The sequence below is a fragment of the Sphingobacterium sp. UBA7253 genome, from assembly GCF_002472745.1.
Taxonomy (GTDB): Bacteria; Bacteroidota; Bacteroidia; order Sphingobacteriales; family Sphingobacteriaceae; genus Sphingobacterium; species Sphingobacterium siyangense.
Map to the genome: position 1 here is coordinate 1 of NZ_DKSP01000008.1, position 42,249 is coordinate 42,249.

Annotated in this window: 36 protein-coding genes; 9 read left to right on the top strand and 27 right to left on the bottom strand. The window is 41.0% G+C overall.

All coding sequences use genetic code 11. The features are described 5' to 3' along the window. Positions 1 to 228: 228 nt before the first annotated feature. From B2X72_RS00455 to B2X72_RS00485, 7 genes are all read right to left on the bottom strand, one after another. A complete protein-coding gene (locus tag B2X72_RS00455) occupies positions 229 to 2,727 on the bottom strand; it encodes a sugar-binding domain-containing protein (protein WP_286848016.1) in 2,499 nt (832 codons plus the stop codon). A 27-nt stretch (positions 2,728 to 2,754) separates the two neighbouring features. Further along, the gene (locus tag B2X72_RS00460) at positions 2,755 to 4,668 is read right to left on the bottom strand and encodes a family 43 glycosylhydrolase (RefSeq protein ID WP_286848018.1); all 1,914 of its coding nucleotides are present in this window, start codon (positions 4,666 to 4,668) and stop codon (positions 2,755 to 2,757) included. A 110-nt stretch (positions 4,669 to 4,778) separates the two neighbouring features. Then, positions 4,779 to 5,456, bottom strand: a complete 678-nt coding sequence (locus tag B2X72_RS00465; protein ID WP_286848020.1) for a DUF3823 domain-containing protein — start codon at positions 5,454 to 5,456, stop codon at positions 4,779 to 4,781. Positions 5,457 to 5,468: 12 nt separating this feature from the next. Beyond that, positions 5,469 to 7,319, bottom strand: a complete 1,851-nt coding sequence (locus tag B2X72_RS00470; protein ID WP_286734723.1) for a RagB/SusD family nutrient uptake outer membrane protein — start codon at positions 7,317 to 7,319, stop codon at positions 5,469 to 5,471. 1 nt (position 7,320) lies between these two features. Next, on the bottom strand, positions 7,321 to 10,443 hold the full coding sequence (locus tag B2X72_RS00475) for a SusC/RagA family TonB-linked outer membrane protein (protein WP_286848021.1): 3,123 nt from the start codon (positions 10,441 to 10,443) through the stop codon (positions 7,321 to 7,323). Positions 10,444 to 10,771: 328 nt separating this feature from the next. After that, entirely contained in the window at positions 10,772 to 12,505 is a 1,734-nt protein-coding gene (locus B2X72_RS00480) for a hybrid sensor histidine kinase/response regulator transcription factor (RefSeq protein WP_286848022.1), read from the bottom strand. Positions 12,506 to 12,583: 78 nt separating this feature from the next. After that, a complete protein-coding gene (locus B2X72_RS00485) occupies positions 12,584 to 14,878 on the bottom strand; it encodes a ligand-binding sensor domain-containing protein (protein ID WP_286848024.1) in 2,295 nt (764 codons plus the stop codon). Positions 14,879 to 15,140: 262 nt separating this feature from the next. On the opposite strand from B2X72_RS00485, the gene B2X72_RS00490 reads away from it, so the two are divergent. Continuing rightward, complete coding sequence (locus B2X72_RS00490) at positions 15,141 to 17,432, top strand: family 20 glycosylhydrolase (RefSeq protein WP_248932047.1); 2,292 nt, start codon at positions 15,141 to 15,143, stop codon at positions 17,430 to 17,432. A gap of 86 nt (positions 17,433 to 17,518) precedes the next feature. Here B2X72_RS00490 and B2X72_RS00495 read toward each other — a convergent pair whose 3' ends face one another. Together B2X72_RS00495 and B2X72_RS00500 are read right to left on the bottom strand one after the other, a co-directional pair. Continuing rightward, positions 17,519 to 19,963 (bottom strand): PIG-L family deacetylase, encoded by a 2,445-nt coding sequence (locus tag B2X72_RS00495; protein WP_286848026.1) that lies wholly within the window; start codon positions 19,961 to 19,963, stop codon positions 17,519 to 17,521. Positions 19,964 to 20,113: 150 nt separating this feature from the next. Further along, the gene (locus B2X72_RS00500; RefSeq protein WP_286848028.1) at positions 20,114 to 21,145 is read right to left on the bottom strand and encodes a sulfite exporter TauE/SafE family protein; all 1,032 of its coding nucleotides are present in this window, start codon (positions 21,143 to 21,145) and stop codon (positions 20,114 to 20,116) included. A 261-nt stretch (positions 21,146 to 21,406) separates the two neighbouring features. Between B2X72_RS00500 and B2X72_RS00505 the strand changes: the two genes are divergently transcribed. Continuing rightward, complete coding sequence (locus B2X72_RS00505) at positions 21,407 to 21,646, top strand: hypothetical protein (RefSeq protein WP_139145043.1); 240 nt, start codon at positions 21,407 to 21,409, stop codon at positions 21,644 to 21,646. Between the two features lie 13 nt (positions 21,647 to 21,659). Here the strand turns inward: B2X72_RS00505 and B2X72_RS00510 are convergent, their stop codons facing one another. Further along, positions 21,660 to 22,373, bottom strand: a complete 714-nt coding sequence (locus B2X72_RS00510) for a LytR/AlgR family response regulator transcription factor (protein WP_088162316.1) — start codon at positions 22,371 to 22,373, stop codon at positions 21,660 to 21,662. Then, entirely contained in the window at positions 22,370 to 23,431 is a 1,062-nt protein-coding gene (locus B2X72_RS00515; protein WP_070568077.1) for a sensor histidine kinase, read from the bottom strand. The genes B2X72_RS00510 and B2X72_RS00515 overlap by 4 nt, the downstream gene beginning before the upstream one ends. 233 nt (positions 23,432 to 23,664) lie before the next feature. Here B2X72_RS00515 and B2X72_RS00520 point away from each other — a divergent pair, with 233 nt between their 5' ends. Continuing rightward, positions 23,665 to 24,642 (top strand): hypothetical protein, encoded by a 978-nt coding sequence (locus tag B2X72_RS00520; RefSeq protein WP_286848029.1) that lies wholly within the window; start codon positions 23,665 to 23,667, stop codon positions 24,640 to 24,642. Here the strand turns inward: B2X72_RS00520 and B2X72_RS00525 are convergent. The 5 genes from B2X72_RS00525 to B2X72_RS00545 form a co-directional block, all read right to left on the bottom strand. Beyond that, complete coding sequence (locus tag B2X72_RS00525; protein WP_286848030.1) at positions 24,626 to 25,312, bottom strand: class I SAM-dependent methyltransferase; 687 nt, start codon at positions 25,310 to 25,312, stop codon at positions 24,626 to 24,628. The two genes, B2X72_RS00520 and B2X72_RS00525, sit on opposite strands and share 17 nt — an antisense overlap. 707 nt (positions 25,313 to 26,019) lie before the next feature. Then, entirely contained in the window at positions 26,020 to 27,231 is a 1,212-nt protein-coding gene (locus B2X72_RS00530) for a GTP-binding protein (protein ID WP_070568083.1), read from the bottom strand. A 441-nt stretch (positions 27,232 to 27,672) separates the two neighbouring features. Further along, entirely contained in the window at positions 27,673 to 28,269 is a 597-nt protein-coding gene (locus B2X72_RS00535) for an outer membrane beta-barrel protein (protein ID WP_157698524.1), read from the bottom strand. Positions 28,270 to 28,294: 25 nt separating this feature from the next. Then, positions 28,295 to 28,912, bottom strand: coding sequence for a hypothetical protein (locus B2X72_RS00540; protein WP_088162321.1), 618 nt, complete (start codon positions 28,910 to 28,912; stop codon positions 28,295 to 28,297). A gap of 194 nt (positions 28,913 to 29,106) precedes the next feature. Then, on the bottom strand, positions 29,107 to 29,556 hold the full coding sequence (locus tag B2X72_RS00545; RefSeq protein WP_088162322.1) for a protein-disulfide reductase DsbD N-terminal domain-containing protein: 450 nt from the start codon (positions 29,554 to 29,556) through the stop codon (positions 29,107 to 29,109). Between the two features lie 348 nt (positions 29,557 to 29,904). Between B2X72_RS00545 and B2X72_RS00550 the strand changes: the two genes are divergently transcribed. Both B2X72_RS00550 and B2X72_RS00555 read left to right on the top strand, forming a co-directional pair. Next, the gene (locus B2X72_RS00550; RefSeq protein ID WP_286848033.1) at positions 29,905 to 30,429 is read left to right on the top strand and encodes a ClbS/DfsB family four-helix bundle protein; all 525 of its coding nucleotides are present in this window, start codon (positions 29,905 to 29,907) and stop codon (positions 30,427 to 30,429) included. A gap of 53 nt (positions 30,430 to 30,482) precedes the next feature. Next, positions 30,483 to 30,635 (top strand): lmo0937 family membrane protein, encoded by a 153-nt coding sequence (locus tag B2X72_RS00555; RefSeq protein WP_112376008.1) that lies wholly within the window; start codon positions 30,483 to 30,485, stop codon positions 30,633 to 30,635. Between the two features lie 88 nt (positions 30,636 to 30,723). Here B2X72_RS00555 and B2X72_RS00560 read toward each other — a convergent pair whose 3' ends face one another. After that, positions 30,724 to 31,230 (bottom strand): pyridoxamine 5'-phosphate oxidase family protein, encoded by a 507-nt coding sequence (locus B2X72_RS00560; protein WP_088162323.1) that lies wholly within the window; start codon positions 31,228 to 31,230, stop codon positions 30,724 to 30,726. A gap of 182 nt (positions 31,231 to 31,412) precedes the next feature. On the opposite strand from B2X72_RS00560, the gene B2X72_RS00565 reads away from it, so the two are divergent. Further along, the gene (locus B2X72_RS00565) at positions 31,413 to 32,666 is read left to right on the top strand and encodes a putative DNA modification/repair radical SAM protein (protein ID WP_075993537.1); all 1,254 of its coding nucleotides are present in this window, start codon (positions 31,413 to 31,415) and stop codon (positions 32,664 to 32,666) included. Beyond that, positions 32,666 to 33,424: a TIGR03915 family putative DNA repair protein gene (locus B2X72_RS00570; protein WP_286848035.1), complete on the top strand. Its 759-nt coding sequence runs from the start codon at positions 32,666 to 32,668 to the stop codon at positions 33,422 to 33,424. The genes B2X72_RS00565 and B2X72_RS00570 overlap by 1 nt, the downstream gene beginning before the upstream one ends. Positions 33,425 to 33,456: 32 nt before the next feature. On the opposite strand, the gene B2X72_RS00575 is transcribed toward B2X72_RS00570, so the two are convergent. The 6 genes from B2X72_RS00575 to B2X72_RS00600 form a co-directional block, all read right to left on the bottom strand. Next, complete coding sequence (locus B2X72_RS00575) at positions 33,457 to 33,630, bottom strand: hypothetical protein (protein WP_198385947.1); 174 nt, start codon at positions 33,628 to 33,630, stop codon at positions 33,457 to 33,459. Positions 33,631 to 34,084: 454 nt separating this feature from the next. Then, positions 34,085 to 34,951 (bottom strand): helix-turn-helix domain-containing protein, encoded by an 867-nt coding sequence (locus B2X72_RS00580; RefSeq protein WP_286734699.1) that lies wholly within the window; start codon positions 34,949 to 34,951, stop codon positions 34,085 to 34,087. Positions 34,952 to 34,991: 40 nt separating this feature from the next. Then, positions 34,992 to 35,339 (bottom strand): hypothetical protein, encoded by a 348-nt coding sequence (locus B2X72_RS00585; protein WP_075993540.1) that lies wholly within the window; start codon positions 35,337 to 35,339, stop codon positions 34,992 to 34,994. Positions 35,340 to 35,387: 48 nt separating this feature from the next. After that, entirely contained in the window at positions 35,388 to 35,879 is a 492-nt protein-coding gene (locus tag B2X72_RS00590; RefSeq protein ID WP_286848036.1) for a c-type cytochrome, read from the bottom strand. Between the two features lie 42 nt (positions 35,880 to 35,921). Next, entirely contained in the window at positions 35,922 to 36,776 is an 855-nt protein-coding gene (locus B2X72_RS00595; protein WP_286848037.1) for a FixH family protein, read from the bottom strand. A gap of 83 nt (positions 36,777 to 36,859) precedes the next feature. After that, on the bottom strand, positions 36,860 to 37,237 hold the full coding sequence (locus tag B2X72_RS00600; RefSeq protein WP_075993542.1) for a hypothetical protein: 378 nt from the start codon (positions 37,235 to 37,237) through the stop codon (positions 36,860 to 36,862). 134 nt (positions 37,238 to 37,371) lie between these two features. Here B2X72_RS00600 and B2X72_RS00605 point away from each other — a divergent pair, with 134 nt between their 5' ends. Both B2X72_RS00605 and B2X72_RS00610 read left to right on the top strand, forming a co-directional pair. Continuing rightward, positions 37,372 to 38,076, top strand: coding sequence for a hypothetical protein (locus tag B2X72_RS00605; protein WP_286801349.1), 705 nt, complete (start codon positions 37,372 to 37,374; stop codon positions 38,074 to 38,076). A gap of 221 nt (positions 38,077 to 38,297) precedes the next feature. After that, positions 38,298 to 38,984 carry a class I SAM-dependent methyltransferase gene (locus tag B2X72_RS00610; RefSeq protein ID WP_286848038.1) on the top strand — a complete coding sequence of 229 codons (687 nt, stop codon included), beginning with the start codon at positions 38,298 to 38,300 and terminating at the stop codon, positions 38,982 to 38,984. A gap of 168 nt (positions 38,985 to 39,152) precedes the next feature. Here the strand turns inward: B2X72_RS00610 and B2X72_RS00615 are convergent, their stop codons facing one another. From B2X72_RS00615 to B2X72_RS00630, 4 genes are all read right to left on the bottom strand, one after another. Then, positions 39,153 to 40,046 (bottom strand): sensor histidine kinase, encoded by an 894-nt coding sequence (locus B2X72_RS00615; RefSeq protein ID WP_286734692.1) that lies wholly within the window; start codon positions 40,044 to 40,046, stop codon positions 39,153 to 39,155. A 366-nt stretch (positions 40,047 to 40,412) separates the two neighbouring features. After that, complete coding sequence (locus tag B2X72_RS00620; RefSeq protein ID WP_244294452.1) at positions 40,413 to 40,679, bottom strand: hypothetical protein; 267 nt, start codon at positions 40,677 to 40,679, stop codon at positions 40,413 to 40,415. Next, positions 40,669 to 41,178 (bottom strand): hypothetical protein, encoded by a 510-nt coding sequence (locus tag B2X72_RS00625; protein ID WP_145327908.1) that lies wholly within the window; start codon positions 41,176 to 41,178, stop codon positions 40,669 to 40,671. The genes B2X72_RS00620 and B2X72_RS00625 overlap by 11 nt, the downstream gene beginning before the upstream one ends. A 167-nt stretch (positions 41,179 to 41,345) precedes the next feature. Next, a partial coding sequence (locus tag B2X72_RS00630) for a zinc-binding dehydrogenase (RefSeq protein ID WP_286848039.1) occupies positions 41,346 to 42,249 on the bottom strand: 904 nt, incomplete at its 5' end.

Consider the following 42,249-nt stretch of genomic DNA (forward strand, 5'->3'; position numbering starts at 1 on the left):
AATCAACAAGGTTATTTCCTTTCAAGGAAATAACCTTGTTGATTTTTATATAGGTAGCAGCAAAGTACAAACTGGCTTTGGCCGATTTATATTTTTTGTGAGCAATATATAAAACCGTAATTTTTCCAATAGTGGAATGGACATCCTATAAGATTTTGGCATAAAAAAAGCACCGGAGTTTTCCGGTGCTTTTTTAGTTCAGAAGTTCAATAAAGACAAGTGAGTTAATTATTTTATGCTATAGGTTACGTTTGCCATTGTCAACCAAGGCGAGGTAAATCGTATATTAATTGTATCGCCCGATTTGCCCAAAGCCTGAACATACACGATCATTTTTCCATGATAAACGCGCTGTTTATTATCGGTATAGTCGCCCATATCTGCATTGTTCCCCGCTTCCATACCCAGTAATCGCGCATGTCCAGCAATATCACAGGTGATTTCATCTTCCGAAAGGACCACAGGAAGTCCCTTGTTATCCACCACTTGCAAGGCAACCTGCAAAATGCCACCGCTCTCAATCGCTTTCCCTCCTATCACCGTCGCCTGAATCGCCGCCGGACGTTCACTGGATTCGATAGTGTGCCGAACTACTTCTTTTTTATTCGTGTCCAGACCAACAACCTCTAGTTTACCAGCTGCATAGGGAATATCCCAAAAGATGATACCTGTCTTCTCATCGTAATTTTTCTCTTCGCCAACAACCTTACCATTAAGCTCCAATCGCGCCTGAGGGCTATTGGTGTAACAGACCACCCTGATTTGCTGTCCCTCCTGATAGTTCCAAATTGGCCAGGCATCCACGGAGGGCGCTTCATTTTTCCGTTGTCCTTGCTCGGATTCCAACGCAGACCAAACATCGGTAGTCGTTGCTCCGCCCTTCAATGGATAGGTTCCCAAATAAGCCATTGGTTTATCGGACCACAGCGATTGGCGGTAATAACCCCTCGGTTTAATAAAACCTGCGAAATCCAGCAGTCCCGAATAAAATCCACGTGAAGGCCAACGCCCCGACTCTCCGAGATAGTCAATACCCGTCCACAAGAACTGGCCAAATATATGCTTGTTGTCGCGTACGGCAAGCCATGCCGGAAGATCGTGCCGATTCTCACTTCCGAAAATCACGCGTGCTGGATAGCGCTGATGATCCAGTTGATAACGACTTTCGGTATAATTGTACCCTGCAATGTCGAGTGCCCCCGGATAGGCCGTTTCGTTGGACATAGCCACACCTGCAAGCCCTGCTGTAACAGCTCTGCTTTTATCATATTTTTTCACAACCGCAACCAAGCGTTTCGCTATATCACCCAATCGCATCGCATCTGGTGCATCCTTTTTGTATCCGCCATACGAAGCCTGTGTAAAACCACCCTCTTTCTTCTCGCCGTTAAGGACAGGATGTGAATAAGGGTCATTTGGATAATCCACTTCATTCCCTATACTCCAGGCGAAAATCGAGAGGTGATTGCGATCCCGTTTGACCATATCTGCAAGATCTTGCTCTCCCCAGCTTTCAAAAAAGTCATACGATCCCTCAAAACCGGGCGTTCCGACATTCCAGCCCTGCAGCCATTTCCGTTTTGGAAATTCCCATTCATCAAATGCCTCATCCATAATCAACAGCCCCAACTCGTCACATAAGGTGTAAAGCGAGGATGCTTGCGGATTATGACTGGTTTGAATGGCATTGACACCCAAAGATTTTAATGTCTGCAGCCGCCGACGCCATACCTCGGTATACATTTCAGCACCCAGCACACCGGCATCGTGATGTAGGCACACGCCTTTGACTTTCATCCATTCGCCGTTTAAAGCAAAGCCCTTGTTTGGATCAAATGTAAAAGTTCGGAAGCCCGTTTTGATTGCCGACTGATCAATTTGCTTTCCATTTTGCAATACGCTTGTCCGCAAGGTATATTGATTGGGTTGATCCAAGCTCCACAATTTAGGGTTTGCAACCGTCAATTGCTGCTGTATCGTCGCTTTAGCGGCAGCATCAATCTTCACTTTCTCCGATTTATTAGCGACAACTTTCCCTGCGGCGTCAATCAACTCCTGCACAACGGTAACCGCACTGCCGTTGGACGTACTATTGACAACGGTCACTTCGGTATTTAACATTCCTTTCCCTTGCTTTAGCTCGGGATAGGCATATACTCCCCATTGATCAATATGCAAGGGATTGGCCTTTACAAGCCAAACGTCACGATAAATGCCCGATCCCGTGTACCATCTTGAATCGGCACTTTTACTGTGGTCGACCTTAACAGCGATGGTATTTTCTTTTCCAAACTCAATATATGACGTGATATCATAAGAAAAGGATATATAGCCGTTGGGGCGTTTTCCAACAGATTTGCCATTGACAAACACCTCGCTTCGGTTGTATACCCCCTCAAAATAGATAAATATTTTTTTGCCCTGATCTGCCATAGGTATCAGGAGCTGTTTTTGATACCAGCCAATACCACCCGGTAAATAGCCTGTCGCGCTGGCTAAACTTGGACTGAGGGGGTATTTTACGCCCCAATCATGGGGCAAACGGACCTGCTGCCAAGCTCCACGCTTCGTTTCTGCGCTGGCCTGCCCCTCGATATCACCCAAATGGAAACGCCAGTCTGAATTGATCGCTTCGGCTTCACCAAATCCAGCCTGTGCGTATAGGCCACTGATGCCCATACCAATAGAAACAGCTAAGACGGATAGTTTTTTTATGAGATTATTCATTTTACTTTTTGCATTAGGTTCAAGTGATTAAAGCGTTGGAACAACAGGCAAGACATGGCCCTGATCATCAAAATACAAACGATCCATGCATACCTCCCGGTTAAATCCTGCTGCGTCGCCCATATCAATACCTTTGGGATAATTGAATCGATGGTAAACAATATACCATTCGTCTTTACCGGGAATCTGCAAAATCGAATTATGCCCAGTGCCATAGATCCCTTTCGCAGAATCTTTTTGTAAGACTAAATTATTAGCCGGAACAGTGATCGGTCCATCAGGGGAAGTTGCAGTTCCATAGCGTACCCGATAATTTTCACTCCGGGTATCATCTTCTGACCAAAAGAAATAATAGCGTCCTTTGCGGTAGACAACATAGGCACCTTCGCGGAATGTCTTATCGGGAGTGAGTACCTTTACTGTATTTTTTTTGATGGAAACCATATCTTTGTTGAGTTCAGCAACAGCCAGATAGCCATTTCCCCAATACAGATAGCTTTTTCCAGATTTGGGATCGTTAAACACCGCCGGATCAATCTCCTGCCCGCCATTGACACCCTCAGGCTTAAAATCGATCAGCGGTTTTCCCGCGTCCTTAAAAGGCCCGGTAGGTAAATCAGCCACCGCAACACCGATCTTTTGCGCTGCTGTAAAATAATAATAGTACTTATAATCGTTCTTGACTTTCTTTTCCGTAATTGTAGGTGCCCATGCATTTCGAGGTCCCCAGGCAACATCTTTTTTCAGGTCCAAAATCACCCCTTCATCTTTCCACTGATTGAGATCGGAAGACGAGAAGGTCTTGAAATAATAGCCCCCCCAGCCGTCAAAACCATCACTCGTTGGATAGATATAGTATTTTTTTGTTTTATTGGAATAGAGTACATCCGGATCGGCATAAAAGCCATCCAAAACGGGATTCTTTCTGAATGCGAATTCTATATCTTTGGGTTTCCCCCATTTGGAGGTCAAGTCCAAAAGTTCTTGTCTTGAAATAGGAATAATGGTCCCATGACGTGGATGGAAATCCATGTCAATTTGATGGTCGATTACTTTAAAACGATCAAGGTCTTCAGAGATGCAGAATTGGTACTTCCCTTTACCATAGACATCATACATAAGGATATATTTATCCGATTGATTGAGTTTAAAGACACTGGATCCTTCCACAGCATCATTGGTTTGCTGTTTATAACCCGGCTGTTCAATCCATTTCCCCGAAGTCAGTGAATCGGTTATCGCCAGCTTAATGCCATTTCCATGTCCTTCAGTTTTGTAAAAAAGGTAGAACAAGCCATTCTTTGCAATAATATCGCCATCGATACAGGATTTACCATTTTTTGGAAGAAACAGCACTTTAGGTTCGTTTTCAAAATCTGTAAACTCCTTATTAGCATAAGCATAGTAGATGATATCCGGACCATTTCCGTGCTGCATGGACCAGTACACCATGTATTTACCGACCGAAGGGTCATATATAGTCTGTGGTGCCCATACTCTTTTCAACGCTTCCTGACCTTTGAAACGCTGCTGGATATCGATTGCCTGATGAGACCAATGCACAAGGTCTTCGGATTTTAGCAGGATCAAACCCCGATTGGAATCCCAGCCTTTGGAGGAGGTCATGTCGGTGAGCACCATATAAAATGTTTTCCCATCTTCGCCACGGAGAATATGGGGATCCCGTACACCACCAGTCTTGCTGATCGCCTTCGAATCCAGGATAGGCTGGTTTTCATTTAAGGCTCTGTAGGTATAGCCATCTGTGCTAATCGCAAAACAAACCGCTTCATCTGCGACAGCATTACCTTTGAAATAGGCAAATAAATAACCTGCAAAATCTTTGTCCGTAGGTCCGCTGCGATAAGCCTGAGCAAAAACGCCGCATGTAGCATGTATTAAAAATAAGGTAACTAAGATTGAAATTTTGTTTTTTTTCATGAAGGTTTAGTAGAATAAATAAGCATTAGACCATTTTTTTTGCATCTTTAAAAGCCACGGAATATGATCCCGTGGCTTCGTAATCCGGCAATTTTACTTGCCATCAGCACCTATTTTAAAGCTATTTTTTGAACTGCCGTATAGTAGTACTCTCCAGATACCGTAGCTTTCACCCCTATTCGGACAAACACATAATCGAGGTTTTTCAGGTTGTCCGGCAATTCACCGACGATACTTGTCGGTTGACCAAAAGCAACATTAGCCAAATTGGCATCCACACGTAGCTCGCGTTGTACCTGATCTGTTAAAACAGATTTACCGAGGTAAAGTCGCACAAACTCCAAATTTGCCGTACCTACTATTCTATTAACCGTAAAGTTAGCAGTAATACTGTTATTATTTTTTTGAAAAGAATCGTTTGTCACCGTGAAATAGGGTGTTACAGGCACATCAATTGTCGTATTGCCCTTCACTTGCACCAAAACCGTATCGGTTGCCTGTTGTAGCCATGGTGAATCTCCTTTCCGCACCAATTTGTATTCACCATCAAAAAGACTAACAGAAAAAGAGCCGTCCTGATCAAAATATACGGGTATTGCTGAGCGAAGCGGATACCCATCCTGCCATAATTCCAATTGAGGCCCATTATTCCGAACGCCAATCGCCTTTCCTTCATAAACAACGCGTCCCGAAAGCGTTGATTTTGGGGCTTCAAAATTATCATATTTACAACCTACAACGAGTAGGCTTGCAAAAGCTACCAATAAGCTTAAAAATTTTATTTTCATGGTACAACTAGATTAATGGAATGGATTTCTAACTATTTTAGGATTTTTATTAATGACATCCTGACTAATGGACGCATAATAATTGGCCATACGGAAAAAGCGTGCCTTTCTGAAACGCGCAGGTCTTACCCGTTCATAGATATACTTACCGTCATCGGCATGCCCTGGACGCACGACACGATAAGCATATAGTCCATATACAACAGCGTTGGGATCATTTTCCGATCCGTCCCACACCAAATGTGCAATACGCCATCTTTTAAGATCATAGTAACGATGATCTTCAAAAGCAAGTTCGACACGACGTTCGTTCCGGATAATATCCATTGTTAGGTTACTAACGCTATTGGCCGGAAATCCTGCTCTTTCGCGTAATTTATTGACGTAAGTTCTAGCGTCCACGGTCTGTCCCAGCTCAAATGCAGCTTCTGACGCGTTGAGGTAAATTTCACCAAGACGAAACCACGGCCACCAGTTAGCAGCTGATGTACCGCGTGTACTGGCTGCCGGCGCATCACTGACAAATTTACGGATATAGAAGCCGGTGTTGCTGACGTCCTGTGCGTCATAAAGCGGTCCATCAAAGCCGGTCCACAAACCACCACTCGCATAATTCTGTCCCAGTTGTGGCGCTGCTGTAAACTGGTAAGCTCCATTCGTCCCCCAAGTTGCCACTCCAGCTTGAATACTCACAGCACGTCCGCGGAAAGAAGTTCCCGGATAAATCACAGTCCCAAACAAACGAGCATCTTTATTCGCAAAAATATCGTTGATATTTTGGTAGGCGACGTAATTTCCTGCGCCGTTTTTATCATGTAGTGTACCTTTGCTACCGTCTAGATAATCAAAACTTTCTACAAGACTCAATGAAGGAGAAATCGTCGATGACGACTCATTGTCTTCGGTCAGACTTCTGACGATATTGTCATAAGCAAAGCGGTGAACTTTTAAACTCGTGACAAAATCCTTGGCAAAGATGACTTCAGCACCAGTTTTCTTATTGAGCATATCATAAAAATTGGCACCTTTATCGGCATTCTCATTATAAAGCGCATAGGGGCCATTCATAATTTCCTTGGAAGCAGCCAGTGACTTGGTATAATACCCCGTCGCCATATTGGCTGGAATCCCCACTTCTCCTCCGGCAGTCGTTATCGGTGAGGCCATTAGATTATTATATTTCGCGATGGACGCCGCATAAAGCATTGCCCGACTTTCCAAAGCTAATGCTGTATACTTGTTGGCTCTGGTCTTACTGGCATTATAGACGGCAAGATCTTCCTTGATCTCTTCCAATTCTTTGTAAATAAAATCGTAGACTTCATACTCCTTGGCACGTGCCACCTGCAATGGTGTTGGATCACCGCTAAAGTCATAGATGAGCTGGGTTGTAACGATCGGAACCCCACCCATGCGTTTGACGAGCTCAAAATAAACGAAAGCGCGGATGAAGCGTATTTCGGCTTTATACTGCTTGCGTTGTGCATCAGACAATTGTGTACTGAACTGATCGATATTTTCGAGGGAAAGATTCAGATCCCGAATCAATCCATAATCCCAATAGCGACCGTAATCGTCACCAAACTGATAATCATTACGCCAGTTTTGATCGCGATGTCCCGACCACATGGCATCATCCAATTCGGTCATTCCTCCTGTATTGAAAACACCATGTAGCGTTGGCATTCTATCGTAATAATTGGCGACGAGTGAAGTCAACAGTTTTGGGTCATTCCAAAGCTGTGCATCGGTAATCAATGATTTTGAATCCCGGTCAAACCAATCGTCGTGATTGCAGCTGCTCAACGAGGACAAGGTCAATAAAGCAACTCCTATATATGTAAGTTTAAATCGTAGTTTCATGTTAAAAAGTCATATTAAATCCAACCATAAATACCCTTTGCTGTGGATATACTACTGCTGCTCTCGCTTCGATCTCGGGATCAATCTGGTAGTCTTTGACATTGTCAAAAGAAATCAAGTTTGAGGCATTGATATAGAACCGTATTTTTTCGGCCTTTATCTTTTGAATCCATGCTTTTGGCAGATTGTATCCAACCTCCAGGTTGCGGACACGCAGGTAACGTACATTGGTCAACCAAAAATCACTATTTCGACTATTGGGACCCGAGTTGCCGTTACGAATCGCAGGGTAGCGTCCCGGAATCCATTCGCTGTTTGGATCATAAGGGTCTTTGCGATGCCATCTATCTTCAAGTAGATAAGCTGGAGAATTACCCCCACCATGGAAGGCATTACGTAATTCATAATCCTGAAACCAGGATTGCACCGCACCACCGGCCAGATCAATATTTAAGTTGATGCCTTTCCAGTCAAGTCCTATCCGACCACCGAAGCTCATCATCGGTGCCCAACCCGTCGGATAACCGATCGGACGCTGATCCATATCATTGATAACCCCATCGCCGTTTACATCTTTATAAATCAGATCACCAGGAAGTTGCGTCCTATTGTTCTGACCATCATTATTGATCGGATGGTTGCGGATCTCTTCTTCCGACTGAAATCGTCCAACTACTTGGTATCCCCACCATACTCCGCCCCAGCGGTCTTCAATCGAGTTACGGTATTCATTCCACGAATTACTGAAACGAGGCTTATAGGTTTCTAGGTCACGATAACGTGAAAAAGTCATATTCCCACTGACAACATAGTTAAGCTCACCGACCTTATCGGTATAGGTAATGATACCTTCGGCTCCATAATAGCCGTTCTTACCGAGGTTTTCATTGGGAAGATCATAACCGATTTCGGCTGGTAATAGGACATCGTAACGTTTGCCAGGATATCCAGTACGGATAATTTTAAAGATATCGGCCGTCAATGTCAGCTTATTTTTCAGCAGTGTCGCATCGATACCCATGTTATAATTGGTGTTTTTAACCCAGGAGAGGTTGCGAACTGGTAAACCTCTAGGCTGTACCCCGGGCACATAGGCTCCGTCTAAGACAGCACTTCCAGCCGCCCAATTATACCCGGCAAGGTAATCGTGCATTCCCACGCCCTCTTCAAGTCCTGTTTGTCCGATCGAACCACGGATTTTAAGGTCACTCACCACAGATTTTAAGGATTTAAAGAACCCTTCATCCGAAATACGCCAACCTACCGATGCTCCTGGAAACAATCCCCAGCGTTTACCTTCATAATATTTAAAGGAACCATCATAACGGCCCAGTACCTCCAGAAGATACTTGCCCTTGTAGTTGTAGTTGATACGGCCAATATATCCAGCCCGAGCCTCGTAAGCCCATTCATCGGCCAAACTATTGAGCTCCGACAGTCTTAACAACGGAATATAATTGTTTGAAGGATTTGCGCCCAATGCCTTATACGTCCGGTCCCAATCTGAACGCTCATAGCCTAACATTCCCGCGAAAGTATGATCGCCGATCTGCTTGTTATAATCGATCTGGAACTGTGCAAAGCGAGAAACAATCTCCCTCGTGGTATCGTAACGCCAGCCAGCATCACTTCCACCAGTACGCTTATAGGCATTATTTTCGTACCGATATACATCATAGGTATATTGGAAGCCTTCAAATTTATTGTTGGTATAGTTGTAAGAAACAGTTCCTTTTGCCGACAAACCAAAATTTGTCTTATAGGCCGCAAAGAGATTCACATTTCCAGCAAGGTATTTATTGTCTTTATAGCCGGCAATATCGCGACTAAAGAGAGCCGGGTTATAGGGAAAATCATTGGTATGATTGATATATTCCGGATTGTCATTTGCGTAGGGACCTACAGTCGGCCTATTTTTCATAATAGCCAAAATAGACGAGAAGTATCCATCCCCACCTGGTAAGCCAACATCCTGTGTGCCCTCATGTCTTCCTGAAATCTGCGTCCCGACAGTAAGTCCTTTGAGTACCTCAGCTTCCATATTGGCCTGGAAATTGGTTCGCTTATAATTGAAATCCTTGATCATTGCATCCTGATTGAGGTGGCCCAATGACAGGAAGTAATTGGATTTTTCATTTCCACCGGTAACATTGGCATTGATGTATCGCTGTGGAATATTCTTACGGATCACCATGTCATAATAATCATAGCCTTGGTAGCCGGGCTCTGTCCCTGCCTGCCATTTCGCCAACTCCTCGGGCGTATATACCGTCCTCGGGTCGCGGTTTTCATTCTGTGCGGCCTCAACCAATCCACGTGTGTATTGTTTAGCGTTTGCCATGGTCGGAAAACGTGTCAAATTTTGCCAGCCTTGGTAGCCATTAATACTGATTTTTGCACTTTCTCCTTTTGCGCCTTTTTTGGTGGTAATCAATACAACACCTCTGGAAGCACGGAATCCATATACTGCTGCGGCGGCATCTTTCAAAATAGAGATACTCTCAATATCTTCTAGATTCAGCGAATTAAAGATATCTGCGCCGGAGCCATTCTGTGTACCAACCCAATCAGTACCTTCCTGACCTCCATAAGCAACACCATCAATTACATATAAAGGCGAGCCCATATTCCGGATTTCGATCGCTGCACCACGACCGGGACGCGCGTCTTTGGCACGCACTGAGATCCCCTGTACCTTTCCTGCCAAAGCCCCAGCAGTCGTCGTCGATGATGACCGTACAATATCCTCTGATTTAATATTGCTTACCGCCCCTGTAATATTACGTTTGGACTGTTTACCATAACCAACAACGACGACATCCTCCAATACATTTTCATCGGCCTCGAGCTGGATTTTTAAATTTGTTGTTCCATCCAATGGAACTCGACGAGTCTTATACCCAACAAATGACACGACGAGCGTTCCTTTGTTAGCATTCAGCTCAAATTTCCCCGATTTGTCTGTTGAGGTTCCCTTACCTCCTTCCAGGAGGAGTACATTCGCACCAACGATAGGCTCGTTTGCTTTGTTGAAAACTTGTCCCGTAACCTTCTCCTGCGCATACAGCAATGTTGGCATCACGCTCAACATGGTGTAAAAAGAAGCAATCTTTAAGTTTTTCATAAATTTCAATACGAATTAAACAGTAAATAATACAATCTAGCCGGACAAGACAATATGATGGTAAACTACGGTCTACTTTGGTTATTTCTTTTGCATCGTTGCCACCCCTACCTAGATTTATAATTGGATTAATACCTCAAACTTAGCCGATTTTGCAGCATTCTATCGTACACAAATCCGTCAAAAAACATATATTTTTTAGTCAAAAACAGCTTTTTAAATATATTTAAGGCATATTTTATGTTTTTTTTTCAAACTGATCTACGAAAAAACTATGCCCCTAGCTATGTTTAAATAGTAGGGGCATACTTATCTGATGTGGATTGTTTTAATACACTACGCGAGCTTTATTGTCGGATCGTTGATATTCGGAAGGTAGCTGGCCAAACTCCTCTTTAAAACATTGCCGAAAATAAATCGCACTATTTATTCCGACCATAAATGACACTTCAGTCACGTTATATTTCCCGGTCCGAAGTAGATCTGCCGCCTTATGGATACGTATCTTACGTACGAGCTGATTGATATTTTTTCCTGTGATGCCTTTCAATTTCCGATAAAGGGTAGACTGACTCATATTCATGCGATCAGCGAGGGCAGCAGCATCCAATACCTCATCCTGCATATGCTGCTCGACAATCTGCATAAAATCCTGAACAAATTCATTTTCACGCCAGAGTTCCTCCGTAGGCTTTTGTTCTAGTTCTATATTGGTAGTTGAAAAAGATGATTTTGTATTTAAACTTTCCAAAATCAGTTCATTGATCTGTTTCTGTCGGCTCAATAGATTGTCAATACGTTTGAAAAGTAAAGCTGCTGTAACTGGTTTGATCAGGTAGGAGTCTATCCCCAGATCATAGCCCCGTTGTCGGTCTGCATCGGTGTTTTTTGCTGTCAATAGCAACAGTGGGATATGACTTGTGCTACGTTCCTGTTTCAATTGCTGTACAAGCTGAAAACCATCCATATCGGGCATCATAATATCACTGATCACCAAATCGGGCACTCTAGCCATCGCCATTTGATAGCCTACAGTTCCATTTTCGGCGAGCACTACATCATACTGTCTTTGCAAGGTACTTCCCAGATATTGACGAAGTTCCAGATCATCCTCAACCAATAGCACTAGCGGACGTTGCGAAGAAACAGGCAGCTCGCCATTCTCAACAGGTAATCGATCGGTTTTCAATTTTACTGTAAAGGTGGTACCAAGACCAAATGTACTATTCACATCAATCTTTCCATGATGGATCGCCACAAGTTCTTTCACCAAGGCCAGACCAATACCCGTACCCTGAGTACCTGTACCCGCAACCTGATAATACTTTTCAAAAATCCTACCGATATCTTCTTTGTCAATACCTACTCCTGTATCTTCTACGGACAACACCGCCCAATGGTCCAAATCCGATTCTTCGTAATGCAAGCTTAGTTTAATATAACCTGACTCGGTATATTTATAGGCATTCGACAATAAATTATCGACGATCAATTGTACGATTTCGGCATCAAATAGCGTACGTGAATCCTTCACAGGGAGTTCAGACAACACCCGAAGACCAGGTTTGTGATTCAATGTTTTGTATTTATGGGCAAGATCTACGAGCATTTCTCCCAAAGACCCAGCTTCAGGTACAAAGGGTTTAAACTGCGATTCTACCTTCCTAAATTCCAACAACTGGTTGACCAATGTGAAGAGTCTATTAGCGCTTTTCTGTACCGTCTGAACCAGTTCGCGATGTTTTTCAGTAAGCTGCTGCTCTTGGGACAGGTCGTCAAGGGGGCCTAGAATCAACGTCAAAGGTGTCCGTAGCTCGTGTGTTATATGCGTATAGAAATTTAGGCGCTCTGCATGTAACTGTTCGTCCTGCACATGTTGCCGCTCTTTCAGTTTTAGTTCGGATTCAGCTTTCATTTTTTTGAAATAGAAAGAAATGATAATATATCCAATTAGCAGCACAAGGAGCAGATACACGATCTTGGCGGATAAACTGAGATAAAAAGGTGGCGCAATGTTGATCAATAGATGCTGGTAGTCCTGCGACCATTGCCCATTTTTCATCCGGGTACGAATCAGTAGCTCATGTTCACCGTAGGGTATATTACGAAAATCGAGGTTGGTCTCGTTTCCCAGAAAGATTCAGTCATTATTAAGCCCTTGCAATTTATAGCCAAACTCGACCAAACCGTCTAGAGCAAAGTCCATGACAGCAAGTTCGATACGAAAGCTATTTTCATCATAATTGAGTTCAATCGCCTTTGTCGGCGAGGGATATTTATCGACCTGCGTACCGGACTCTCCGGATCGAAAAACAATAAATCGGCTAATACTTAGGGGCGAGGTTGGTAAATTGGACGGGATTGTGGCTGGGTTGAAATAACACATTCCTTCCTGCATCCCAAAATACAGTCGACCTTCACTGTCTTTTCCTACACTTGCATTGATAAAACCTCCCAAAGGCAAACCGAAAGACTGGTCATATTGTAGAAAACGTCTTTCTTTCGGGACATAGCGTAACATCCCCGATTTGGTCGAACACCAAATATTTCCGGTCTGATCTTCTGCGAGTCCATTGACAAAAAGCCATGCATTCCCTCCCGGAGGCATCAATAGAGACAGATCACCAATCTTCTTACCCGCTTCCTGTACTGCCAGTCCTTGATTTGTAGCCACCCAGATATTGTTATTTCTATCCCGCAACAAATGATTAATCGTGTTATTTTGCAAGCCATTACCCTTGTCCATTTTTCGAAGCAGTTTATGCTGAGGATCGTAAACATAGAGTCCTTGCCCATAAGTTCCGACCCACATGTTGTGTTGGCCATCTTCCATCAACGTTCGGGGCGCATAATCGCCAAGCATTGGTTTGTTGATCAAAAGCTTCTGGACATGCCCCTTTCCTTCATCATATATAAATACCCCTTGATGTGCTGCAAACCAGATCTGTCCCAAATGGTCCTCATAAATCGCGCGTACCTCCGTCACAGGCTCACCTAAATCAATGGTTTTCCAAACGGACGATCCAGCATATTGAACGGCAATTCCACCTTTACGTAATCCGAGCCAAACATGTTGATGCTGGTCCTTAAAAGCTGTTAGCAGGAAATCGTCTGCCCCACCATTCTTTTTGGTAATCTGTCTCAATAAACGCCCTTCCGCATTCATTTCGACCAGACCTGAACCTTCAGTCGCCAAACGTATTGTCCGATTTTCCCCCACCAATACATTGCTCACTGTTGCCAGTCGATCCGGCAGCATATTGTCTGATGGAAAGAAACTAAAGAAGGGGGCTATATGACTCACAACTCCCAAGCCACCACCATATAACGCTAGCCAAACGTTTCCAAACCGATCGGGAGTAATATGCTGAACCATCGTATTATTGCCTTTCCCCAGATCAAAACGCTCTACATGCTGTACGGCTTCAATACGCTTATCATAACCATAGCTCGGCTGCAATAAAAAGAGTTGCGACGATTCGGCGCCTATCCACAATGTATGGCCAATTTCCTTAATCGCATATACAAAAGGTTCATTTCCATTTTTTGTCAATCCTGCCAAAGAAATCTGCTGTAGTTTACCGGAAGCTGGATGATACACAGCCAGCCCCTTTCGGGTCCCTATCCACATATTGCCGGCTTGATCACAAAACAAAACTTTAATTTCATTATCTGGTAATTGTCCGGAGGTATTGTGATTAGTTAGTCTTTTCAAAGAATGGCTAATGGGATCCATTATTGTTAAACCTTCGTTAACATGCCCGATGTAAAGCATTCTTTTTTGATCTTCGGCCAGAGACCAAATGCTATTTTCGGGAAGACCCGGAAAATTCTTTTTATTGAAATGACTAAATTCTCCCGTTACCGGATCAAAATGCTGCACCCCTTGATGGTAGGTCGCTAACCACAATTTCCCATCCTTGCCTTCAATCATATCCGTAATATCATTCGTGGCTATGGATTTTGGATTAGCTGCATCATGTGTATAATAACTGAATCTATTTGTGCCTAGGTCAAGCACATTCAGCCCATTGGACCTTGTTCCGATATACACTTTCCTGTCTGCATACAGCAACGTATTAATTTCATTGCTATTGATCGATTGACCGTCCTGCTTATCGGCGGCATAATATGATTTAAAAGACTTTCCCGCATAACGGTTCAGCCCCAGCTCTGTGGCTACCCACATAAATCCTTCATCGTCATGCACGATATCCAGTACCTGCTGATTGCTTAAGCCATCTTGAAGGGAAAAAAAATGGGCATTGTTGGGCTGTCCATAAACATAGGCCAACTGCCAAAGAAAAACAATAATAATGAGAAAATTTTTCATAGCTCCGCCACCACCAAATAAGTTAACAACACCAACCTGTTCTCTTGAATGGGATCCTTTGCCGACTATCATTCGCCCCAATCCATTTGCAACTTTTTGCAAAATTGTTGAGCACCACAACAACTATACAATGAAAATATTCAGGATATAAACACAACATAGGCCCATTCAAATAAAGGTTATTTTCAAGTTAAAGATAAGAATAAATATATAAATGTCAAACAAACATTTATAATAGTACCAAGAGGAATATTGTGCATAATCTCACGGAATATTGATCAACTAAAATTACCTGCCAATCCCTGAAATATTGGTATATTGCAACAAAATCTAATAACACTTGTGAATCACAAAAAACACGTTCATGAATAAAATCTTCTCAACCTTACTCCTATCCTGTGCCCTGTACCTGCCGACACTAAATTTTGCGCAACAAAAAAATGCACTTCCTCAACTCATTCCATTTCCGCAGCAATTGGAGGCTAAGCCAGGCCATTTTCAGCTAAAGGGTCAAGAATTGGGTTACTATATTGATCCAGCCCTATCTTCTAAATCATTATCGGGATGGATCGACCATTCCCTATTCGGGAAACTGAACAAAAAAAACGTAAAGAAAGCCAGCGCTACGTTGCAATTGATTAAAAATCAAGGCCTCTCAAATGAGGGGTATGAATTGATCATAGATCAAAAAGGTATCCAGATCATCGCCGCATCTGAAAAGGGTGCATTTTATGGATTACAAACAATCCAGCAATTATATTTACTCTCAGGAACAACAGCTAAGCTTGCTCTCCCCTATGTAACGGTCAAAGACGAGCCAGCTTTCCAATGGCGAGGTGTCGAACTCGATGTAGCCCGTCATTTTTTTCCAAAAGATTATATTTATAAATTTATCGATCTACTTGCAACCTACAAGTTTAACAAATTTCACCTGCACCTGACAGACGATCAAGGTTGGCGCATAGAAATCAAAAAATACCCCAAACTAACCGAACAAGGGGCTTGGCGGACGTATAACAATCAGGATTCTGCCTGCTTTGTGAAAGCCAAGGAAAATCCCGACTTTAATCTGCCTAAGGAATTGATCCGCACAACAAACGGAAAGGAAGAATATGGCGGTTATTATACACAACAGGATATCAGGGACATTGTAGCTTATGCGGGCAGCCGACAAATAGAAATCATTCCGGAAATAGATATGCCAGGGCATATGATGGTAGCTACAAAGGCCTATCCCGAACTCCTATTGGACAGTCAGTCCGCGGGCTGGGGAAAACAATTTTCTGTACCGATCAGCCCCTGGAAAGAAAGCAGTTATACTTTTGTTGAGAATGTACTAAGCGAAATCATTGAGCTATTCCCATCACATTATATTCACATTGGTGCCGACGAGGTAGAAAAAGACTCCTGGTCAAAATCAGCAGCTGCGCAGGCTTTTATGAAAGAAAAGCAAATACCTAACTTACATGATCTGCAAGGTTATTTCGTCAAAAGAGTGAACAATTTTATCCGTTCAAAAAATAAACAGAGTATCGGCTGGGATGAAATATTGGACGGCAGTTCCGATACCAGCATGATGGTCATGTACTGGCGTGGTTGGGTAAAAAATGCACCTATGGAAGCTGTTAACCGTGGTCACAGGGTCGTTATGACACCTACAAATCCGCTTTATTTTGATTACCTTCCAAATAGCAGCAGCCTAGATGCCGTGTACAATATGAGCGTGGTACCTTCGGATATATCCAGCCAAAAAGCACATTTGATCCAAGGTGCACAAGCCAATATCTGGACAGAAATGATCCCCTCAACCGCGCGGTTAGAGTTTATGATCCTCCCACGTTTAAGTGCTTTATCGGAACGCGTATGGACCAACAAATCCCTGTATGATAGCTATAGAAATCGAGTGATTGCACACTTTGGACTCTGGAACAAAATGGGTTTACGGTATCGTATGCCAGACCTCAACGGTTTCGCCGAAACACAGGTAATTGTCGACGGACGATCTACACTAAAAGTCTCGAATGAACTTCCCCAAAATCCAATACATTATACCACCGATGGTAGTCTTCCAACAAAGCAAAGCGCAGTGCTGAACGGCTCTCTTGTCGTTAAAAAAGAAGGCCCTATTCGTTTTGCGACAATCTCGCCTTCGGGTGCAAAAAGTGAGCTCTATCAGGTTGATTTTAAAAATGATACTTGGAAAAAGGGTATAAAAGTTGATGAAAGCACGGTGGTTCCGGGTCTTACGGCAACATTTTTCAATGGAACTTTTACCAATACTTCTGCCATTTCGGGTCCCGAAGTGCGTCAGGAAGTGATTAACAATGTAGCGCTAAGCGATACCATCAAAATGCCTTCTTTTGGTGCAAAAATAAGAGGATACCTCTACGTCAAAGAAAAAGGAATCTATAATTTCTATTTTACTTGTGATGATGGTGGTGTCCTGCGGATCCATGATCAGCTTGTCGTTGATAATGACGGGCAGCATGCACCGATTATGAAAAGCGGACAGATTGCGCTAGAAACAGGCTACCACCCAATTGCTGTAGATTTCCTTGAAGCTGGAGGAGGTTTCACTTTAAAACTTCAGTACAATGTCAATGATTCAAAAGTGATCGATATTCCCAAAGCGTCTTTTTTCCATAAAAAGGATTAGAAAAAATCGACATAAAATAGCAGTTATACCATCCCCAGTGCAGTCAATACGCACTGGGGATTTTTTTTACCCGACAAGATTCTGGTCTAACGCGAAGCTAGGGATAACATATTCGCAAAAAGCCGATATGCCCCTGCTACTCCTGCTGGCAGTTGTCTAAACAGCGACAGGCTGTTATAGATATAATAACCTTTTCCTTTTTTGTGCAGTAGCAATAACCCATCTTCCGTACGATTATCTCCATTTTGCCCACGCAGTATCGGTTCAAAATCCGAAGCCCATTTTTGAGGTAAAAAAAGTGCCCGGTCCTGCACCCAATTTTGAAAATCATACTGTCCGATTACATTAGGGTAGTTCAATATGCGATGGGAAGGGTTCAAAAATGATATATGGCTTTCCGTATCTGTAATTCTTTCCGGGGAAACCACTAAAGGATAAGCTCCAACCTCCGTCAAATGCAAATCATACGGCGTATTATACTGCCCTATCAATACACCGCCCTGCTCAACATAGTCACGAAAAAGCTGATGAAATCCCGTAATTAGGGGATGGCTATTGTATATTCGTATTCCCAAAACCACTGCATCAAAGCCTGAGAGATCCATTTCCCCAATTGACTCAAATGGAATAATCTCCAAATGACCAACAAGCTGGCGTAAGCTCCCTGCAAGTTCATCGTTCATCCCCGAAATATAAGCAACTTTCTGGGCCGTAATATTCACGGGTAAATTTAGCACCCGCAATATGCCCTTGGGAAAGTAAGTTACTTGATTAACATGTGGATAAACAATACTTCTGGATGTGAACGGATACCGCCCTGTAGCCGTCTCAATCTCAAAGCCGATCTCTTGAATATATTCCTGCTGCGCAGGCGACCTCAACTCAAAGCTAAGCTTCTCGGTTGCATTACCCGCTATATTGAGCTCAATTTCTTTCGGAAATACATCGAGCCCATCCGGTAGCGTAAGCTTAACCTTTATAGATAAGGATTCGGAGACATTAGATTGTAGCTCTAAAGCAATTAAACGTCTAGTCGCATTAGAGAGCACCACGATATCCGAATCAAAAGTTGCTGTCACCGGAGGGGCAACTGCAACAGGACCAGCAGCATGTTTTACAGGTAGCTTAACCGCAATCGGTAAGCCAGCAAACTGCAGTTCCAAATGAACAGACAATTCAGTTCCAAATTGTGTCAATACAACATCAGCAGGCGACGCGGGCGCATAGTTATGTGCATCGCCCTCAGCACTAAGCCAAGTTGGAAAAGAAGGTAAAATCGTATCCAGAAGCTGACCATTTAAATGGATCGTCTTCGAAGGTGACAAAGTAAAGTCTTTTTGCTCTCCGTTACGAATAAATGGAACTTTCACTGTAGTCAGCTGTAGATTGGATTCCGATGGGATATGCGCGTTCAGGATCATATTAACCTCGGTTCCTGGTACCCAAAGTTCCTCAATAGCCTGTACTTCCAAATATACACCAGCAAAGTCGAGCAGAAGACGCTCTACCTCAGCTCGTTTTTCATGGATAACATGACCCTCGGGAACAATCCTCATCCAAAATAAAATCGTTCCAAGCTCCAAAACAAGTTCTGCTGTATCTGACTCACATTTTGCAATAAGATCGTCCACCAAGCGATTAAATACGAGTGAATAAGAATCTTGAGCAGTATATTGCGTAAAAATAGCGGGCTGTCTCTCCGAACTGATCGGTGTACCTTTTAATAATTCAAAATATTCGGTGCTAGGCTGATGCCGAACAAGACTTCCCATGGCCTGAGAACGATGCCTATTACGGCTTTCTGCAGCAATCTCACCATAATGAAAGTCCAAAGAGCCGTGTCTCACTGGAATATCCAGCGAAAAATATGCTGGCAAAGGCCTTACTTCTCCACCGATATCCTTCACACCACTGTCCTGATACACATTCCACAACAGCTGCCGAGCCTTCCAAGGCTCCAATTCGGATAGCTGTTCTATATAAGCTGATGGATCAGCGGCCAGATCAAAAGCCTTTGCCGCTAGAATTGCTGAGGCCTGATGATGTCCATGTGAGTCCGGGACATCCGGTGAAAAACGTGTTACAATTACAGTAGGGCGAAAATAACGGATGGTCCAAACCATATCGGCAAGTACACCATTTTCATCCCATCGTGCCAGCGTTTCATCGACAGATTTTGCAAATCCAAAATCCTTAGCACGTGTAAAAAACTGTTTTGTTCCCTCAATTGCACGGGCTGCAAGTGATTCCTGCACCCGAAGTACACCCAGATCCAGTCCCTTTTCTGTGCCTATAAAATTCTGTCCACCCTCACCACGCGTCACAGAAAGATAGGCCGTATCGACCAACTGGTGTTGAGCCAAAAAGGTCAACAATTTATTGTTCTCGTCGTCCGGATGAGCACCGATATATAAAACACGATCAGACATTTTAAGCCTACATAACGCACGCATCATCATTTGTTCGTTACGCGAAAAAGCCTGATCTAAATGTTGTTCGTGTGCCTGTTGTGCTAAATATTCCAATGCCATATCCTTCCTACTAAATATTTCTACGGCTCAAATATAGGAATATTTTTCAATAAACTACTAAATAGGTGGATTATATATTTTAACCAAGAATTAGTATTAATTATAATGGAGGATTAGCGTTAAAAATAAACATGTTGCTCGTAAAAAACACTAATCTAATCGTGTCAATACACCTTCTTTATGGGCGTAAAATTCATAGCTGGCTCCTTTTCTAAACTGCATAACCTTTTCGATATGGATACTACTATGGTTTTTGCTGAGGGTAAAGTATTTTTGCCGGAGCTGAAGCGGCAGACCAGTCCAGTGAATAGATCGCTCGAATTCCAGACCGTGAGCTTTACTATATTCCAAGACAAGATTTGTTTCTCTCCAGTTCAAAGTAAGCTCGGTTTTATTTGGCGAATGAGCGAAGCTAATCAGCAAACTATCCTGATCGACAATCTTACGCGAACTACCGACCAGCAATACTGCTCCCGAAACCACCATAGCGCCATAACCTATTTTTTTAAAGAGCTTATCACTGACATAGGGCAATATAAATTTGACTGTCACTGAAGAGACTATTGTTGCTATGGCAATAGCCAAACCCAGTCCCAAGGCTGCCTTAGAATACAAACCTAAAATAATATAAATAATAAGCTTTACGAGATGTAAAAACACTTCATTTGCGGCACGGGTGGCTATAATCTCTTCTTTGGAAAGGCCCATTCTCAGATAGAACCGGTTGAACAGCAACCCAATCGCACCTGTAATTCCCGAAATAAAGCCGGAAAGAAAACCAATAATTGCCAGAAAAGATTTCGAATACTTATTTTCCGATGGCAAATCCGCATTTTTTGATCCAAATAATTGGGGGATATTTCCAATAAGGAAAAAAGCGACAATCAACTGCAAATAAGAGGGTTCGATATATTTAATCAGATATCCCCCCAATAGTACAGCTGGAATGGAAAACGGCACAAACCATAAAAAGATTTTCCAGTTGATATGCCGTTTAAAAACGACTATTCTTGAGACTGAACTTGTAAATGTACCGATAGTCAACGAGAAAGGAATGACCGATGAAGGTAACATAAAATTCAAGAGAGGTATAAGGATAAGACTTGCCCCTCCTCCACAGATAGCGCTGATCCAAAAAGCGACTATCGTGCTTAAAAATAGGATAACTAAATTTGTAATCATATTTCAAAAACTAAAAAGCTACTTAACTGTAACACCTGACAAAGATGCCTCCCCTTTCTGTAGAAATTTAGAATTGATAGCCGCTGGTATTTATTTTTGATCTACATCATGCGTACACTGCCTGCTCAATCTTGTTTTGTATAAAAATTAAATGCTTTCGTATAATATCGATTTCCCGGTGTCACCAGGAACATAGATTTGTAAGGATACCTCAGGTGATTGGGGAATCAAAAGATTTTGAACGCAAATAAATTAATAGCGATGAAAGTTAGGCAAGTGTTGATTTTTAAAAGTTCTGTGAAGACCAAAGACAAGAAAAATTTTTTGATGCAATTGGTCAAAACTCATCTTCCACAAGTACAAGATGCCACGGTTGATCTTGATGATGAAGATGCTATTTTCCGGTTCGAAACAGAAGAGTGTTGTGTCGACTATCTGACAAATTTCCTACGTAGTTATGGTATCCAAGTCGATTTTCTGGATCGCTTTGTGGTTGCCTAGGGTAACTATTCGATCAAAGTAGCCCTCCGGTATATTGTTTAAAGAAAGATTCTCGATAGATCTCACCAATCGGGATTTCAAACTTATCGATATAAACAGTATGGTTATCAAAAGAATCAATAAACGATAAATTAATCAGATAGGATTTGCTGGTACGCGCAAACAGGCTCACCGGAAGTTTCTGGTGAATTGTCTTCAAATTCATTGCAGTAATCAGTTTATTATTCCGGGTATAGATAACCACATAATCTTTGAGTGCTTCTATAAAGCGAATATCAGTAAATGCAATTTTATAGTATTTCCTATCCGATTTAATAAAAAGTGCATCCTCACTGGCCTTCTCAACCGTACTTTGGTTTTCTTTTAACGCTAGTAATTTTTTATAGGCCATTGCTTTATCGATCGCTTTGGCTAAGCGGTCTTTATTAATCGGTTTCAGCAGATAATCTATTGCATCCAATTCGTAACTTTTCAGTGCATATTGCGCATAGGCAGTCGTCAGGATAACCAGCTTGTCATTTGGAAGAGACTGTGCAAAATCGAGTCCATTGACCGTCGGCATCTCGATATCCAAAAAAAGCAAGTCCACCGGGTTTGTCTTAATACATTCCAATGCCGATATCGCATTGGAAAATGTACCGACTATCTGAATAGACGAAATTTCTTCGATTAAATTTTTCATTTCCTCCCTAGCCAGGGGTTCGTCGTCTACAATAATGCAATTCATAAGGGAATAGTAAGTTTAACGCTATATAATGTCTCAGTTGTTGACACCGAAAGTTCATAATCATTTCTATACAGCAGATCCAGTCGTCTTTTGGCATTAGCCAATCCCAGTCCGCTATATTTGCTTCGGACAAATGAGTTGTCGGGATCTTTCGAATTTTCACATTCAAAACAAAGCTGCTGATCCGTCTCAGAAAAATGGATTGTGATGAAAGTATCAGCATCACCGGCGCTGAGACTATGTTTAATCGCGTTTTCAACAAAGGCCGTAAATAGATGCGGCGGTAGAAATACACCTTTTTTTTCCAATTCTATTGGGCAAGATATACGCGTTTTTAAGTTATCGCGGCGTATTTCCTCCAATTTCAGGAAATTGCTTATAAAGTTGATTTCGGACTTCAGAAGTGTCTTATCATCGTTATTTTCATACAACTGATATCTTAGAAAATCTGATAACTTCATGATGACCTCGGTAGCCATATTCGGATCTTTTCGAATTAAAGCTTTAACGTTGTTCAGCATGTTGAATAAAAAATGTGGCTGAATCTGATTTTTTAAGGAAACAAGCTCTGTGGTCAAAGCCAGGTTTTTCAGTTCAGAAATACGCTTATTGTCTTCCAACCAACGTTTAAAAAGCTTAAATGTCGTGGTGGTCAGAATAATCGGAATACAGATAAATAATGCGGCGATTAGCCCCATAGAGTCCGACTCCGGTTTTTTTATAGCGGGAATATGAATGGAATAGATGTAATTTGCAATGTACATGACTACCAGCAAACTGGCTGTTACCAGCAATATCAGTGCTAAGACATATAACTCATATTTGGCCTTAAAGAAAAACTTTGGGATCAGTACATACATATTGGCGTAAAACATGCAGACGAATACAAACCATAGGATAATAGAAAAATAAAACCGGTAACTCCCTTGAAAATGAGAACTCGAATTTGCATTTGCAAAGAGCAACAGTAAACCGATCAGAAAAAACACATGTCGCAGTGGCCTGAATTTATTTTCTGTAAAATACCTTAAAACAATGCTATTATTGAAGTCTTGCATGCATTAGAATGATTTTAACCTAAATAACAAAAATAAAGCTTTTCTTGGCAAGAATCCGATCTCTTATACGAAGACCTGTTTTTTTTATACCAAAACTGGGAGATGATTTTTAACGTTCCCTTTCACTGTTCCCCTAAATTGGACTTTTGTATAAAAACAAGACCTGTTGGTCTAAAAAAAAAATCCCACCTACAAATTTCGGCTATCCTTACAATGATTTTAATCATACATTTATGCAAAAAATACTTTTAGTGTTTATACTATTGTTTCGTATATCCACTTCAATCGCACAGACTAAAGATAGCGTACAGCAAAAAGTGAGGGCTGTTGTTACCGACAAATTCCCCATAACACGGGTTCTCAATTTGACCTATGAATCCAATACAGGATACCGTTATTCATCAAAACTCCAAGGTCAGGATTTACCTAAAACAAAAGTAGAATCGATGTACCAAGCCGGAGGTAGTATCAACATTAATTTTTTAAAGAGCAGAACCTGGAACTTGGGTACCAATATTGGCTATCAGTTCACTTCTGTCAACTCCAATCGTCTAGACCCCATCGCACAATCCACCATACAGTCAACCCATCAATATCATTATCATTACGAATCACTTAATCTTACCCGTTATTCACGTTTATGGGGCAAAGTAGCATTTTATACCGCAACGGTTGCTGCCAATGGAAGTGAAAAAGCAATAGAACGCATTAATGGGATATTATCTGCTACTGTGGTACTAAAAGCTACGCGGGAGATTCAAATGGCGGTGGGCCTCATCGGCTTTATAGATCCGGCAGCAATTATTCCGGTTTTCCCAACCTTTGCCTACAAGCAACAATTTGCCAATGGGATGATACTTGATGTCATCTTACCTAAAGGAGCCTACCTTCGAAAAGAGGTCTTACGGAATGGCCGCGTTTCAATAGGTTCCGATTTAAATAGTACGATCTTTTACCTTTATAACTTTCAGGGCGCTGAAAAAGTATATACCTTCAGTCAGATGGAAATCAATTCGGGTCTGACTTATGAACATAACCTGGGCCGATCTTTTATTGCCGCCCTTAAATCAGGACTAAAAACCATACCTCGCTCACGCGTATTTGAAAAAAACAAAACCCAGCGCGATTATATATGGGAAGCAAGCCCCGATCCCTCGTTTTATATTCATGCGGGGCTTTCCTTCAATCCCTTTGCTAAGAAAAGGAAATAATATCTTTTTTTCGGGTTATCCACCCCATATAAATCGATGATTGAAAGAATCGAACAGGAGGTTCAAATCCGGCTTCTTCACAGAGCTCGGCTAATCGTTCTTCCGAGACATGCAGCAATTCATGCTCGATTCTTCGCAATCTTTGAGCGACCTGTGTTTCATCTATCCCATCGGGCAGAAGAAGTCTCAACAATTGCAAGTTTTGTTGAATCTGCTCCTTATTGCCCGTAATATCTAATAATAACAAGGGTGCTTGCGACATCATTCTCTTGGAAATATCTTGGAGCATAGCCAATTTTTGGCCATTGTCTTCTAAAAAGTGTAATACAAGTAAAAGTGTCGCAGCACCATATTGCTTCTCTTCGTCCAAATCACTTACCACACCTTCGACAAGATGAACATTTTCGTCCGCTTCAAATTTTTCCAGGGCCTGACTAATCATCTCAGGCGACGGATCTACCCCGGTTATTGTCCAAGATTCTGCTGTGTCAACAAAACGTTCTATTTCATTTCCTGTGCCACATCCGACCACTAATAAATCCTTATTTTCGGTTTCTCGGAGGAGCTTAGGCAGCTGATCCAAAAAATAATGGTAATTGGGAATCCAGGTCTCAACAAATTGGTCATAGCCACTTGCGCGCTCATTTTCAAACAGTTCTACTTTATTCATCTAGCTAACAATAATCGTTCAATATAAAATCAGTATGCAGTTAAATGGTATACCTTTTCTGCATTCCAAATATACATCCAAAGTCATCTATTTAAAACTATTCTAAATAACTAATGATTATTCTGACAATCTCGTTACTTATATTTCACCGAATAGATCGGTCAAAGAGTGTCTATATTTAGGTTATATCAATACTATTTTTTTGAGAGCGTGTTAATTACATTTTTCAGATCGATTCCTTTCGCCAATCAAGGCCTAAAGATATTACCAGCGTGTACATGTATTCAATAGCATTAAAATAAGCCTCCACTTTCTTATAATACTTTTTTAGTATCGACATTAATACAAGTTAAAACCTTAAAGGTATTATTTTAGAAATTACATTCTGCTCATAGTTAATTTTATCGTGCATGGTGACGATAATTGTCCCACAACTATGCTGTCCTTTTACTATACAATTTCAAAATTGCTATAATACTTTGAAATTTTTGGAATCAGAAGGATGATTTTCAACCATCATGATCAAGCGTTTTAGGAAGAGATCCCTATTTTTTTTATGGGGGATTGATGAAGGTTCAGAACCGTAACTTAATAACATCTGACAAATCAGCATAAAAAAGGCCAGGAAATCACCCCCTGACCTTCGAAAAATACAATATCTAACCTACATTACTTACTTTTTTAACCGATGCAGATCGCAAATAGTTTTAAATATTTTTAGGAAATTCGTCTTTCCACCAGGTAAAACGCCAGTCATCGCCTTCTTCTTCGGTCAACAGGCATTCTTCCAGCTCCGCCAGATATTTTTCTTTATCCAGATCCTGACCTATAAATACCAATTCATTTTTTCGATCTTCCCACTCCGGATGCCAACGTTTAAGAAGTTCAGCGCTGATTTCGGCATAACCGGGATACTGATAGCGCTGCTCTTCGGGCATGCTACTCCACCATGAGCCTGCACTTTCCAACCTTACGCTACCACCTGCCTGACTAAAACTGATGGCCAAATGCGGGCGGGAGGCCAACCACAGTAGACCTTTGGCTCGTATGATATTGTGCGGGTAACGCTCGTTGAGGTAACGGTGCAGCCGTTGTGGATGGAAGGGCCGTTGCGATCGAAAGACAAAAGATGAAATACCATACTCCTCTGTTTCGGGGCTATGTTCATTTTCAAGTTCTCTGATCCATCCAGCCGAAGAGGAAGCTTCATCAAAGTCAAACGAGCTCGTACCCATAATTTCCTTTGGATCAACACGTCCAAATTGTGTACGGATTAACTTGGCTCCGGGATTGAGCCGCCCAATAGCAGACTCGAGAGTGCCCAAAGTTTCCTCAGATACCAGATCGGCCTTATTCAAAAGGATAACATTGGCAAATTCGATCTGATCAGTCAACAGATTTACAATTGCCCTATTGTCATAGTCGTCATCCGTCAGTTTCCGATCTAATAAGGTATCGGCGCTTCCAAAATCTTTAGCAAAATTGAAACAGTCCACCACAGTTACCATAGTATCAATGTAACTGAACGTAGACAGATCAATCCCATTGTCAGCACTACTATAACTGAATGTCTGCGCTACTGGAATAGGCTCCGAAATACCAGTACTCTCGATAAGAAGATAATCAAAGCGATTTTCTTTCGCTAGTCGCTCCACCTCCACCATCAAATCCTCCCTTAAGGTACAACAAATACATCCGTTGCTCATCTCCACTAACTTTTCTTCTGTTCGCGAAAGCACATTTTCACGTTCAACAGCTTGTGCATCAATGTTCACTTCACTCATATCATTAACAATAACAGCAACTTTCTTGCCTTCCTTATTGTGTAGAATATGATTCAATAGTGTGGTTTTTCCCGCACCTAAAAATCCACTTAGAACGGTGACAGGTAATTTAACTTTTTTGGAAATGCTGCTCATAGTAATTTCGTTTAAACAAATGTAAAAACAAAACAAAACAAATGCAATATTGTTGCGTTATAAAGATATACGCTAAAACAATTAACAGGTGAACTTCCTTAAAACTTGCGAATGCTGAAGTATAAACCTCGTTTAACATGATCAGCATCCCCTTGTCGTAACGTACGTTCACGATCAGCATCCCAGTATTTGCAGTCTAGTTTGATAAACGGGGAAAATCCTTCAGCCCCTTATGAGCACCATTTTCCATCCCCCGTTACAAGTACATCGATTGGTGTGTAGAGCTTGTCCTGCAAATATCCTTGATATCCAGCAATGCATATCTCCACAACAATATAAATCATTAATAAAATTAAAGCCGCCTGATGTAGCAAAATCAGAGCGGCTCAGCTTACAGCACAGGAAAGTCTGTAAAGGTTACCTACCAGTGGAACTATTAGCTTAAAACAAACGCACTTTAAATCCCAGTTGATACTGGTCAATATGTGCATCCCAGTTATCTACGATTTTATTATTCTTTTTGAACTGTCGGTATCTAAAATACAGCGCACCAAGGTCTATCCCTAATGCGTAACCAATCCGTGTACGCCTGTTGAACGCTGGTTTTCCATCATTGAGTTTATAAGCGTCGTCATTGAGCAACATATTAAAATCTAGACCGCCCAGGATGGAAAATTTTCTTGTAAAATTAACTTTAAGGTACACCGGAGTGTTGAGATATTTCAGCGAACGGGTCCCTTTGGACAAACCTCCGGAAAGGGAAGCTGTGTTGTCATTAACACGTATTCTGGTTAAATTATAACTAGGTTCAACTTGAATATCCATTTTGCTATTAAGCTCAAATATCAAATCTCCCCCCAATTGATATCCCATTCTATTGGCGCCAAATGCATTCCCACTTGCACGCGAAATATTACCACCAAGCCGAAGTCCAAAACCCATTTGTCCGTAACATGCGGTCTTGAAACCGAACAATTCCATGATCAAAAAACAAACTAGTGTACAATGCTTCAACTTTAATCGATCTATCTTTATCATTTTTACCATAAAACACACCATTACATTAGACCAATAACTGTTTTCCTGTAATTTGCAACTTCACAAAATAGGCTATATTATTTTTCTCTATACTGTCCTTCAATATTCGCGCTTCCTTCGTAAAGTACGTGTGGGTTCGCAAGAAGACAAGGGTCAGTGCACACCAGATACGTTCATCGATCACCTGATTCTTTCTATAATTTACCTCCAGATACATCCTTTGGTTAAGGTCAACAAAACTTTTACTTCCTAAATGAAAAGAAACTGCATCCACAACTATTTCCTCCAGCAGATTTTCTGGCTTTTTCGAGGGCCTTGTTGCAAAAATGCACATTTCAACTTTTTTGATTACGGACTCTGCAACCAAATATTCCTGTAAAAAACACCTTGCTGCAGATGCGCTCTTCTGACGGGTTCCTTTTACCCCTTCAAATAGATAACCTATATCCTGAAAATAAGCGGCACAATTTACGACGAATTTATCTTCGGCCGTCAAGCTATACTTTTCACTCAGAATAACTACCGCATTTACAATATCACGAACCCTATCAATCGTGTGAAAACACAGTTGTGGATTGTGGTTCTCGCGGTAACTCTGCACTAAAAAAAGATCTGCCTGCTGAAGTAAGTTTGTGTAATCCATTTAAACAAAACTAAAATTTCGTAAAAAATAGATTTAACATATTATACCAAAGGGTCTATTTTTTATACCAAAAGGCCCTTTAAACAAAAAGGCCAGATAATCACACCTAGCCTTTATCCTTAATTTTTCCTTTTTCTATCAATTATCCTAAGCGCAAAATCGCTTTAGATGGTTAATTGCTGTTATTTATGACATTATTTGATCGTTACAGCAAAAGCATATTCATCTGGAGGAAGACATTGTGATGCGTCACAAGCTTGCCATTCCACTGTACCTTTTACTGTTGCAGTTCCTTTGTTAAGCGAAACCTTTTGCTGAAAGATCACTTCATTTGTGAAGTATCCCACATCCATTTTGAAAACCTCTTCGTGTTTAATCTTTGGTTTTGGTTCAGCTGTCTTACCTACCAACGCATAATCAGCGGTTTTACTGAAATTGAAAGATGTTGGAATTGGTCCTCCATCTTTTACATTTTGAGAGTAAATGTGCCAACCATCTTGAATGGTAGCCTTCACGTAAACCATAGCTTCCTTGCTGTTCAATTTTTTGCTGGCTACAGTCCATTTTACAGGTTTATGGATCTGAGCGAATGCGCCCGAAACGGCGAACATAACCACGGTCACTAACAATAAAATCTTTTTCATGTTTGTATCAATTTTTCAGTTTATTATTTCATCGGCCGCACATTTGATACAGTATTTTTTCTGTAAAAAACACCACTTAAATGCGTACAACAATATTCGCTATAAACAGAATAAAACACAACATGATCACAATAAAACAATAAATTTTATCAAAAAAAACTAATTAAACCATATTTTTTACACTTTTAAAGACTCAGTTTTTTCAATTCCAGTAATATATTCAAAAAAGCTATCAGACTAAAACAAAGGGCATTGTCAAACATTGTCTATTGCGAGCTTCTGAACGCGTTCTGCTCTACAACTCCATCCCGAGCTCATCAATTTTACATAATTATCTGTATCTTATGCATGATTCACATTTATGCCATGGCTATACCAACCACAAAAGACGAACTCCTTCAAGCTATACGTACAAATTACAGCAAACTTGTCTGTGAACTTTCCGATATTCCAATCGATCAAACTAATCTTCTTATACTCCAGGGGCATGCTAAAGGAACCATAATGAGTATAAATAACCTAATTTCCTATTTAATTGGCTGGGGTGAGCTGGTTCTCAAATGGAATAAGAAAAGTGAAGATGACAAAGAGGTTGATTTTCCGGAGACTGGTTTTAAATGGAATGAGCTAGGCAAACTGGCTCAAAAATTTTATCAGGATTATGCCGACCTAGATTTTACGACTTTGTGCGCAAAACTAGATCAAACTGTTTTAAGAATTATGGAACTCCTTGAGCAAAAAACAAACATGCAGCTTTATGGTATAAATTGGTATGAAAAATGGACCTTAGGCAGAATGATTCAATTTAACACCGCTTCGCCTTATCAAAATGCAGTCGGGAGAATCCGAAAGTGGAAAAAAGAGAAAAAATAGTAAACCATCGCTGGATAAATATTGTTATTCAATAAACACATATAATCATTACTATGGGAAATCTATTATATACTATCGCTGTTATTTTGGTCCTGATATGGGCAATCAGTTTTTTTGGTGGATTCGTTGGCGGAGGGCTAATTCATATTCTTTTGGTTATCGCTATAATTGCAGTGCTTCTGCGTGTAATTAAAGGAAACGCGTGAAGACTGTAAGCAGTTTATTACGATAAACAGCTCCTCAGCGTTAAAAATGAGGAGCTTGTATTTGCTGTAAATTCTTTAGCTAAGGAACTTAAATATTCAGATCTCCTTCTTTACCTATATCTTCCGTTTCACCTGTTAGTCTAACTTTTAGCATTTTAAACAGGTTGACAATCATATTGGAGTCTGAATCCCAATAATGAGCATCTTTAGGCGTAACACGCAACAATCGGATATTGGGATCCTCCTTACCTTTCTCAAACCATCCTTCCATCATTTTGTTCCAGTAACGATCGATCCTTTCCTGATCTCGCGAAAGACTCGCTTTACCATTTATACTTAGAAAGGTGTAGTGTTTTGGGTCCGCATAAAATAAGGAAGCTTTTGGGTTCTGTGCGATATTCTTAAAGGTATCGCTTTCAGCAGAACAAATAAACCAAATATCTCCATCTTCGTCTACTTCTTGTCTACTCATTGGAACCCCATGTGGATACTCCGATTCAGCTGGGAATGAACACACTGTTCCCACATCGATTTGATCTACAATTGCTTTAAGCTTATCTAAAGCTTCTTTGTTATTTAAATTATTCTCTGCCATAATATGTCGTTTATTAAGGAACAGTATCCTGTAGAAAATCGTTTATTTTTTCAGCAAATTCAGGCTATCTTCGGCAGTGAAAGGGGAAAAGTACGAATAAAAAAAGGCAAATCAAGTAATTTTACGCATCCTTAATACTAATAATATTAGTAATTTTACATCAAAATAGTAGAAAATAAATCATGTTTGGTTTTGATGATAAATTGCAAATATTAGCTGATGCCGCTAAGTATGACGTAAGTTGCAGCTCAAGCGGAAGTAAACGAAAAAATAGTGGTGGTATAGGTGATTCATCGACTAGTGGCATTTGTCATACCTACACCGAAGATGGTCGCTGCGTCTCCCTACTAAAAATTTTAATGACCAATTATTGCATCTACGACTGTTCATTTTGTGTGAGCCGACGAAGCAATGACGTACAACGGGCAGCATTTTCGGTAAAGGAAATTGTCGAATTGACCATGAACTTCTACCGTCGTAATTATATTGAGGGTCTTTTTTTAAGTTCGGGTATTTTCAAATCTGCCGACTATACCATGGAACGCTTAATGTTGGTCGTCAAGAAACTTCGGACGGAAGAACGGTTTAATGGTTATATCCATCTCAAGGCCATTCCGGGTGCGAGTGAATCGTTATTAAAAGAAGCAGGTCTATATGTTGACCGGATGAGTGTGAACCTCGAAATTCCCACTGAGGAGGGACTCAAGCTAGTTGCTCCCGAAAAGGATCATCAATCCGTTCGCGAGCCTCTAGCGATTATTAAAAATGAAATCCTCAACCTTCGGCAGGATCGAAAAAAAGAGAAGAAAACACCCTTGTTTGTACCAGCAGGCCAAAGTACACAGCTGGTTATTGGAGCAACTCCAGAGAGCGACCTACAGATTATGCAGGCCGCCAATACATTCTATAAAGATTACGATCTCAAACGGGTTTATTATTCGGGTTATATTCCCATCAACGCGACCGATTCCAACCTTCCCCAAATTGGGACATCACCACCTCTTGTACGTGAAAACAGACTTTATCAGACGGATTGGCTACTTCGGTTTTATGGTTTTTCGCTTCATGAAATACTCAACAGCACGCATCAACATCTCGATCTAGAAATAGACCCTAAGCTTGCTTGGGCGCTACGCAACCCACAATTCTTTCCCATCGACATCAACAGCGCTACGTATGAGTGGATTATCCGAATCCCCGGTATTGGCAGGCAATCCGCAAACAAAATTGTACAGTCGCGCAAATATGGAAAATTAAAGGAATATCAACTTCGAAAAATAGGAATTGCCTATAATCGCGCCAAATATTTTATGGTTTGCCAAGATACATGCATAGCAGGAGGCTTCCATTATCCCGAAAAAATCAGAAAGTCTATTCTTGAAAGTAACCCGCGTACACTGGTCACGGCTTCCAATACACAGCTAACACTTTTCTAATGGACTATATTTTTGACGGAAGTTATTCCGGATATCTTTGTTGTGTATTTGAAGCCTTTGAACGGAAAGAATTTGATAGCATTCCCACAACAGAAAAGTCTGTGGAAATAAATATTTTTTCGGAGAAGCGACAGGTTCATACTGATGTAAAAAAAGCCATGCGCATTTTAGTGGCAATGGAAAAGATACTTGGAGCAAAAGAAACAAAAATTTTTTATCATAACTTTTTGTCCGATAATCAATCGGAATGGCTCAATGGATTTCGACTGATTATCGAACTTTTTCGAAGGGGAAAATTGGATATACGCAATTATGGATACCCACCTATACTCCGTATCCATCAGACGATCAAAAAGATCAGTCGCGAACGACACCGCATGAAGGCTTTTATCCGATTTGTCAAGTCCAACGATAATCTCTACACAGCCATCGTTGAACCCGATTTCAATGTGATCCCCCTGGTTGTAGACTTCTTTAAAAACCGATTCGCCGACCAGTGCTGGTTGATTTATGATATACGGCGAAATTATGGCTTCCATTATGATGGCAAAAATATCTTAGAGGTATCAAATAATAATGATAACGAGGTTCAAGATCCATATCAGCTAGAAGTGGATCTCGATCCTCAAGAAAAGGATTATCAGCGTCTCTGGAAGACTTATTTTAAGAGTACCTCTATTGAATCACGCAAAAACCTGAAGCTTCATTTAAGACATGTTCCCAAACATTACTGGAAATATCTCGTCGAAAAACAATAAGTCCCTAATCAACGAAAATCCTATTCATTTCATTATTTTGATCCGCCAAACAGCTTGCTCACCAACCAAATGACAATAGCGACTACGACAACAACCAATAGGATGCCCGACCACACACCAGCTTTAAATATACCCTCTATTGCTGCACAGCTCGACACGAGCATCAATAAACTCGACATGAGCGCAAATGGAATTATCTTTTTCATAAATACCTGTTTTAATTATTAATTGGAAGTATGACAATACTGACGTTGAAAATGTTTTACAGCAATGACGTTCATGTACTTTTTACATCTCACTGCGGATACGTCCGATACGTTCACTGCATTAAATACTTGAGCAGTCCGTATTTTTTTTCACAAAGTGAATGCGCTACGTTATTTACACCCTAAAAATACGGTTAACTGGCCAAGGGAAGCTTTTGGGTACAGCATTTGATTCTGTTTACCCAAATAGCAAAATAGAATTTAAACAATAATTGACTAAAGATATGGACACTATACACCAAAAAGCACAAAAAATAGGATTGGAAAAAGGTTATTATCTATTATTAATGGCTATATTGGATTTACCTGTTGATGGTAAGAAAAAATCAGAAAAGAAAAAATAAACATAAAGCCTTTTTCAACTACATGAAAAAGGCTTTTAGTGATATTTACATCAACAATTTTTCCTAAACTCCTCAGGACTCATTCCTTTATTTGCTTTAAAAAATGTACTGAAATATGGTACATTTTCAAAACCAAGTTCAAAGGCAATTTCTTTTACCGTTTTAAAAGTATGATAAAGCAATCGCTCGGCCTCCAATAGTATGCGTCCACGGATAATAGTACCGCAGCTCGTCGATCTTTTTTTTCGACAAATCCGATTAAGATAGTTGATCGATATATTCAATTGCTCTGCATAAAATGACGGATAACGCTGCTGCGCATAATGACTATCAACCAAAGATTCGAAACTTCGGATTTTATCGTCATCATCCTCCTGCTTTACAACTACATGATCGACCACGATTTGCCGTCCCAAAATCTGGAGCAACATAATTAAATAGCGGCTCAATACACCGTGAGCACTCAATTTAACTGAATTATAAGCAGTTTCCATCAAACTTACTATATGTAGACAACTGATCATATCTTCTTTTGAGAGCACAAAAGCGTGCTTACATCTACTCCTTAAAAAATGAAAGGATTTTCTTACAGCAGTGTTCTGCCTTTCCATGAAAAAAGATTCTGTAAATAAGACACTGTATCCTTCTACAGACGAACCTGCCTGAAAACTACACACACAATTTGAATTTATGCTGATTATATCATGGGCAGCTATAATCTGTACGCTCTGATCCGCTACCATAGACAGTTCACCACCCTTGATAAACAAAAGGGTATAAAAAGATCTTAGATGGAGCGTATTTTGATTTGCTTTAGCTTGTAAAAAAGCTGCTATAGGCATAATAACGATTCCCTTCGAAGTGGAATCAATATCTTCTAATTTTAGAAAATCTAGTTTCTCTTTTCGTATTACCATTTCTTTATGATTATTCTGTAAAAAAATATTTGTAGAATAATCAAATGATAGGCGGTCTAAAAATTTCAGGTAGTATACCTCCGAAGGTATCGGAGGCAAAGTCTTTCGGATAGACAGTCTTCACAGCAGGTACTATTGGATAGCACAGCAAGATTTCCTTCACATACTGCACAAAGACCAATATTTCCACCCCCTTCATTTTGGCAAGCACATTGTTCACATCCTTTTGTTCAACCGTCTTTTCGCTGAGGAAACAGAAACCTTTGCAGCTCACTGCCGGTTCAAAACGATTGACGCAGAGATTTTGCTCGATATACGTGCGATTGCACTCAAATTCAATAAATGCCCACAATAGATTGGTTGCCTGCACACATATTGCCCAAGCCATTATCATACAAAACCACCATCTACAGCGCTGAAACTTCATTGATCCGATCTATTTTGTTGTGCTATTACGTTCGCGCAAATATTCTAAAATGGCACGTGCCTCTTCTTGCTTCAAGCCCAAACTAATCATTGGCGAACCATATTCCTTGCTAAGTACTTTTGCGTCGGCATCTTTCTCCAGCATGGTTGCCGGATCTAGCATCATGTTCATAATCCACTCCGGGGTACGACGTTTGATGACAGCATCCAATGATGGTCCTACTAATGTGCGGTCAAAACTATGGCACATTGCACATTTCGACACAAATAGTTCTACACCTCTATTTGCAAGCTGCGCATCAAAGGGTTTGTGTTCAAAGGACGTAATGGTTCCTACACCTTTGGATCCCGCTGTTTTATAATCGAGCATAGCCGCAGGCTCATCTACGGAAGGTTGCTGGGCACTATCTTCTTTCTTGACTTTTGTACCCTCATTTCCGCTGCACGCCAGTATAGCTACAAAACCGAAACAGCCTAGGATTACGTTGATTCTCTTTTTCATTTTTATTGTTTAAGTATATTGGTAAAATAAATTCTGTTTGTATTAAGTGACCTGCACCAGATATTTTATATCATCCTGATTTGATTTTTTGCCCTCTTTCCATAGTTCGACAATGACTTCCCAACGACCAGGCATAGAAAAATTAACAGTGCCTTCATAGTAACCATTACCTGTACTTTCAGCAGCAAAATTTTCCGAAGACCCCGTTTCCGTAGTAGGCCTATTGATCTTTAGTTTAACGACATAATGATCTAATACCGGAAAATGATGACCATCCATTTTATTCATTAAAAATCGGATCGGATGCTTTCCCTGCTTTACGCTATCAGGCAATAGGCAGGAAATAAATACGCGACTATCGTCTCTAGTTCCTGAGCTCATTGTTCGCATGGTTGCTGCTGAAGTAACCGGAATCTTGATGGCAAGTGTATCTTTTAGGCGATTGTGACTACGTATCGTATGTAATTGCCAGCCCTTTCCCATCTGCGGGATATCTGCCATAATAAAAACCATTGGGCCTCGATACCAGCCTTCGCCGAGCGCGACGGGATGCTCAAAGGGGCCTCCATGCTTCATACGTCCCATACTCATTTCTGGATAGAAATCAAGGGATTTGTCATTGATCGGAATTCCCGAGGTATCTCTTAAACGCAGATAAATGGTATGATATTTATTGTTGAGTTTGGCATCCGCATATACGGTATAATTGGTAACATCCCAAACAGTATCCGCTATAAAGACCAGATCGGACTCCTCAGGCAGGATAAAATCCGTAGCATTCTTACCGTTCTTTTTTGAATGGTCGGCAGTACAGGATGAAGTTGAAAAAGTAACTGAAAACGCGAGTAGCAGTAAGATTACGCCCCCGACAGTCCCGACACGGGAATATAAATTCATATGTATTGATTTAAATCTTTTGAAAATAGACAGTACCTGCCATCAGTCAACATGCCGACAGCCCGTACGAAAAGCAAAATGACTTAAACCAAAGGTGGATGAAAAATAGTAAAGATTGGTCTATAGCTATAGTTTGCCTGATATGCTGGAAGTAAGGTCTCCGCAGCCGCTTCTTCAAAAAAAGCGATATCAAGGTTAAAACATTGCTGATTATTGATAAATACAACGTCGATTATACGAGATTCCAGGTTCTTTTGTTCCTTCTCCTCATGTTCACGCATTTTCTTCATCAAAATACATTGTCCTCTACAGGAAAGTGCCTTTTCGTTGAATCGATTGATACACTCATTCTTAGCGATATAATCTCTGTTAAATTCAAAAACAGTCCATAGCCAAACCGACGAGAAGCTCTGCAGGAGCATCAGCGGCAGTAAAATCCATATCAATTGTTTCGCTTTCATGTATCGCTAGTGAAGCAAATATACTAATTATTGACATATCAGCAACGAACTGCCTCTTTTCAAAACGCCCAAATGTTTTCTAAAACATCAAGAAGTTTTAGTACATTTAGCTAAAAATCACGCGCTTTGAGCAAATGAAGTTTAATCCTCTTTTAGTCATTAAATTATTACTTGGGCTGTTTATCTGCATCGGAATAGCTCTGACCATATTGATGATGGTTCATGAAAGCAAAGTTGTGGGAGGATATGTCGTTTCTGGACTTTTCATACTATTCCCCGGTATTATCCTGTACGGTATGACCGTTGGATTTCGAGTATCCGAAAAAACCATAACACGACAGATTGCCCAACAGGAAAGTGTAACATCCGATCATAAAGGCCTATACTATCAAATCCCCTTGCTAAAAACAACCCAATTTATCTCCTGGGAAATTATCGAGACCATTATCTACAGCAACTACCACAGCGACGACCAGGCGCAGTTCAACTTTTATCTGACACAACCGGCATTGCAAATCGCCTCAGAAAAGCCAGGATGGATAGCGAAAGTTCTCTTACCCTTGATAAAAACAAGTAAAAAGGTCGTTATTTACGAAAATTGCAGCAATTTTCGCGAAATCCAGAAAATGCTAGAGAAACATTTTTCCACCATCAACCCCGTTGACATAAACGAAGTCCATGGAAAAGGAACACTACTGAGCTCAAAGACCACCTTAAGGGAAAATACGATTCAGATCGAAGAATATTGGAAACCTAATCCAAATTTTGAACCTGAAAAAGTCATTTATGATCGATACAACCGGACGATTGATGAACTGAAACAATCAAAAAACAGCTAAAATTTGTTTTCCTCGGCAAACTCCCCCACGTCATCGTGTAATATTCAACAGGTATTGCTTATTATTTATTACTACGTTGGTGAATTGGCTGGGTGATATTTATGTTCGCAGCTGAGGCAAGGAGAATAAAAACCCAAAATAAGCTGATCGGAGATATGACACAAATTCCAGCAATTGTTGCTGATAAAATGGATAAATTTGTACCCGTTAAAATTATTACGATGATTAAAAGAATAACAGCATATTGGAATGACCGTAGTAGCTCCTGGCGCAAGGAAAGGGATGAAGCTTGGTCCCGGCCGGAGACCGAACACTGGCTAGCGTTTTTCAAGTCCGTCCGTAGCCAGACTACGGGCAATAAAGTACTTGAGGTTGGTACTGCTACGGGATATTTCGCCAACATTATGACCCTTGCGGGTTTTGAGGTTACCGCCGTTGACCTCTCCCCGCAGATGATTGAATATGCAAAACTTGTCAGCCAAGAACTAGAACTTCGCGTAGACTATCGGGTCATGGATGCGCAAGTACTACAATTTGAAGCCAACACCTTTGACTTCGTCTTCACCAGGTTGATGACGTGGACCATCCCCGATCTTGAAAAATGCTACCGCGAGATGGAACGTGTACTCAAGCCGGGCGGAAAACTGATCAACCTGGATGCCGATTTTGGGAAAACGGTCTTTAGTACCGAAAGGCACGATGAATGCCCATCGGGCGCTATCGATCAGATCAATGCCATCAAATCGGCATTGGACATCAGTGCACATCCACGTCCTGCTAAAGACGTCGAACTATTGGAAGCAGTTGGATTTGGTTCTATTGAAGTCGATATGGATGCACAAAATCGTATTCTTGAACTCCCTTTCGAGACTGAAGGACTTTTTATGCTAGAGGCTATCAAAAAGTAAAATTTGTTCAACACCCTTGATGTGTGTTTCGTTTGGAAAAGTCGCAAAATAATTGGTTTTCGGATCTTTCATACCAACCGATCTTTCATGAAAAACTAAGTTTGTCATTTAAATTTTCATCAAAAAAAGCCCGATCTATATCGGGCTTTTACAATAGATAGATTGTTATTAAGAGACAGCCTGATAAGCCTTCCGCGGAAACGAGATCCGAACAGAAACACCTGTACCATGCTGATTCTCGAACTGCATTTTTCCATCAATCCTTTTGATCAAATCCTTACAGAGGGAGATCCCCAACCCTGCACCATTTTTGCTCTCAGATTTTTTACGATCCCAGCTATTGACAAAATTTAGATTATGGAGGACTTCCGACGTAAGTTCTTCCCCTTCGTTGCTGACGATGAGTTCCCACCGATCGCTCGGATCATCTATCAGTTGCAACACAATGCTACCGCCGACTCGTCCATATTTAATGGCGTTGCTAATCACATTTCTTAGCACAAAAGCGAGAATTCCTTTATGTGTATCCGCGCAAAAATCCGGATTCACCGAATTTATGATCTGTATATTGAAACGTTGGATTTCTAGCGTATAGATCCCCAATACCGCATCAATTTGATCGCGAATATTACAGTTCTCGGTATTTTCAAGTTTATCCCGGAGTTGTGACTCTGTCCATAGTAAGACCTCTTCCAACATCGTACGCGATCTGACCACCTGTCCTTTTAGATTTAAAAAGATGAGTTTAAGCTCCTCCTTATCAACTAGAGAAATATCATCAATCGCCAACAAAATTTCGACCGATGCAAATGGTGCTCTGAGATCATGTGAGGCAATCGATAAAACTTTAGTCTTGAAACTCTCGGCAATTTTTAATTCCTCATTATAATGGTGAATACGAATTGCCTGTTCACTGAGGATACTGTTTGCGGTCGTCAATTTGAGCTGCTCGACCTTTAACAACCGATTTTTTCGGATTAAAAAGTAGATCAGTACGCCTATCAGCGTTTTACTGATGACTATTCCAACAATAAGTAGAGTAATAATAGTTTGGCTTTGCACAATTTTTAGGTAATAAATTAACAATAATGACTAATGGAATACCAAAGCTAAACAATCACATGCTAATTAAAAAATTTACCTTAAAAAAAACTACACTTACCTCGATTCTTTCTTAACTCATTCAAAAAAAAGGCTAGATCAATATTGACCTAGCCTTTACAAAAAACTATCCTCTAATAGACGTATACCTTATATACCTTTGGTTTAATGAACAATAGCTCAGTAAAATAGTTTTAAGTATTTTATTTTTGTTTATTCGCCAAATAAACTTAGCTATTTTTAAATCCATTTCGGCGATGCTGCACTCTCAGCAAAGATTTCCTAAATTTCCAAAGCCTGCCTAAAGTTTATTGAATATGCTCAAAATTATTTGCAATTGGGTATGGCTGTCATCTCATCCAGTGACATATCCATCGCTTTCTTGGCCCACTTTTTTAGATTGTCCAAATCAGCTGTTTTTAACGCCTTATTTCCAAAGATTACCGCATTAAGTGCGTAATTTTTGGCATTCGCACAATTGCAATCTGGAATTATACTGTAAGCAGAAGCTTCTTTTGCTTTGCCTACAGCATCCTTAAGCAAAACTTTGGCATCATCCAGTGATCCAGCCTGATAGGCTTTTTTAAAGCTCATAATCCTTAAAGATGACAAAAAGTGCGGGGTCATTGCTCAACGAGTCGAGATCCAACTGATAATTTGTGAGCCTATCCTGATAACGGTCCATATCGCGTTTTAAACTCCTTACCTCTATGGAAAGTGCGTTCAAGATGTTGAAGGTCACTGTAAGGTTGCGCGATGATTGCGCAGAACCCTTGTTTTCAAAGACACCATCTTTTGCAATATCATGTAAGACGATCAGCTCCTTCAGCTCCTGGTCCACGTTCAACGAATCGAAACCTTTGCGCAGAAAGGAACGCGATTGGCTCGCCAATAACTTAATATCCTCCAATACCCGATTTTGGCGGATGGCTGCACGGTCCATTACCAAATCCCGGACACTCCTTTTAGCCGATTCTTTAAAAAATCGTTCCGTCTTGTCTACAAATCCCTGCTGAACAGAATCTTGGGGATTACCAAACAGCCCCCGTGAAAACAATATGATGAAGAAACATGCTAAAAATTTCCTGCGCATTGCCATTGAAGTTTATTTTTTTCCTTTAGGTATTTAAATTGTACTATGAACACCTAAATGTACATATATTGCTTTAATATTGTTTCATCATCCTTCATTTAACAGCAAGATATTTTATAGTTACCCTCCCCTCAATTCGATCTTTCACAAAACCAAAGCCGCTTCGGTCAAAACGCGATCAGTAGCCTAAAAACACGTCCGGGATCATTCAACCATGATTCCAAGGCCAATTGTGCATCCTCCGCCCGATAAATAGCCGTTATCAGTTCTTCGATCGGGCAGGTTTTCATTTTCAAGTAATTCATTACCGCAGCAAAATCCTTTGCCGTGGCATTGCGCGACCCGCTGATATCCAGTTCCTTTTTGACAAAAAACTGTGTATCAAAAGGAATCGCTTCCTTTGCATACCCGATATACAGCACTCTGCCTGTATATGCAGCGGCAGCAATGGCCGCCAGGTATGTTTCCTTTCGGCCAACGGCTTCTATAACAACATCAGCTCCCATGGACTGAGTCAACACATCCAACCTCGCAAGCAGATCTTCCGTAGCGCTATTAATCGTATACTTTGCACCTAGTTTTTTCGCTAGTTCGAGCTTTTCAGTACTCACATCGACAGCAATGACTGTAGCTCCCCGTAATGCTGACCGAATGATCGCCCCCACTCCGATCATACCACATCCAAATACCAATACAATATCGCTGTCTGTTACCGATGCTCGGTCAACGGCGTGGAAGCCCACACTCATAGGTTCCACAAGAGCCAATTCTTTGGATGAAAGCTGTCCCCCAGCGATGATCTTTTCAACAGGTAAGACAAGATATTCGGTCATGGCGCCATCGCGCTGTACACCCATAGTCTCGTTGTAACGGCAAGCGTTGGGCCTATTATTCTTACATGCGGTACAAACACCACAGTTGGAATACGGATTTACGGTAACTTTTGTACCAACCTTAAGATCAGTTGTCACATTAGTCCCCAATTCCACGACCGTTGCCCCAATTTCATGCCCTGGTATGACCGGCAAATTGACCAATGGATTCAACCCCCGAAAGGTATTCAGATCTGAA

Excerpts from the sequence above, each read along its gene's own strand:
- B2X72_RS00545 (WP_088162322.1), bottom strand. The coding sequence starts at position 29,556 with ATGAAAAAGATTTTATTGTTAGTGACCGTGGTTATGTTCGCCGTTTCG.
- B2X72_RS00560 (WP_088162323.1), bottom strand. The coding sequence starts at position 31,230 with ATGGCAGAGAATAATTTAAATAACAAAGAAGCTTTAGATAAGCTTAAA.
- B2X72_RS00525 (WP_286848030.1), bottom strand. The coding sequence starts at position 25,312 with ATGAATAAAGTAGAACTGTTTGAAAATGAGCGCGCAAGTGGCTATGAC.
- B2X72_RS00600 (WP_075993542.1), bottom strand. The coding sequence starts at position 37,237 with ATGAAAGCGAAACAATTGATATGGATTTTACTGCCGCTGATGCTCCTG.
- B2X72_RS00475 (WP_286848021.1), bottom strand. The coding sequence starts at position 10,443 with ATGAAAAACTTAAAGATTGCTTCTTTTTACACCATGTTGAGCGTGATG.
- B2X72_RS00465 (WP_286848020.1), bottom strand. The coding sequence starts at position 5,456 with ATGAAAATAAAATTTTTAAGCTTATTGGTAGCTTTTGCAAGCCTACTC.
- B2X72_RS00620 (WP_244294452.1), bottom strand. The coding sequence starts at position 40,679 with ATGAGCTTTAAAAAAGCCTATCAGGCTGGATCACTGGATGATGCCAAA.
- B2X72_RS00495 (WP_286848026.1), bottom strand. The coding sequence starts at position 19,963 with ATGGCATTGGAATATTTAGCACAACAGGCACACGAACAACATTTAGAT.
- B2X72_RS00585 (WP_075993540.1), bottom strand. The coding sequence starts at position 35,339 with ATGGCTTGGGCAATATGTGTGCAGGCAACCAATCTATTGTGGGCATTT.
- B2X72_RS00610 (WP_286848038.1), top strand. The coding sequence starts at position 38,298 with ATGATTAAAAGAATAACAGCATATTGGAATGACCGTAGTAGCTCCTGG.
- B2X72_RS00625 (WP_145327908.1), bottom strand. The coding sequence starts at position 41,178 with ATGCGCAGGAAATTTTTAGCATGTTTCTTCATCATATTGTTTTCACGG.
- B2X72_RS00460 (WP_286848018.1), bottom strand. The coding sequence starts at position 4,668 with ATGAAAAAAAACAAAATTTCAATCTTAGTTACCTTATTTTTAATACAT.
- B2X72_RS00520 (WP_286848029.1), top strand. The coding sequence starts at position 23,665 with ATGCAAAAAATACTTTTAGTGTTTATACTATTGTTTCGTATATCCACT.
- B2X72_RS00605 (WP_286801349.1), top strand. The coding sequence starts at position 37,372 with ATGAAGTTTAATCCTCTTTTAGTCATTAAATTATTACTTGGGCTGTTT.
- B2X72_RS00580 (WP_286734699.1), bottom strand. The coding sequence starts at position 34,951 with ATGGTAATACGAAAAGAGAAACTAGATTTTCTAAAATTAGAAGATATT.
- B2X72_RS00535 (WP_157698524.1), bottom strand. The coding sequence starts at position 28,269 with ATGATAAAGATAGATCGATTAAAGTTGAAGCATTGTACACTAGTTTGT.
- B2X72_RS00565 (WP_075993537.1), top strand. The coding sequence starts at position 31,413 with ATGTTTGGTTTTGATGATAAATTGCAAATATTAGCTGATGCCGCTAAG.
- B2X72_RS00505 (WP_139145043.1), top strand. The coding sequence starts at position 21,407 with ATGAAAGTTAGGCAAGTGTTGATTTTTAAAAGTTCTGTGAAGACCAAA.
- B2X72_RS00550 (WP_286848033.1), top strand. The coding sequence starts at position 29,905 with ATGATTCACATTTATGCCATGGCTATACCAACCACAAAAGACGAACTC.
- B2X72_RS00555 (WP_112376008.1), top strand. The coding sequence starts at position 30,483 with ATGGGAAATCTATTATATACTATCGCTGTTATTTTGGTCCTGATATGG.
- B2X72_RS00500 (WP_286848028.1), bottom strand. The coding sequence starts at position 21,145 with ATGATTACAAATTTAGTTATCCTATTTTTAAGCACGATAGTCGCTTTT.
- B2X72_RS00490 (WP_248932047.1), top strand. The coding sequence starts at position 15,141 with ATGAATAAAATCTTCTCAACCTTACTCCTATCCTGTGCCCTGTACCTG.
- B2X72_RS00470 (WP_286734723.1), bottom strand. The coding sequence starts at position 7,319 with ATGAAACTACGATTTAAACTTACATATATAGGAGTTGCTTTATTGACC.
- B2X72_RS00540 (WP_088162321.1), bottom strand. The coding sequence starts at position 28,912 with ATGGATTACACAAACTTACTTCAGCAGGCAGATCTTTTTTTAGTGCAG.
- B2X72_RS00510 (WP_088162316.1), bottom strand. The coding sequence starts at position 22,373 with ATGAATTGCATTATTGTAGACGACGAACCCCTGGCTAGGGAGGAAATG.
- B2X72_RS00480 (WP_286848022.1), bottom strand. The coding sequence starts at position 12,505 with ATGAAAAATGGGCAATGGTCGCAGGACTACCAGCATCTATTGATCAAC.
- B2X72_RS00515 (WP_070568077.1), bottom strand. The coding sequence starts at position 23,431 with ATGCAAGACTTCAATAATAGCATTGTTTTAAGGTATTTTACAGAAAAT.
- B2X72_RS00455 (WP_286848016.1), bottom strand. The coding sequence starts at position 2,727 with ATGAATAATCTCATAAAAAAACTATCCGTCTTAGCTGTTTCTATTGGT.
- B2X72_RS00595 (WP_286848037.1), bottom strand. The coding sequence starts at position 36,776 with ATGAATTTATATTCCCGTGTCGGGACTGTCGGGGGCGTAATCTTACTG.
- B2X72_RS00530 (WP_070568083.1), bottom strand. The coding sequence starts at position 27,231 with ATGAGCAGCATTTCCAAAAAAGTTAAATTACCTGTCACCGTTCTAAGT.
- B2X72_RS00570 (WP_286848035.1), top strand. The coding sequence starts at position 32,666 with ATGGACTATATTTTTGACGGAAGTTATTCCGGATATCTTTGTTGTGTA.
- B2X72_RS00575 (WP_198385947.1), bottom strand. The coding sequence starts at position 33,630 with ATGAAAAAGATAATTCCATTTGCGCTCATGTCGAGTTTATTGATGCTC.
- B2X72_RS00590 (WP_286848036.1), bottom strand. The coding sequence starts at position 35,879 with ATGAAAAAGAGAATCAACGTAATCCTAGGCTGTTTCGGTTTTGTAGCT.